The organism is Pseudomonas sp. BTN1 (assembly GCF_001907715.1).
Taxonomy (GTDB): Bacteria; Pseudomonadota; Gammaproteobacteria; order Pseudomonadales; family Pseudomonadaceae; genus Aquipseudomonas; species Aquipseudomonas paracarnis.
In genome coordinates, this window is sequence record NZ_MPBM01000025.1 from 227,544 (window position 1) to 270,660 (window position 43,117).

The window sequence follows — 43,117 nt, forward strand, 5'->3', positions numbered from 1 at the left end:
AGCAAGGCATCCTGCACCACGCGGTTCTCGACGATATGCCCAAGCACCTCGGCATGCACACTGGCCGCCGAGAAGTGGATCTGCCCGGTGCCGCTGCCGTCCCATACCTGCATTTCGCCATAGGGGCTGGCACGCCGCTCTACGATACCGTCCCACACGCCCAGGCGCTCAAGAATGCGCTGGCTGGCCGCCGACAACGCGCTCACCCGCGGTTCAAACGCCGCAGCCGGGTCAAATGGCTTGACGCTCAACGGGCTGCCGTCGAGCAGCAGTACTTGCAAGCCACTGCCCTGCAACGCCAGCGCCAGGGCGCTTCCGACCATTCCGGCCCCGACAATCAGCACATCTGCGCGCATGTCCATATTCAAGCCTGTCTCGCTGGCGGCTTGCGCCGCACATAAAGGGTTTTGTCGACCCGCGCCACCAGAGTGCCGGAGCCGTCATGAATCTCGACTTTGAGGTGGGGCAGATATTTCTCGCCACCTTCAGTCTGGCGCCGGATCTGATCGAGCAAAGCGTCGTCGATGGAGAATTCGGCATACACCGGGCCTTTGCCCGGCGAGATGAAGTCGATACTCGCAGCCTTGTCCCACACGATGTAGTCGCGGCCCAGGTTCTCGATCAACAGCAACATGTAGAACGGATCGACCATCGAATACAGGCTGCCGCCAAATTGCGTACCGACGTAATTGCGGTTGTACCAACCCAGGCCCATGCGCACCTTGGCATGTCGGAAATCGGCACTCAATGCCTGCACCCGCACCCCGGCGCCGAGGTACGGCGGATACAGGGTGAGGAACCAGCGCAACAGCCGCGCCTTGCCCACGCGCTGGGTTAGCCACTTACGCATCGGAACGCGTACCCAGGCCCATGGCCTGACGGGCGAACCAGCGTTTGGCCGGTGGTAACAGGTCGAGGCCAAGCAAGCCCATATTGCGGCCCAGCGCCATCAACGGTTGGGCACTGCCAAACAGGCGCGTGACCTGGTCGGAGAAGCCTACGGTGAGTTGCTGGTCCAGGCGCTGGCGCTCGCGATAGCCTTGCAAGGTCGCCAGGTCACCCGGCACAGCAGGCCCGGCCAACAGGGCTTCGGCCAAGGCATTGGCATCGCGCAGGGACAGGTTGAACCCCTGCCCGGCAATCGGGTGCAGGCTGTGGGCGGCATTGCCGAGGACCACCAGGTGCGAACGCACTTGCTCTTCGGCTTCCACCAGGGTCAACGGGTACAGGTGGCGGGCGCCCACTTGCTTGAGGGTGCCCAGGCGATACCCGAACACACCCTGAAGTTCGCTCAGGAAGCTACGCTCGTCGAGGCTGGCCAAGCGCTGGGCGTCCATGCCGATGCGGGTCCAGACCAGCGCGCAACGGTTGTCCGGCAGCGGCAGCAAGGCCATGGGGCCTTCATCGGTAAAGCGCTCGAACGCCTCGCCATTGTGCGCTTCGCTCGGCGTGATGTTGGCGATCAGCGCGCTCTGGTTGTAGGGCCGGGTTTTCACGCCGATGCCCAGCTGCTCACGCAAGCCGGAACGGCCGCCATCGGCCAGTACCGCAAGGTCGCATTCCAGCACGGTTTCATCGTTGAGGGTCAGGCGATAGCCATCGGGCAGAGGCTCCATGCGCGTGACTTCTGCCGGGCAACGCCAGCTCACCACGTCCTTGTCCAAGCCTTGCCACAGGCATTGGCCGAGCCAGGCGTTTTCCACCACATAACCCAGGGCTGGCACGCCCTCCTCCATCGCGGACAAACGCGCGGTGGAGAAGCGCCCACGGTCCGATACATGGATCTGCTTGATCGGCTCCGCCCGTCGGGAAATGGCCTGCCACAGGCCCAGACGCTGGTAAATCTGGCGCGCGCCAAACGACAGCGCGGAAGAGCGCGCATCGTAGCTCGGCTGGTAGCTGTCGCCCGGTGCAAAGGGTTCGATCAGTACGATCTTCCAACCCCGAGCCTTGGCCCCGGCTTGCAATGCCAGGGCCAGGCTGGCCCCCACCAGGCCGCCGCCGACAATCGCCAGGTTGACCCGGCTCATCGGGCAGCCGCCATCAACGCTTCGATCTCGGCAACGGTCTTGGGCACGCCGCCGGTCAGGATTTCACAGCCTTGCTTGGTCACTACCACGTCGTCCTCGATGCGCACGCCAATGCCACGCCATTTCTTTGCCACAGTCTGGTTGTCCGGGGAAATATAGATACCCGGCTCCACGGTCAAGGCCATGCCCACTTCCAGCACGCGCCATTCACCGCCCACTTTGTACTCGCCCACATCATGCACATCCATGCCCAGCCAGTGGCCGGCACGGTGCATGTAGAAGGCGCGGTAGGCTTCGCTGGCGATCAGTTCGTCAACGTCACCTTGCAACAACCCCAGCTTCACCAGGCCGGCGGTGATGACCTGCACGGTCGCCTCGTGGGCCTGGTTCCAATGTTTGTTCGGCGCGATCTGCTTGAAGGCGGCTTCCTGGGAGGCCAGCACAATCTCGTAGATCGCCTTTTGCTCGGGCGAAAACTTGCCGTTGACCGGCCAGGTACGGGTGATATCGCTGGCGTAGCAATCGATCTCACACCCGGCGTCGATCAGCACCAGGTCGCCGTCCTTGAGCACCGCGTCATTCTGCTGGTAATGCAGGATGCAGCTGTTGCGCCCAGCAGCGACGATGGAGCCATAGGCCGGCATCTTCGCACCGCCTTTGCGAAACTCGTAATCCAGCTCGGCTTCCAGGCTGAACTCATGCAGGCCGGCACGGCTGGCCTGCATCGCCCGCACATGGGCCGCACAGGAAATTCGCGCCGCCTCGCGCATCACCTTCACTTCTGCCGCCGATTTATACAGGCGCATATCGTGGAGCAAATGATCCAGGGCAACGAATTCGTTCGGCGGCTGGGCGCCCAGGTGTGCTTTGGAACGGATCACGTTGATCCACTCCATCACGTGCCGGTCGAACTCGGCATTGCTGCCCATGGCCGAGTACACGCGGTCGCGACCTTCGATCAGGCCGGGCAGGATGTCGTCGATATCGGTAATGGGGAAGGCGTCATCCGCGCCAAAGTCGCGAATCGCGCCCTCGGTGCCCGCACGCAGGCCGTCCCACAATTCGCGCTCGGCATTGCGCTCGCGGCAGAACAGCACGTACTCGCCGTGCTGGCGACCGGGCATCAGCACGATCACCGCTTCGGGCTCGGGGAAACCGCTCAGGTACTGGAAATCGCTGTCCTGGCGGTAAACATGCTCGACATCGCGGTTGCGGATGGCCACGGCGGCGGCCGGCAGGATCGCGATGCTGTTGGGTTCCATCTGCGCCATGAGCGCTTTGCGGCGCCGGGTGTATTCCGCTTTGGGGATATGGATCATGGGCAGATGGGTGTCCTTTCTCAGTGCAACGACGGCTTGGGAGCAGCGGGCTCAGCGGACTTGCGGGTCTCGGTGAACAGCAGCAGCGGCGCGACGCGCAGGTACTCCATGACTTCCATGTAGTCGCCTTCGCCGTCTTCGGATTCTTCCAGGGCATCTTGCACCTGGGAGATGGCCGCCAGGTCCTGCAGCACTTCCTTGGCGTCGGTGCTCAGCTCCAGGCCGCCGGCATTCACGCCGAAACCGTGGAGGAAACCCTGGCACCATTGGCCCAGCGCGGCAGCGCGATCGGCCAGCGGGGCGTCGTCGGTGGGCAGCAGCAGGACCACGGTGACGTCATCACCGGTCAGTTCGCCCTTGACCATTTCTTGCAGGCCGATCAATGCGTTGCGCACATTGTCGGTGGGTTCGGTTTCCAGCAGCTCGGCCACATCGGCCAGCCAGTTGTCGGCATCAAAGCCGACACCGGTGCAACTGCGGCCCAACAGCACGCCGTGCAGTTCAGCAGGCGAGCATGGATGGCCGCTGGCGCTCAGCAGTTTGGAAAAAGCATCGTACGGGGAGTTCTGAATGGGCATGGTGAGCTAGGCGCCAGACGGCGCAATGTCTAGAATGGAGCGCTGTATCCTAGCACCGGCAGACGCACCAAGACTATCGAGGGCGTCAGATCGTTTATCCTGCAGTTGCCATTCATCAGACAAATCCAGTGGAACCCAATGGAAGACACCGACCTGCAAGCGCTGATGGCCAGACTCGAACTGCTAATTGATCGGGTCGAGCAACTTAAGAGTCAAAACGGACTCCTATTAGCTCAGGAAAAGACCTGGCGCGAGGAACGCGCTCACCTCATTGAAAAAAACGAAATCGCCCGGCGTAAGGTCGAATCGATGATTTCGCGCCTGAAGGCCCTGGAGCAAGACTCATGAGTTCAAGCAATAGCGTTACCGTGCAGATCCTCGACAAAGAATATTCGATCATCTGCCCCCAGGAAGAACGCAGCAACCTGGTGAGCGCTGCCCGCTACCTGGACGGCAAGATGCGCGAAATCCGCAGCAGCGGCAAAGTGATCGGCGCCGACCGCATCGCCGTGATGGCCGCGCTGAATATCACCCATGACCTGCTGCATAAGCAGGAGCGCCCTGACGTACAGGCCAGCGGCTCGACGCGCGAGCAGGTGCGTGACCTGCTCGATCGCGTGGATCTGGTGCTTTCCACCGATTCAGACACACCCAAGGGCTGATTGCCGAGCAGGTTTAAGGTATACTCGCCCCACTCCCTGGCGTGTTTGCCAGTCGGCGATGTCCCTGAGCCGATTCGCACTACCCTGGAAGTTGCACGTTGGGCTGGTGTGCATGTCCGCTAGACGGAAAGCCTTAAAGCCTACTGCTTCTTCCACCTTGAACTTTCGGGTTCAAGGGCTAAGTCGACAGCGGCTCTGTCGGGGAGCCTGAATTCCCAAACTCAATGCCAGTCCCCGGACTGGCATTGTTTTATGAGCCGAAAAATCATGACCGAACCTGCGCCGCTTTCCCGTCCGCAACTTCGACGCATGTTGCGCAAGGCCCGCCGCGCGCTCACGCCAAGCGAGCAGCGCCAGGCCGCTCAGGGTCTGTACCGGCAACTGACACAGCACCCGCTGTTTCGCCGGGCCAAACATATCTCTTTATATCTGCCCACGGACGGTGAAATCGATCCGCGCCTGCTGCTGCGTGCGGCCCAGCGTCGCGGCAAAGCCACTTACCTGCCGGTGCTCAGCGCCTGGCCGCGCACCAAGATGGTGTTCCAGCGCGTACGCCCTGGGGATAGGTTGTTGCCCAACCGCTTTCGCATCCTTGAGCCACGGGTCAATGCCCATCACCAGCGCCAAGTCTGGGCGCTGGACCTGGTGTTGTTGCCGTTGGTGGGGTTCGATGATGTGGGTGGGCGCCTGGGCATGGGCGGCGGGTTCTACGATCGCAGCCTGGCCTATCTTGCCCGCCGCCAGAGCTGGCGCAAGCCAACGCTGCTGGGGCTGGCCCATGAATGCCAGAAAGTCGAACGCCTGGCGCAGGCAAGCTGGGATGTGCCGTTGGCGGGGACGGTGACTGATAAGCAGTGGTATGTCGCACAAACGCCGCTGGAAACAGCGGCGCCTTGGTGAATGCTTGAGTTAACGCTTGAACGGTTGTGGCTGCTGCTGAGCCAGTTCAACCGGTGCATCGGTCTTGTTCGACCACAGGCTCTGGGCATAACCGGTGGTCACGACGCCCAGACCAAACAAAATAACCAAAATCCATAGTAAATCCGGCTTACGTTGCATCGATTGCCCCCCTTTCAGGCACCTCGTACACGATGACAACAACGTTCCAAAGTAGTCCGTTGCAGCTGCGTCAAGCTTAAAAGCGCGCATTCTGCGGTAACGTGAACCAACACGCAAACCTTGACGCCAACCGACTGTCGGTTTGTCATGCAATTGCCCGACAACTTACCCAATGCCTTTTTCAGGAGCCCAACCATGGCCTACTGGCTGATGAAATCCGAGCCCGACGAACTCTCCATCAACGGCCTGGAAAAGCTCGGCGAAGCGCGCTGGGACGGAGTACGCAACTATCAGGCGCGCAACTTTTTGCGCGCCATGGCCGTGGGCGACGAGTTTTTTTTCTATCACTCCAGTTGCCCGGAGCCAGGGATTGCCGGCATCGGCAAAATCATCCGGGCCGCCTATCCGGACTCCACTGCGCTGGAACCAGAAAGCCACTATTTCGACGCCAAGGCCACCCCGGAGAAAAACCCGTGGAGCGCGATCGATGTCGCACATGTGCAAACCTTCTCCAAGGTGCTGGGGCTCGGCTATCTAAAACAGCAAACTGCACTGGCTGAAATGCCGCTGGTGCAAAAGGGCAGTCGGCTTTCGGTCATGGCGGTCACACCGGAGCAGTGGGCAGCGGTCCTCCAGTTGCTTTAATTGAAACTGGCTTCTTGCGGTGCCTGTCAGGGCCTCTTCGCGGGCAAGCCCGCTCCCACACTGGAAATGCGAACCCCTCTGGGAGCGGGCTTGCCCGCGATAGTCGCGCAGCGACTTACTGGATGATCAGGTTGTTGAACAGCAGGTCTTCTACCACTGGCTTGCCGGTTTCATCATTCATCACCTGCTGCGTTTGCTTCAACGCTTCCTGACGCAGCTTTTCCTTGCCTTCCACACTGCTCATGGTCTCGTTGGTCTGCTGGGTAAACAGCGCCACCAGTTGGTTGCGAATCAACGGGTCGTTGGCCTTGACCAACTTCGCCGCCTCATCACCCGTCACGCGCAGTGCAATGTCGGCTTTGTAGACCTTGAGCTTGGCGGTGCCATCCAGGCCGTAATTGCCCACGAACGGCGGGCTCAGGCTGATATAGCTGACCTTCGGCGCCTCGCCCTCTTTGGCCTCTTCGGCCTGGGCTGCCATCGGCAAGGTCAGGGCCAGCATCAACAGGATCCACGCTTTCACAGTTCATTCCTCGAATTCGGTTGCCGGGTAGCATAACGCTAGCAAGGCTGAGCACAAGCTTATGGGGGCTTATCAGGCGCGGGCATGCTCGTTGACCCACGGGCGTACCCTCCTACACTTATCGGCCACGACGCCAAAAGGAATAGTCCGATGAAAGCTGTGCTGTGCAAAGCCTTCGGCCCCGCCGAAACCCTGGTGCTGGAAGAGATCGCCAGCCCCGCGATCAAGAAGAACGAAATCCTGTTGGACGTGCACGCGGCCGGGGTGAATTTCCCGGACACGCTGATCATCGAAGGCAAATACCAGTTCAAGCCGCCCTTTCCGTTCTCACCCGGTGGTGAAGCGGCAGGCGTGGTCAGTGAAGTGGGTGAGAAAGTCAGCCATCTGAAAGTCGGTGACCGTGTGATGGCGCTGACCGGCTGGGGCAGCTTTGCCGAGCAGGTCGCGGTGCCCGGCTATAACGTGCTGCCGATCCCGCCGAGCATGGATTTCAACACCGCCGCCGCCTTCAGCATGACCTACGGCACCTCCATGCATGCGCTGAAACAACGCGCCAACCTGCAACCTGGCGAGACCCTGCTGGTGCTTGGCGCGTCCGGCGGCGTGGGCCTGGCCGCCGTGGAGATCGGCAAGGCCATGGGCGCCCGGGTGATTGCCGCCGCCAGCAGCGCCGACAAGCTCGCAGTGGCCAAGGCGGCCGGCGCCGATGAGCTGATCAACTACAGCGAAGCCAGCCTCAAGGATGAGGTCAAGCGCCTGACCGATGGCAATGGCGCTGACGTGATTTACGACCCGGTGGGGGGTGACCTGTTTGACCAGGCCATTCGTTCGATCGCCTGGAATGGGCGCCTGTTGGTGGTGGGTTTCGCCAGCGGGCGTATTCCTGAACTGCCGGTGAACCTGGCGTTGCTCAAGGGCGCAGCGGTGGTCGGGGTGTTCTGGGGTTCGTTTGCCCAGCGCCAACCGCAGGACAATGCAGCGAATTTCCAGCAGTTGTTCACCTGGTATGGCGAGGGCAAGCTCAAGCCGTTGGTGTCGCAGGTGTATCCGCTGGAACAGGCCGCCCAGGCGATCAATGATCTGGGACAGCGCAAGGCAGTGGGTAAAATAGTTGTCCAAACCCGATAACACACCTGAAATGCAAGCCAGCTCCCACAGTAGTTACTTCGCGGTCTTAGGACCTAACCACGACCATCACTTATCTATAGGCGACATGTTCGTAAAAGAACATGCAATTGCTCTCGTTTCCTGTGTTTGCGGATAAGAGGCGATGCTATTTTCGGTAACGAAACTGTAACATTCGCATCCGCAGTCAAAACAAGAAATTTGGAGCTCTTGAATGTTTGCTTTCTTTCGTCCTGCCGCACACCAGGCGCCCCTGCCTGAAGAAAAAATAGACAGTACCTACCGACGGCTGCGCTGGCAGATCTTCGCGGGTATTTTCTTTGGTTACGCCGGCTACTACCTGCTGCGTAAAAACTTCTCCCTGGCCATGCCCTACCTGATCGACGAGGGTTACACCCGTGGTGAACTGGGCCTGGCAATGTCGGCGATCGCGATTGCCTACGGTTTGTCCAAGTTCCTGATGGGCCTGGTGTCCGACCGCTCCAACCCACGTTACTTCCTGCCCTTCGGCCTGCTGGTTTCGGCGGGGGTGATGTTCATTTTCGGTTTCGCGCCTTGGGCAACCTCCAGCGTGACCATGATGTTCATTTTGCTGTTCATCAACGGCTGGGCCCAGGGCATGGGCTGGCCGCCAAGTGGGCGGACCATGGTGCACTGGTGGTCGCAGAAAGAACGCGGCGGCGTGGTGTCCGTGTGGAACGTGGCGCATAACGTCGGCGGTGGCTTGATCGGCCCGCTGTTCCTGCTCGGCATGGCGTGGTTCAACGACTGGCATGCGGCGTTCTACGTGCCGGCCACCGTGGCCCTGGCGGTGGCGGCGTTTGCCTTCATCACCATGCGCGACACCCCGCAATCGGTGGGCCTGCCGCCTATCGAGCAGTACAAGAACGACTATCCGGAAGGTTACGACGCCAGCCACGAAGACGAATTCAGCGCCAAGGAAATCTTCGTCAAGTACGTGCTGCGCAACAAAATGCTCTGGTACATCGCCTTCGCCAACGTGTTCGTCTATCTGTTGCGTTACGGCGTACTGGACTGGGCGCCGACCTACTTGAAAGAAGCCAAGCACTTCACGGTCGATAAGTCGTCCTGGGCGTACTTCTTCTACGAGTGGGCAGGTATCCCGGGTACGCTGCTATGCGGCTGGATGTCGGACAAGATCTTCCGTGGCAACCGCGGCCTGACCGGCATCGTGTTCATGGCCCTGGTGACAGTGGCAACCCTGGTTTACTGGCTCAACCCGCCGGGCAACCCGATGATCGACATGATTGCGCTGTTCTCCATCGGCTTCCTGATCTACGGCCCGGTGATGCTGATCGGCCTGCAGGCACTGGAACTGGCTCCGAAGAAGGCCGCCGGTACCGCAGCGGGCTTCACCGGCTTGTTCGGTTACCTGGGCGGTTCGGTAGCGGCAAGTGCCGCCATGGGCTATACGGTTGACCATTTCGGCTGGGACGGCGGCTTTGTACTGCTGATCAGCGCCTGCGTACTGGCGATCGCGTTCCTGATCCCTACGCTGTGGCACACCAACAGTGTCAGCTCGGCGCGTTAACCGCCCAGGCAATCCTTGGCACAACGCTTGAGCCGCGCCTCCAGGTTTTTATCTGGCATGGCGTGGCTACGCAGGGCGTTCACGGTCTGCTCGACATAATCGCGAGTCGTACCGTAACGCCCGCAAGCGCTTTGCAGTACATGATTAAGCACGATATCGGGCAAGTTGCCGGCATAGCTGGGCAAATGCCGCTCCAACACAAACCCCAACGCCTGCACGGTGCTGCCATCTTCCAATCGGCAACTGAGCCAGTGCGGCCGGTACGAGGGGTAAGGCATCTCACGCTGCCACAGGGCGTAAAGCGAGGCCTCCAACTGGTCCTCCGGCAAGCGGTAGGCAAACCCGCTGCAGGAACCACCGCGATCCAACCCAAACACCAGCCCCGGCAGCTCCGGCGTACCGCGATGCTCGTGTGACCACAAATACAAGCCACGGTGATAACCGTGAACCCGTGCACGCACCCGCTCGGTCGACGAGCACTCAGGGCGCCAGATCAGCGAACCATACGCAAACAGCCACACCGGCCCACCCTTGTGCCGAGCCATGGTGGCTTGCATCGAGCTCATCAATTGTTCGTGAGTGAGTTGCGGCCCCAGATCGAGCCGCGGAGGGTAAGCCAATTGCAGAAGATCGGTTTCAATGGCGGTCATGGCGAAAAGCGGTGCGCCTCCTGTGTGTTACCAGTTGTAAGCGACTTTACCGTAATAGAACGCGCCGCTGTAACCGTACGGCGAAAAAGTGCTGTAGGCGAGGTTGCCGCCGCTGCTGGCGAAGGCGTTAACCTTCTCCGGGTACTTATCGGTGACGTTGTCGCCGCCCAGGGTGAAGGTCCAGTTCTTCAACTTGTAATCCGCCGACAGGTCCAGCACCCAGGCGGCCTTGAAGGTCTGATCGTTGACCTTGTCCGTCTGATAACTGGTGAACTCACCATAGCGCACCAGGTTAGTGTGCAGCGCCCAATTACCGAAGGTGAAGTCATTGCCCAGGCTCAGCTTGTGCTGGGGCGTGGTATCGCCCAGCAAACCGATACGCTCGCGGCGGTCCACCCGCACCAGGTTGGCCCCCAGGCTGTCGAGAATCGCGGGGTTGGCTTTCACGTTGGTGACTTTGGTGTGGTTGTAGTTGTAGCCCACGGTACTGTTCCAGCGAATGCCGTTATCGAGCTGGTAGCGATAGTTGGCTACCAGATCGACGCCATCGGTGCTGGTGTCCGTGGCGTTGGTGAAGTAACGGGCCGTGGTGTAGTTGATATTGCCGACGCCATTGGTTTGCAGGTAGGCCACCGTGGCCGGGTTGAGATTGAGGTTGGACGACAGGCTGATGCGGTCGCGGATGTCGATGCGGTACACATCGAGCGTGACGGTCAGGTCATCGGCCGGCTCGAGCACCAGGCCGAGGCTGTAGTTGCGCGACTTTTCGGCCTTGAGGTCCTCGGCACCCAGCAGGCGCGCGACCTGACTGTTGGCCGGGAAGGTGCCGGCTTCCTGGATGGTGCTACCGATCAACTGCGATGAGGTGTAGGCAAAATTCTGCTGGGCAAGGGACGGCGCACGGAAACCGTTGGAGATGCTGCCGCGCACGGCCACCTGGGGGGTGAAGTCGTAGCGGGCCGACAGCGAGCCGCTGACGTTGGAACCAAAGTCACTGTAATCCTCATGGCGCACGGCAGCCGAGGCGCTGAGCTTTTCGGTGAAGTTGGTTTCCAGGTCCAGATACTGCGCCCAGTTATGCCGCGTGCTGGTACCGGCATCGGCATCGCGGAAACCACCCAGGCCGGAGCTGCCGGTCTGGTAATAGGACGCGGGCTCGCCCGCCTCGATTTCATAGCCCTGATGCAGGTACTCACCGCCGAACGCCACAGAGACCGGATACGGCAGAAAGCCCACATCGAATTCACGGGACAGGTCCAGGCTGACTTGCTTCTGATCGTTGCTCAGTGTGCCGTTATTGAATTTACGCGGCGTCGCGAGGCCCAGTGAGGTGTTGATGGTTTCAGTCCCCAATTCGTACTGGTTCTTGCCGTAGTTGGCCGACAAGTCGTAATGCCAGTCGTAGGCCAGCAGGCCGCGCAAGCCCACTACCAGCGAGGTGTCTTCCAGGTTGCCTTTGATCAGTGGCAGGTAGCCGTTGGGGTTGAGCGCCTTGATGTTGTTGGACGCGTTGCTTGCCCGGTAGAAGGCTGCCGTTTCACCGCGCCGCTTGCTGTAGCCACCGAAGGTGTAGAACTCGGCGGCATCGTTGAAGGCATACTCCGAGTTGAACTGGAATTTGCCTTCATTGGTGGCCGGCTCACCTTGGCGGAACACACGCTGGCCGTAAGTAGTAGAGCCGATGCTGCCGGGGCGGTAGTCGTTGCCCGCGCGGTTGGTGTAATCGTTGTCGGCGCCTTCGGCAGACAGGTTGATAAAGCCATTGTCGCCCAATGCCAGGCCCGCATTACCGCTGACATTACGCTGGATACCGTCACCCTTTTTGTACTCGCCAAACTTGCTGGAAACCGAGCCGCCATGGTCGGCGTGCTTGAGGATCACGTTGATCACCCCGGCGATCGCATCGGAGCCGTAACGGGCAGAAGCGCCGTCGCGCAGCACCTCGATATGGTCCACCGCCGACAGCGGGATGGCATTCAAGTCTGCCGGAGCCGAACCGCGCCCAACCGCACCGCCCAGATTGACGAAGGCACTGGTATGGCGACGCTTGCCGTTGACCAGTACCAATACCTGGTCCGGCGACAAGCCGCGCAACTGCGCCGGACGCACGAGTTCGGCGCCGTCCACCAGGCTTGGTCGGGGGAAGTTGATCGACGGAATCAGGCGCGCTAATACGGCACCCAGCTCATCGGAGCCGGTGCTGCGCAGGGTTTCACCGGAGATTACGTCGATTGGCGACAGCGATGCACTGGCGGTGCGCTCTTGGGCGCGGGTGCCGGTGACGATCACGGTGTCGAGTTTAGGTGCATCAACCGCAGAAGTTTCGTCTGCCAGAACTGGATTGAATCCCACAACGGTCAGCAAATTTGCCGACAAAATCGCCGTGTATAGCGCGTGTTTCCTGTAGCTGCCCATACCGCTCCCCTTTGAATCAAAAATAGAACTGCAATGCGCAAAGTTCGTACGATCGATCCGGCTGGCGGGCGGTGGCGGTCAGTATCTGGTTATGGTCGATGAAGTCGGTAGTCCGTTGCGATATAGCTTAAAGATATTCATCAACCAGAATAAATACCTTAAAAGAATAAGCAAAAGCATAAGCACGCTCGCCCATTCGTCAGGATCCACGCGGCTAATCCCGGTACTTTCAGCCCCGGTTCAGCCTGGGCGGGTGCCAAGCCGTCAAACTGACGCGCCTATAACGACCCACTTAGCCGCTCATCAAATCGACTACCGAGGTCGCCCATGAAAAAATTCCGATTGCCTGGCCTGCTATTGCTTGCCCAGGCCACCACAGCACTGGCTAGCGAAACGCCAACGGTCACTGACGACAAAGGCTTCTGGTACGCCCAGACCAGCATCTACACCCGGCACTTTGCACCCGACCCGCAACACAACAACAAGCAGGACTTGATCGGCCTGGAGCGCAATGAGGCGTCGGGCCTGGTGTATGGCGGGGTGACCTTTCGCAACTCGTTCCGCCAACGCTCGTACTACGCCTATGCGGGCAAGCGCTATGACATGGCCGACTATCCGGTGTATGCGAAGTTGACCGGCGGGCTGATCCAGGGCTATCGCGGCGAGTATCGCGACAAGATCCCATTGAATCGTTTTGGCGTAGCGCCAGTGATCATTCCATCGGTGGGAACGCATTACGGGCCGGTGGCGGCTGAGCTGGTATTGCTCGGGTTCAACGCGGCAATGGTGACGACTGGAGTGCGCTTCTGACACAGCACGGTCGCGGGTGGGAGCTGGCTTGCCTGCTCCCACCTTATTCAGCGCAAGGTGTTAGGGCCTTGGGGCGTAGGCAAACACGTCAGCGCGCATCCGGTGAGCATCCATACCGGCGTCGACCAATGCATCCAAGGTGCCATAAATCATCGCCGGTGAGCCGCTGGCGTAGACATGTACCGTGTTGAGGTCGGCAATGTCTTCGCACACCACCTCATGCAGCAAACCGCAGCGCCCTTCCCAGCCACACAGGTCGCTGACCACTTTGTGCAGGAACAGATTGGGCAATTGCAGCCACTGATCCCAGTGCTCGATCTGGTAGAAATCTTCCGGGCGCCGTACGCCCCAATACAGGTGCACCGGGTGCTTGAAACCCGAAGCGCGGCAGTGCTCGATCAGGCTGTGCATCTGCGCCATACCGGTACCGGCGGCCATCAGCACCAGCGGCCCGTCCGGCAACTCGGCCAGGTGGGTGTCACCGAACGGCAGTTCCACACGAGCCATCTGGTTGCGCTGCAATTGTTCGATCAGGTTGCGCGCACTGTCTTCGCGCACCAGCACATGCAGCTCCAACTCACGCCCGGCATGGGGCGCAGAAGCCAGAGAAAACGCCGACTTTTCGCCGTTCTCCCGTTCGAGCATCAAGTATTGCCCGGCGTGGTAACGCACCGCCTTACCGGCCGGGGCGCGCAGGCGCACACGCCAGACATCGCCGCCGACTTCCACGCACTCGATCAATTGGCATGACAATTTGCGCAACGGCAACTCTCCTGGCGCCAGTACGCCATCCCACAACACAATGCAGTCTTCCAGGGGCTCGGCGATGCAGGTGTAGAACTCACCATGATCGCGCACTTCCCCGGCTTGGCGTACCCGGCCCTCCACCAGCAACGCCGCGCAGACATGGCACACGCCATTGCGACAGGCCTGAGGGCACTCATAGCCCAGGCGACGGGCGCCCTCGAGGATTCGCTCGCCAGGGGCCAGTTCCAGCACAGCACCGGAAGGTTGCAGGGTTACACGCATCAATCTATTCCCAATTCTTTCCAGATCGCATCGACCCGCGCCGTGACGGCTTCATCCTTGACGATCACCCGGCCCCACTCACGCGTGGTTTCGCCCGGCCATTTGTGCGTGGCATCCAGGCCCATCTTTGAGCCAAGGCCCGATACCGGCGACGCGAAGTCGAGGTAGTCGATAGGCGTGTTGTCGATCATCACCGTGTCGCGCTTGGGATCCATGCGCGTGGTGATGGCCCAGATCACGTCGTTCCAGTCCCGGGCATTGATGTCGTCGTCGGTGACGATAACGAACTTGGTGTACATGAACTGTCGCAAAAACGACCACACACCGAGCATTACCCGCTTGGCATGCCCCGGATACGACTTCTTCATGGTGACGATGGCCATGCGATACGAACAGCCCTCGGGCGGCAGGTAGAAGTCGGTGATCTCAGGGAATTGCTTTTGCAGGATCGGCACGAACACTTCGTTGAGCGCCACACCGAGGATGGCCGGCTCATCGGGCGGACGGCCTGTGTAGGTACTGTGGTAGATCGGCTTGACCCGATGGGTGATGCGCTCGACGGTGAACACCGGAAAGCTGTCGACTTCGTTGTAGTAACCGGTGTGGTCGCCGTACGGGCCTTCATCGGCCATTTCACCTGGGTGAATCACGCCTTCAAGGATGATTTCGGCGGTAGCCGGCACTTGCAGGTCGTTACCGCGGCACTTCACCAGCTCCGTGCGATTACCGCGCAACAAGCCGGCGAAGGCGTACTCGGAGAGGCTGTCAGGTACGGGAGTGACGGCACCGAGAATGGTCGCCGGGTCGGCACCCAGGGCCACGGACACCGGGAACGGCTTGCCGGGATGCTTCTCGCACCACTCACGGAAGTCGAGGGCTCCGCCACGGTGGCTGAGCCAGCGCATGATCACTTTGTTACGGCCAATGACTTGCTGACGGTAGATACCGAGGTTCTGGCGATCCTTGTTCGGGCCCTTGGTGACAGTCAGGCCCCAGGTGATCAACGGGCCGACGTCGCCGGGCCAGCAGGTTTGCACCGGGAGCATGGCCAGGTCGACATCATCGCCTTCAATGACCACTTCCTGGCAGACCGCGTCCTTGACCACCTTGGGGGCCATGGCGATGATCTTGCGGAAGATCGGCAGTTTGGACCAGGCGTCCTTCAAGCCCTTGGGCGGCTCGGGCTCCTTGAGAAAGGCCAGCAGCTTGCCGATCTCGCGCAGTTCGCTGACAGACTCGGCGCCCATGCCAAAGGCCACGCGCTCGGGAGTACCGAACAGGTTGCCCAGCACCGGGATATCAAAGCCGGTCGGGTTTTCGAACAACAGCGCCGGGCCCTTGTTGCGCAAGGTGCGGTCGCAAATCTCAGTCATTTCCAGCACCGGAGAAATCGGCATCTGGATACGTTTCAACTCTCCGCGCTGCTCAAGTTGCTGCACGAAATCCCGAAGATCCTTGAATTTCATTAACCATGCCACCCGTAAAATAGGCGTACATCCTACCTGCTCTGAGGGCGGCTGGCAGCTTAATTGGCCGTCAATCCACGTGATTGCAACGAACTGAACAACGGTTCCAGGAAGGCTTCGATGTGTCGCGCGCCGACGTCCGAAAGATGGTTATCGTCGGTATACAACGCGCGGCCATTGAGTTCGACCCGGCACAACCCATCGGCGCCGCACAGTAATGGCGCGGGGTCCAGCACCGCGACACCGCTGTCGGCAGCCGCCAATTCATCAAACAACTGCGTGATAAAGGCCTGGCGCTTCACATGCTCGGCCACGGCGAGCCCTTCACCGTCCACGGGCCGGTTCATCATGGCCAGGCGGCTGAGACGGTAAGGCACGATGATTTCCTGCAGCGGCACTTCCTTAACCAACCAGACCTTGTGGCCGGCAGCGCGCAAGTCCCGAATGCGCTCGCGCAGGCCCTGGGCAAAGCGTTGTTCGGCGACGGCACGCACATACTGGCCGGTGCCAGGATCTTTGAGTGCATGCTCCTTGTCACCGGACATTTGCCCATACACATACAGGCTCCAGCGGGCGGCCAACACCACATCGCTGAACGTCTGCTCGGCCATGGCCTTCTCGACGCGCCGGTTGAAATGCGCGCAGCGGGCAATATTTTCCAGGCCATCGAGGGGAATACAGCCGGCAAAACTGGCTTCGACCAGGCTGATATCGTGACGATCAGCGCCCTCTTTGAGTGCCGGTATCAGCGCGGTAGCGTGACTGTCACCCCATACCAACGCCGAAACCGATTGGTCTTTCGGGCCGAAATGGCAGAACAAGCGTTCATCGGGCGTATCTTTGTCGGCCATGCACGCCAGCAGGTCAGGGCTCCACTTCTTGGCCTGGGCAAAACGCAACGCCTGTTCGGACAAGCGCGAAGGCACGCCGTCAGCTTCGCGTATCGCAAGGCCAGTGAAGCCCAGCCCCAGAATGCCGACCATGGCTGACGCCAGAATCGCCTTACGCGAAGCCAGCAAACGTTTTTCTCGGAACGGCGTTTCCACGAAGCGCCAGGACAGATAGCCCAGCACCAGCGAAAGCAGCATCAGCCCCCCCAGTTCCAGCGCGCTCAAGCCATCCACCGCGGCGTAGTTGGCGTACACGAATACCGGCCAGTGCCAGAGGTACCAGGAATAAGAGATCAGCCCGATACCCACCATGATCCGCGTGCCCAACAGGCGAGCGACCCAAGTCTGTTGCTGGCCGTTGGCCCAGATCAACCCGACCACACCCAGCACAGGCAACAACGCAGTCGCGCCTGGGAACGGCGTTTTCGCGTCGTAGCCCAGCACAGCGATGAGGATCAATGCCAGGGAAGCCAGGCTGATCCCTTGCGCCAAGGCCCGCGACGCGCGCCACTCACGCTTGGGCTGCACCGCCAGCATCGCACCGGCCAGTAGCTCCCAGGCCCGTAGATGCAACAGGAAGAAAGCTTTCTGTGGCTCATGCTGAACCGCCCAGACGCTCATGCCAAACGACGCCAGCAGCACCGCGAACAATGCCAGGCGCCAGTGCTTCAAACGGCTGGAAAGCAAGGTCAATAGCAATGGGAAGAAAATATAGAACTGCTCTTCTACCGCCAATGACCAGGTATGCAACAGGGGTTTGATGTCTGATGAAGCATCGAAATAGCCGTGCTGGCGCGAGAACAACAGGTTCGAGGTAAAAGTCACCTGATAATGCGCAGACCGCCCCAACTCTTCATAGTCCTTGGGCGCCAACAGAAACCAACCCACTGCCAGTGTCGCCGCGATCATCACAAACAGGGCCGGCAATATACGCCGGGCACGGCGAGCCCAGAAGTCCATGAAGCTGAAGCGTCCGGCTTGACGCTCACGCCAGATAATTGACGTAATCAGGAAGCCCGAGATGACGAAAAAGACGTCAACGCCAACAAAACCGCCAGTAATGCCAGGGACACCAAAGTGGAACAACACGACTGCAAGGACAGCGATGGCACGCAGGCCATCGATGTCTCTGCGGTAAGCAAGGGTGGTCATAAGAATGTGGTCAGTCTGCGACGAAAGGGATGAGCGAAGTCACGCGTCAATTTTTGTTACTTAACGGATACTTATGCCACAAAAATCGCAGAATCTCGACGCAAAAAAAATGGCGCCCCATTAAGGGCGCCATTTTTTTGGACCTGAAACGCTGTATTACTTGCGTTTCATCGACAGGAAGAACTCGTCGTTGGTCTTGGTGGTTTTCAGCTTGTCGATCAGAAACTCGATGGCAGCGACTTCGTCCATCGGGTGCAGCAGCTTGCGCAGGATCCACATACGCTGCAGTTCGTCGTCTGCGGTCAGCAGCTCTTCGCGGCGGGTGCCGGAGCGGTTGATGTTGATCGCAGGGAACACACGCTTTTCAGCGATGCGACGGTCCAAAGGCAGTTCCATGTTGCCGGTACCCTTGAACTCTTCGTAGATCACTTCGTCCATCTTCGAGCCGGTTTCAACCAGCGCGGTGGCGATAATGGTCAGCGAGCCGCCTTCTTCGATGTTGCGCGCAGCGCCGAAGAAACGCTTTGGTTTTTCCAGGGCGTGGGCATCGACACCACCGGTCAGCACCTTGCCGGAGCTCGGGATCACGGTGTTGTAGGCGCGGGCCAGACGGGTGATGGAGTCGAGCAGGATCACCACGTCTTTCTTGTGTTCGACTAGGCGCTTGGCCTTCTCGATCACCATTTCGGCAACCTGCACGTGGCGGGTTGGCGGCTCATCGAACGTCGAGGCAACCACTTCGCCGCGCACGGTGCGCTGCATCTCGGTCACTTCTTCCGGACGCTCATCGATCAACAGTACGATCAGGTGAACTTCAGGGTTGTTACGTGCGATGTTCGCTGCAATGTTCTGCAGCATGATCGTTTTACCGGCTTTCGGCGGTGCGACGATCAGGCCACGCTGGCCTTTGCCGATTGGAGCGCAGAGGTCAATCACACGACCGGTCAAGTCTTCGGTGGAGCCGTTACCGGCTTCCATCTTCATGCGCACGGTCGGGAACAGCGGCGTCAGGTTCTCGAAGAGAATCTTGTTTTTCGCGTTCTCGGGGCGATCGAAGTTGATCGTGTCGACCTTGAGCAGGGCGAAGTAACGCTCGCCTTCCTTCGGAGGACGGATCTTGCCAACGATGGTGTCACCGGTGCGCAAGTTGAAGCGACGGATCTGGCTCGGCGAGACGTAGATATCATCTGGGCCGGCGAGATAGGACGCATCTGCAGAGCGGAGGAAGCCGAAGCCGTCCTGGAGAATCTCCAGCACGCCATCACCGGAGATTTCCTCGCCGCTTTTCGCGTGCTTCTTGAGCAGGGAGAAAATCACGTCCTGCTTGCGCGAACGGGCCATATTTTCTATGCCCATTTCTTCGGCCAGTTGGAGCAGGTCGGTAATCGGCTTTTGCTTGAGTTCAGTCAGATTCATATAGGAATGACGTAATCATTTATGGAGGGGGGAAATTAAGCTTTTGGCTTAATGAGGCCGCGCCGCAGAGAAGGCGACAGGATCGCGTACTAATCGAAAAGGAATGCGTCGGCGACGGCTTGCAGGGGGCAGTGGAGAAACCACTGCGGGGCCGAATGTACCACCTGGATTTCGGAGCGTCTAGCCCTGTTTTACGAAAAAGCCCCGCAATTTGCGGGGCTTTTTTGACGACGCTTAGAGGCTCGCGTCGAGGAAAGCTTGCAACTGGGACTTCGACAGAGCACCCACTTTAGTCGCTTCGACATTGCCGTTCTTGAACAGCATCAGGGTCGGGATACCACGCACGCCATGCTTGGCCGGGGTGCCCTGGTTCTCGTCGATGTTCAGCTTGGCAATGGTCAGCTTGCCTGCGTAGGTGGTTGCAATGTCGTCCAGGACCGGAGCGATCATTTTGCAAGGGCCGCACCATTCAGCCCAGTAGTCAACCAGCACCGGGCCGTCAGCCTTGAGGACTTCGGCTTCAAAGGTCGCGTCGGTGACGTGCTTGATAAGATCGCTGCTCATGGATGTCTCCGGATTGTAAGCAAAAAAAACGTTGCCCATCATAGCCGCCCTTCCCCTGTTCAGGAAGCCGCGTCTGATTGAGTCTTGCTATGAGGTTGAATGAGCGTGGGTATGACTCTGTCACGGCGTGGCGGGCGTCATGAACGCAATGCCCGTACGCAACGCTGCATTACGTATATGTTCCTGCATGGTTTTCTGCGCCGCCGTACTGTTGCGGCGGGCCAGGGCGCGCAGGATTCTGCGATGTTCCTGCCAGGTTTCCATGGCCCGTTCCGGCCGGATGAACGGTAGCTTCTGACTTTCCAGAAACACCTCGGCGCTGGCGCTCAGGATGCTCACCATGGCCTGGTTACCGCTGGCCAGCAGAATACGCTGATGAAACTCGAAGTCCAGGCGGGCGGCCGCTTCGAAGTCGCCCGCCTTGAGCACTTTGCGCATGGCTTGGACGTTGTCTTGCAGGCTGTCCAGTGCATCGAGGGTCAGTGTCACTGCTGCCAACCCCGCCGCAAACCCCTCCAAGGCGTAGCGCAGCTGGAAGATATCCGGCGGCGTGGCCTGCGCCGCGAAGGGCCAGGCGAACCCCGGTGCCTCTTGCACGTCCTGCACGAACACGCCCTTGCCCGGCTGCACGTTGACCACGCCCAAAGCGCTGAGGGACGACAGCGCCTCACGCAACGACGCCCGGCTCACCCCCAATTGCAGGGCCAGGTCGCGCTGGGATGGCAGCGCGTCGCCCGGCCCAAAGCCTTGCTCCTTGATCAGTTTGCGGATGGCCTGCAAGGCCGCTTCCGGTACGGCTTGGGCAATGGAATTCATAAAAAGCTCAGGGTTCCCGATAGCGTGTGTGACCCGTTGTAAAACTATTCATAGCTGGCTGCAAGCCACGCCCCAAAGGCGCTCGCGGCTTTTTGCAAACGCTCGAAAAGGGTGCGGGAAACCTGACCACTGTTCAGACCAGTAAGACCACTGCACCTCAACAAACATCAGCCTTGCAGACGATCCGAACGGTGCTGGCATGGGCTGTGCACTGGGCAAACTCAGAAAATTCCTTCGCCTTTTTCGGAGAGTTGCCATGACCAAGCGCTACAGCGCCCTGCTCACTGCCCTGTTTGCCAGCCTGATGCTGAGCCAGGCACCCGCCCAGGCGAGTGGTCTGGATGACATCGTCGCCCGTGGCACCCTGAAGGTTGCCGTCCCCCAGGACTTCCCGCCGTTTGGTTCGGTCGGCCCTGACATGCAACCCCGTGGCCTGGACATCGACACCGCCAAGCTGCTGGCCGACCAACTCAAGGTCAAGCTGGAACTGACGCCGGTCAACAGCACCAACCGCATACCGTTCCTCACCACTGGCAAAGTCGACCTGGTTATTTCCAGCCTGGGCAAGAACCCCGAGCGCGCAAAGGTCATCGACTTCTCCAACGCCTACGCGCCGTTCTACCTTGCCGTGTTTGGGCCGCCTGATGCCGCCATCGCCAGCCTCGACGACCTCAAGGGCAAGACCATCAGCGTGACCCGTGGCGCCATCGAAGACATCGAGCTGACCGCGGTAGCGCCCAAGGAAGCCACGATCAAGCGTTTTGAAGACAACAACTCCACCATCGCCGCCTACCTGGCCGGCCAGGTCGACCTGATCGCCAGTGGCAACGTGGTCATGGTGGCCATCAGCGAACGCAACCCCAAGCGCGTACCGGCACTGAAGGTGAAACTCAAGGATTCGCCGGTGTACGTAGGCGTGAACAAGAACGAGCCGGCGCTGCTGGAAAAGGTCAACCAGATCCTGGTGGCAGCCAAGGCTGACGGCAGCCTTGGGAAAAACGCGATGCAGTGGCTCAAAGAACCGCTGCCTGCCGACCTCTGACGCGGAGCTCAAAGATGGCCTATCAATTCGACTTTGTGCCGGTGCTGGCCAATACCGACCTGCTCCTGCGTGGCGCGCTGTTCACCCTTGAGCTGACGGCCATTGGCGCCATCCTCGGCGTGGCCCTGGGCACTGTCGGCGCCGTGGTACGGGCGTGGAAGATCCAACCGTTTGCGTGGGTCTTTGGTGTGTATGTCGAGTTGATCCGCAACACGCCGTTCCTGGTGCAACTGTTCTTCATCTTCTTCGGCCTGCCATCCCTCGGGTTGAAAATTACCGAGTGGCAAGCCGCCGTGCTGGCGATGGTGATCAACCTGGGGGCCTACTCCACCGAGATCATCCGTGCCGGCATCCAGGCCATCCCACGGGGGCAACTGGAGGCGGCCGCGGCACTGGCAATGACGCGCTTTGAAGCGTTTCGCCATGTGGTGCTGCTGCCGGCCCTGGGCAAGGTGTGGCCCGCCCTGAGCAGCCAGATCATCATCGTGATGCTCGGTTCGGCGGTGTGTTCGCAGATTGCGACTGAAGAATTGAGCTTTGCCGCCAACTTTATCCAGTCGCGTAATTTCCGTGCCTTTGAAACCTATGCCCTGACCACCCTGGTGTACCTGTGCATGGCGCTGATGATTCGCCAATTGCTCAACTGGATCGGCCGACGGTTTGTCATGAGGAACAGCCGATGAGTGATTTTTCGTTCTGGGACATTGTGCGCAACCTGCTGACCGGCCTGCAATGGACGCTGTTGCTGTCATTGGTGGCGTTTGTGGGCGGCGGCCTGATCGGCTTATTGGTGATGACCCTGCGCATCAGCCGCAAAGCGTTCCCACGCAATATGGCCCGCACCTATATCGAACTGTTCCAGGGCACGCCACTGCTGATGCAGCTGTTCCTGGTGTTTTTCGGCGTTGCCCTGCTTGGCGTGGACATATCGCCCTGGCTGGCAGCGGCAATTGCCTTGACCCTGTTTACCAGTGCCTACCTGGCTGAAATATGGCGCGGTTGCGTCGATTCCATTGCCCACGGCCAATGGGAAGCCTCGGCCAGCCTGGCCCTCAACCCGCTTGAACAACTGCGCTATGTGATCTTGCCCCAGGCGCTGCGCATTGCTGTCGCGCCGACGGTGGGCTTTTCGGTGCAGGTGGTCAAAGGCACCGCCGTGACCTCGATCATCGGCTTCACCGAACTGACCAAGACGGGCGGCATGCTCGCCAACGCCACCTTTGAACCCTTCATGGTCTACGGCCTGGTGGCCCTCGGTTACTTTTTGCTCTGTTACCCCTTGTCCCTCAGTGCGCGCTACCTGGAAAGGAGACTGCATGCCTCTGCTTAGAATTTCTGCCCTGCATAAGTATTACGGCGATCACCACGTACTCAAGGGCATCGACTTGACGGTGGACGAAGGCCAGGTGGTCGCGATCATCGGCCGCAGCGGCTCGGGCAAGTCCACCTTGCTGCGCACCCTCAATGGCCTGGAGTCGATCAACGACGGTGTAATCGAAGTCGATGGCGAATACCTCGACGCCGCCCGCGCCGACCTGCGCAGCCTGCGGCAGAAGGTCGGCATGGTGTTCCAGCAATTCAATCTGTTCCCGCACCTGACCGTGGGCGAGAACGTGATGCTGGCGCCGCAAGTGGTGCAGAAAGTGCCCAAGGCCAAGGCCGCCCAACTGGCCAGGCAGATGCTGGACCGGGTCGGGCTGGGCGAAAAATTCGATGCCTTTCCCGATCGCCTGTCCGGCGGCCAGCAACAACGCGTCGCCATTGCCCGCGCCCTGGCCATGTCGCCCAAGGTGCTGCTGTGCGACGAGATCACTTCAGCCCTGGACCCCGAACTGGTCAATGAAGTGCTGAGCGTGGTGCGCCAACTGGCTCAGGACGGCATGACCCTGATCATGGTGACTCACGAAATGCGTTTTGCCCGTGAGGTCGGCGACAAGCTCGTGTTCATGCACCAGGGCAAGGTACATGAAACCGGTGACCCGAAGGTACTGTTCGCCAACCCGAAAACGGCCGAGCTGGCTAACTTCATTGGCTCGGTGGAACAGCCGGGCTAACCAGTTCGAAACGGCCCTGCCCCTCAAGGTGGGCCTGCGTGCGTACCATCAACGCGTCGAAGGGCAGTTCGGTGTCAATATCGACCTGGGCGGTGAGCCTGCGCCCTGTCACCGGCACACCTGAGACTCGCGCAATCAAGGCCTGGCCGGGTAACAACTGGCCGCTGGCCGACTCATCAGGTGCTTGAGCAGACGACCAGCCGACTGCTCGCCCGTCGACCTGGGCATGCTTGAGACGCAAGCGCAAACGCCCCTCACGACCAAACCGAAACCCTTGCCCATCGGCAGGCGCTGCGACAAAACGCAGGGCCATTGCCGCCGGCTCCGCGCAGAGCACGGTCATGCTGAACGTGCGGGTAGCCAGCACCACAGCGGCATTTTCAACCACTGCATCCCGGTATATCGGCCCATAGTCGATGCGCGACTGGCTCAGCGATAGCCGACAGTTTTCAGCTTGCGCATCAAGTGCTGCCAGCAACATGCATAACAGGGCCAAGGGCAGGCTTGCACGCTTAACTACCCTGGCACACAGCCGATACCGCTTCATAGAATTTGTCATTGTCAGGCTTGGCCTCGGGGTCGATGTGCAACAGGCAAGTGGAAGAGTCCGGCAATGAAACTTTCAGGCTTTGCGACTCGGAGACGTCGTTGAGGAAAATCATGCCCTCGCCCACCACACTGGTGATGAAGCGATTGCCCTTGCCCAAGACCGAGGCGCCCTGAGGCAATGGTCGGCCGTGCTGATCGTTGGCGGTTACCAGCATCCGGCGTACTTTCACCACGTCAAAATCCACGTTATTGAACGAGCCTCGGCCTGCCGCAAGGACCTGGGTGCCGTTTTTCAGGTCCACCCGTTTGGGCAAGGAAGGGGTCTGCACCTGGACGCGGCTGTTGGTGTAGGCCGGCAAGCCGGCAATTACCGCCTGGCCGCTGAAGTCGGTCCATACCGGGCCTTGTGGCGTCTCGACTTTCGCCGAGCCGATATCGCCGACCGAGACGATGCCGAACGTGTCCTGCACGCTGTAGGGCGAAAAGGTCAGCCCGCCTTCGTGAGCCACCGCACCACCCTGCCATTGGCCGGTGTAGCTGGTGCCCAGCGGGTCACGACTAACGCCCAGGCCCACTCGCGTATAGCGTGGCAACAAGTCCACTTGCCCACGCAACGATTGCTCCCTGGCCCGCATGTCACGCTCAACTCCCACTTCGTAGTTCACATACTCGTTGACCCGCTCGCTCAGTGCAGTGCCCGCGGTAAATTGCTCCCCACGGCGGCTGGTGTAGCTGCTCACACGGCGATCGCCGCCCAGCGGCACGCTGACCTGCAACCGCAGGGACACATCGTTATCCACGGCACGATCACGCCGGCTGCCTGTATAGGTGGCGTCACGGCCAGCCCGTGAACCACCTACCTGTGAATCAGCGATCAGCGCCACATCGGCATGGCCAAACGACTTGTTCCATGAGGCAAACACATGCTCGCTGGTTTGCCCGCCAAATTGAGCGCTGCGGGTGTAATTCAAAGAAAATACGCCCAGCGTGGGGTCGGCCCAGCTCACGCCCGCGGTGTACTGGTTTTTAAAGTGGGAATTGAGATCATCGGCCCTGAGCGACTGGCCCACTTCAGTGACTTCACGGTAACCACGCGTCTGGGTAGTGGCGCTGAGGTTGACGTCGATATTGGCCCCGACCGGGCTGCTCAGTGACAGGCTGCTGCGTGAGCCGGACACGGCCTTCTGGCTGTCCCGGGACAGGTTATGGCGTGCGTTGACAGAAACCCGCTGGAAAAACACGCTGCTCAGGGTGCCCCCTGCCGCCCAATAGTCATCGGTACTCAACAAGCCAAAACCCGCAGACGAGTGGCTCCCCAGCCCCCAGGTACCACTGCCCATGGCGATCACCGGTGAAGGCCCTTCCTCACCCGCCGTTCTGCGCAACTCGCCCACCGACAAATAGTATCCAGGCGTCGCCGGGGTGGCCCCCGCGAACGATGCCGCCGGCACCACGAAACTGCGCTTGGCACCCCGCACGTCAATTACACTGACCTCAAGGTCGCTGGTGGTGTTAAGCAGGGGCAAGCCCGTCAGCCGGAACGGTCCTTCAGGCACCAACGTACTGTGGACCAACACACCGGACTGGCGTATTTCAACCCGCGATTGGCTTTGGGCCAACCCCTCGACCACTGCGTTATTGCCGCCTGCGGGTGTTCTGGCCTGCCCATCGGGGGAGAACTGCACGCCCGACAGTTGGATCCCGCCAAACAACGGGTTATTGCTGGAGATCTGGCCTGCCTGGAACGTCGACTGCAACCCGGCGATATCCCGCTGGGCATAAGCGTGCAAGTGTTCGGTACGGGTCTGGCCGTTGTCAGACACATAGAACTGGCGGCTGCGGACAATCCAGTCGTCGAGGTTGAAGCCCGCCTCTGTATAAGCCGACACGAACCGGCTGGGCCCACTGCGCAAATGGCTGTCGTAACCCAGCACGTCATAGTTGAACAACGCTGCCGCGCCGCCGTGGGAAAAATTCCCGCTTTCCCACTGGGGTTCGCGCAAGGCCTGGGTCGGCACCACCAGCACCACTTCGTCGTTGCCGGGGCGCAGCCGCACCATCGTCGCCGGGAATGCGCCGAGAAAGTCATGGCAGGCCTGGTCGGGCCTGGCGCCGGGCTGCAGGATTGCGCCGGGTTTAACCAGCCCGGCCTTCTCAAGTAAACCTGGGGTGAAACACAACTCACCCTGCGAACCAAACCGGGCATCCACCCGCCCAAGCGGGTTGCCATTGACCCGCAACCCCACCACCTGGACACCTTCGCGAAAGCGCGCCGCACTGCGAAAGTAATCGGCAACCTTGGGGTCTATGCCGTGGGTTGTGAGGGCCGCCAGGTCAAACCCTTCCCCGAGTTCCAGCGCGGTCGCCATACCAGGCAGACTCCAGAGCGCCGCAAAGCCGATGGATAACGTGGATCGACCGGGCCAGGCAGTACCGGCAATGTCGCGCCTCGAAGGAAGCCTCATGAACCGATCAACCTTCATCGGTGATGACCGGCGCTCGGTAGCTGTCTACCGAAAACCCGTAGACCGTGGCGGGCTGGATCTCTACTTGAGCCACATTGCCCAGAGTACCTTCGCCCTTCGCCACCAATGCCTCACCCGGCAAGATGTAAGTGCGCGGCAATGTCGCCAGTGTGCCTTGTGGCAGCAGCTGCACATCTGGCGCCAGGCGCACCACATAGGCGCTGTCGTTGTGGACGCTGAGCCGGTCCCCGACGCGCTTCCAGGTCAACAATTCCCACGGCGTATGGTGTCGCGGCAGGCCTTGGGGGTGCAGGATCAGCGGCAAATTCTGCCGCAGGGTGATGCCAATGGTCGCACCACCCGCAGCCCGCGCCTGGGGGATGCCCTCAAACGACACGCGCTTGAGCCGCTGGGTCTTGAGCGGCTGTTTCAGGGTGCTGATAAAACGCACCAGCTGGGTGTCGCCTGCCTCCACACGGGTAACTGGCGGTGTGACAATCAGTAGCGGCTCCAGGTCTTCAGGCACATTCTCAACTACGGAATGCAGCAGCGCGGGCCCCGCATCGGTGTTCTTGATACTCAGGGTGGCTTCGCCGTCCTCTTCATAAAGCACCACCACTGTTGTTTCCGGCAACATACCGTCGGCGGTGGCAACAGCACTAAAAAAAAGATGCCACAGCCATACACAACTTATTGAAAAACCACGCACTCAGTATTCCCCTCAACTCATGCCATTGACGATTGGCAATCGCGCAGCCATAGAAAAACAGCCAATAAGAAAGGGTTAGTTTCTTGATCGGCTGCTTTCAGTTATTTAGATGTAACTCAATACAAGCGTGGCGCGCCCATCAATGGAAATGTCGCGGCTTAAATCCAGATCCCGAGCCTTGTTGATTACCGCTTTCACCGCGAGCGTACCGGTCAATTGGCTGATAGCGGCAGGAGTAATCGTCGTGCCATTACGCCAAGAGTACTGGCTCGGCGACTGGGCCACTTTGCCATCGCTGTTGTACCAGGCCCCCAGGCCGCTGCGCATGATCGGAAACAGCGTTGTGCCGGAGGACCTGAGGTCCTTGAGAGTCACCGAATAGCCACCGGTACGCCGGGCGCCTACCATACCCAAACCATAGTTCTGTGCTTCGGTGAAGCCCGCGCCGAGGATGCCCGTCACCTTGCTGCCCGCTTGCAGGTCGGTAAACGTGAGCCCGAACCTGGCAGGCGTGGTGCCGCAATTGATCACCAGCGAAGTGGTCCTCTCTTCGCGCGGGTTAAACGCTGTTTGGGACAATTCGCCCGAGCGAATCGTGCCGTAGTCGATGATGCCACTGCCCGCCAGGCTGAGGTTGCAGGCAGCAGGTGTAATGGTGCCCCTGACGACCAACTGCGCACTGGTGGTTGCCTGGGCATTGAGGGTTGCAGCCAGGCACACCATACCGACGGTTAATCCAATAATTTTTTTCATGCTCGTCCTGTCATTAGGAATTAACAGGCGTTCTTTATTTTGGTTTTAGCGACTCCGTCGCTCAACGCTTTATCTTCCGTAACACAAAACTATAAATAAATAACACCCAGGCAGAATTGCCGAATGACAGTCTGGCGCCTTGGTGCCTGGCAAAAAAATCAGACAACACGGTATTTGCTGTGGGCCGTATTAAATTAGGCAACGGTTTTAATCGATCAGCAAAGTAGTCCTCTGACTGAAATCGCATGATCTACAGCCCCGATCACTGTAAGCAATGTCATACACAACTTACGACGACATACAGTTAAAACGCCTCACGGTATCGGATTACCTATTCGTTTAAAGCTTGCGAAGCTGCCCTACACTTCCCAGAGATTTCCCTACAGACAGCATCGGTCCAATTACCGAAGCACAACGCGTTGGCGTCAGCGGTCGATCGTGGCACGATGGCAAGGTTATCGACCGAGATCCTCAAACCATGCCGCAATCCCAAGCCAAGAATCTGTCCTTGATCGCCGCCATCGACCTGGGCTCCAACAGCTTTCATATGGTCGTGGCCAAGGCCCAGAACGGTGAGATCCGCATCCTTGAGCGGCTCGGCGAAAAAGTGCAACTGGCCGCCGGGATCGACGACGAGCGCAAGCTCAATGAAGAATCCATGCAGCGCGGCCTCGATTGCCTCAAGCGTTTTGCGCAACTGATCAACGGCATGCCCCCTGGCGCAGTGCGTATCGTTGGCACCAATGCCTTGCGCGAGGCCCGCAACCGCAACGAGTTCATCCATCGCGCCGAGGAAATCCTCGGGCATCCGGTGGAGGTCATCTCGGGCCGTGAAGAGGCTCGCCTGATCTACCTCGGCGTGTCACACACACTGGCCGATACGCCCGGCAAACGCCTGGTGGCAGACATTGGCGGCGGTAGCACCGAGTTCATCATCGGCCAGCGTTTCGAACCGCTGCTGCGTGAAAGCCTGCAGATGGGATGCGTGAGTTTCACCCAGCGTTATTTCAAGGATGGCAAGATCACTCCGGCGCGCTATGCCCAGGCCTACACCGCAGCGCGTCTGGAAATCATGAGCATCGAACACGCCTTGCACCGACTGACCTGGGATGAAGCCATCGGCTCGTCCGGCACCATCCGTGCCATCGGCCTGGCCTTGAAAGCCGGTGGCCATGGCACCGGCGAGGTGAACGCCGAGGGCTTGGCGTGGCTCAAGCGCAAGTTGTTCAAGCTGGGGGATGCAGAGAAAATTGACTTCGATGGCATCAAGCCCGACCGCCGTGCGATTTTCCCTGCGGGCCTGGCAATTCTCGAAGCCATCTTCGACGCCCTCGAACTGCAACGCATGGACCACTGTGACGGCGCCCTGCGCGAAGGCGTGCTCTACGACCTGCTGGGCCGGCACCACCACGAAGACGTGCGCGAGCGCACCCTCAGCTCGCTGATGGAGCGTTATCACGTTGACCTGGAACAAGCCGCACGCGTGGAGCGCAAAGCCCTGCACGCGTTCGACCAGGTGGCCGAGGACTGGGACCTGGAAGACGGCGTCTGGCGCGAGTTACTCGGCTGGGCAGCCAAGGTGCATGAAGTCGGCCTGGACATCGCCCACTACCATTATCACAAGCACGGCGCCTACCTGATCGAACACTCGGACCTGGCCGGTTTCTCCCGGGAAGACCAACAGATGCTCGCGCTGCTGGTACGCGGCCATCGCCGTAATATTCCCAAGGACAAGTTTGCCGAATTCGGTAAAGACGGCATCAAGCTGATCCGCCTGTGCGCGCTGCTGCGCTTTGCGATCCTGTTCCACCACATCCGCGGCACCCAGGAAATGCCCCAGGTCAAACTGCACGCCGATGGCGATAGCCTGGAAGTGATGTTCCCCAAAGGCTGGCTGGATGAAAATCAGCTGACCCAGGCGGACTTCGCCCAGGAAGCGGAATGGCTGACACGGGTGGGGTTCAGCCTGAACCTGCGCTAAAGCCCACTGCAAAACAAATGTGGGAGCGGGCTTGCCCGCTCCCACATGGAGTTGCGTATGCCTGGGCTAGTTCACCGTCAGAATCGGGCTACCCAACTTCTCCAATAATGTCGCCTGCGCGCTGCGCGGGTTCTGGTTGCCGGTCGGGGTGTTACGCACGTAGCGACCATCCGACTGCAGGCTCCAGCTGTGGGTGTTGTCGGTGAGGTAGCTTTCCAGCTCCTTCTTGACCCGCATGATCAGCTTCTTGCCTTCCACCGGGAAGCAGGTCTCCACGCGCTTGTCGAGGTTGCGCTCCATCCAGTCGGCACTGGAGAGGAACATCTGTTCTTCGCCGCCGTTAAGGAAGTAGAACACGCGGGTGTGCTCCAGGAAGCGGCCGATGATCGAGCGCACATGGATGTTATGCGACACGCCCACAATGCCGGGGCGCAGGCAGCACATGCCACGTACCACCAGGTCGATGCGCACACCGGACTGGCTGGCCTTGTACAGAGCACGGATGATCTTCGGATCGGTCAGCGAGTTGAACTTGGCGATGATGTGCGCCGGCTTGCCATCGAGGGCAAACTGGGTCTCGCGGGCAATCATGTCGAGCATGCCCTTCTTGAGCGTGAACGGCGCGTGCAACAGCTTCTTCATGCGTAGGGTCTTGCCCATGCCGATCAACTGGCTGAACAACTTGCCGACGTCTTCGCACAGCGCGTCGTCGGACGTCAGCAAGCTGTAGTCGGTGTAGAGCTTGGCGTTGCCGGCGTGATAGTTACCGGTACCCAAGTGGGCGTAGCGCACGATCTCACCGGCTTCACGGCGCAGGATCAGCATCATCTTGGCGTGGGTCTTGAAGCCGACCACGCCGTAGATCACCACCGCACCGGCCGCTTGCAGACGGCTGGCCAGTTGCAGGTTGGACTCTTCGTCGAAACGCGCACGCAACTCGATCACCGCAGTGACTTCTTTGCCATTACGCGCCGCATCCACCAGCGCATCGACGATTTCCGAGTTCGCGCCGCTGCGGTACAGGGTCTGGCGCACGGCCAGGACGTGCGGGTCCTTGGCAGCCTGGCGCAGCAGGTCGACCACCGGGGTGAACGACTCGAAAGGGTGCAGCAGCAGGATGTCCTGCTTGCTCACCACGCTGAAGATGTTCTCGCTGTTTTGCAAAAGTTTCGGGATCTGCGGCGTGAACGGCTTGTATTGCAGCTCCGGGTGGCTGTCCAGGCCGGTAATGCTGAACAGGCGCGTGAGGTTCACAGGGCCGTTGACCTGGTACAGCTCCGATTCTGCCAAGTTGAACTGCTTGAGCAGGTAGTCCGACAGATGTTTCGGGCAGGTGTCCGCCACTTCCAGGCGCACCGCATCGCCATAGCGCCGTGAGAACAGTTCGCCGCGCAGGGCACGTGCCAGGTCTTCAACGTCTTCGGAGTCCAGCGCCAGGTCGGCGTTACGGGTCAGGCGGAACTGGTAGCAGCCCTTGACCTTCATGCCCTGGAACAGGTCGTCGGCGTGCGCGTGAATCATCGATGACAGGAATACATAGTTGTCGCCAGCGCCCCCTACCTCTTCCGGTACCTTGATGATCCGAGGCAACAGACGCGGCGCCGGGATGATCGCCAGGCCCGAATCGCGGCCGAAAGCGTCGATACCTTCGAGTTCGACGATGAAGTTGAGGCTCTTGTTCACCAGCAAGGGGAACGGGTGCGTCGGGTCGAGGCCGATAGGCGTGATGATCGGCGAAATCTCGTCCCGGAAGTAACGGCGCACCCAGGTCTTGATCTTGGCGGTCCAGTGACGACGACGAATGAAGCGGACTTGGTGCTTTTCCAGCTCCGGCAGCAGGATGTCGTTGAGGATCGCATACTGGCGGTCTACATGGCCGTGCACCAGCTCACTGATACGCGCCAGGGCCTGGTGCGGTTGCAGGCCATCGGCACCGGCTTGTTCACGGGCAAAGGTGATCTGCTTCTTGAGGCCGGCAACACGGATCTCGAAGAACTCGTCCAGGTTACTGGAGAAGATCAGCAGGAATTTCAGCCGCTCCAGCAAGGGGTAGGACTCATCCAGCGCCTGCTCAAGCACGCGGATGTTGAATTGCAGTTGTGACAACTCGCGGTGGATGTACAGGCTGCTGTCATCCAGGTTGGTGACCACGGCCACCGGCGCCGGCGCAGGCGCTTCGGCCACCACCGCAGGCGGTGCGGGCTCCAGCTCCGGCGGGGTCTGGGCGACTTGTTCAACCACCGGGTGAGCGTCTTTTACGGCAACTTCTGAGAGTCCTTCGGTATTCATCGAGTGTTCCTGTGAGGGCTATTGTTGCTCTCTAAGCAATTGGGCGGCGCGGGCGGCGAAGTAGGTCAGAATGCCATCAGCGCCGGCACGTTTAAAGGCAGTCAGGGATTCGAGGATCACCCCTTCACTCAACCAACCATTCTGGATGGCCGCCATGTGCATGGCGTATTCACCGCTGACCTGATAGACAAAGGTCGGCACTTTGAATTCCTCTTTGACCCGGTAAAGAATGTCAAGGTAGGGCATCCCCGGCTTGACCATCACCATATCGGCGCCTTCGGCCAGGTCGGCAGCCACCTCGTGCAGGGCTTCCTGGCTGTTGGCCGGGTCCATCTGATACGAGGCCTTGTTGGCCTTGCCCAGGTTCAGCGCCGAGCCTACCGCATCGCGGAATGGGCCGTAGTAGGCGCTGGCGTATTTGGCCGAGTAGGCCATGATCCGCACATTGACGTGACCGGCCAGCTCAAGGGCTTCGCGAATCGCCTGGATGCGCCCGTCCATCATGTCCGACGGTGCAACCACCTGGGCGCCCGCAGCCGCGTGTGATAACGCCTGCTTGACCAGTGCATCGACGGTGATGTCGTTCTGCACATAACCGTCTTCGTCAAGAATGCCATCCTGGCCGTGGGTGGTGAACGGGTCCAGGGCCACGTCAGTGATCACCCCAAGCTCCGGGAAGCGCTCGCGCAAGGCACGGGTGGCGCGCTGGGCAATCCCGTCGGGGTTCCAGGCTTCAGCGGCGTCCAGGGACTTGAGTTCCGCCGGGGTCACCGGAAACAGCGCCAGCGCCGGAATGCCCAACTCGACCCAATTCGCCGCTTCTTCAAGCAACAAATCAATGGTCAGACGCTCCACACCCGGCATCGACGCCACCGCTTCCCGGCGATTTTCGCCGTCGAGCACGAAAACCGGCAGGATCAGATCATTCGTGGTCAGTACATTTTCACGTACCAGGCGACGAGAAAAATCATCACGACGATTGCGACGCAGACGGGTGGCAGGGAACAGGCGATTGGCAGGGGTAAAGCTCACGACAGACTCCTGAGCCCGTGTTTACGGGCGAGCGTTGCAGTTATAAGCGGCCATTATGACGAATGAATGACAGTTGTGCTTATCGACGCGACCTGTAGTCCCATTCGTCATTTGCATAGGAATTGTTCACTTCGTGACACATCTCGATACTTTCATGAATCTTCGTGAAGGCGTAGGCTGCGCGTTCATTTCGCCAGCACCCTAGACCATGCTTCAACAATTTCTGCATGACTTCGGCTACTTTGCCCTCTTTCTCGGCACGTTCTTCGAAGGCGAGACCATCCTTGTACTCGCAGGCTTCCTGGCGTTCCGTGGCTACATGGATATCAACCTGGTGGTGGTCGTTGCCTTTTTTGGCAGCTACGCCGGCGACCAGCTCTGGTACTACATGGGGCGCAAGCACGGCCGCAAGTTGCTGGCGCGCAAGCCGCGCTGGCAATTGATGGGCGACAAGGCGCTGGAACATATCCGCAAGCATCCGGATATCTGGGTATTGAGTTTCCGCTTCGTCTACGGCTTGCGCACGGTGATGCCCGTGGCGATTGGCCTGTCCGGCTATCCACCGTTGCGCTACCTGGTCCTCAACGGTATTGGCGCGGCGATCTGGGCCGCGGCACTGGGGGCGGCGGCCTACCACTTTGGCGCGGTGCTGGAAGGGATGCTCGGCAGCGTCAAGAAATACGAGCTGTGGGTACTGGGCGCCTTGCTGGTGCTGGGCTTTGGCCTGTGGCTGCGCCGTCGCTTCAAGAATGCCCGCATCGCCCGCCAAGCCTGTGCCGAGGCCAAGGCTCGGCTGGCTAACGAGCCAGCCCCGATCGAAACGCCTAAGACACCCACCGAGTAAGCCGGCTTCTGCAACAGTAGAGGCCGATGAGGCTGAGCAGGCTGTAGCTCGCCAGGCCCAGCCAGCCCAGGTTGCTGGCGGGCCACAACCCTGCCAGCGGCGCCAGCCATACCAAGGGAACATTCAGCACCAGGCGCGCCAGCTCGGCCTTCAGTGCCCATGGGCGATTCTCCAGCGCAACCCCCAGGGTAAACAATCCCAGTGCCATCGCGCCCCAACCGAGGACCAGCGCCGAGGTGGGCGAGCCCTCACCCACATTCATCAGATAGCTGCCAAACCCCACATAAGCCGCAAACTGCAAGGCGATGTAGACCTGGTGGCGCACGTCCAGCGGCACCTCGAATTTGCGGAACTGGCTCAGGTCCGGCTTGGCCATCGGGTACTTGGCCTTGACGTCCGCCGGCCGCCAACCGGTGCGCATGAACCAGATGCGCAGCTTGTCCCACCAACGCTCAGTACGCCTGGCGTCGCTCCAGAGCTGCGCATAAAACTGCAGGTTGGCCCACAGCGGATTCCAACTGGCCAGGGGTGTGGTTACGCCGAAAATCACCGGTTCGTTATCGTCTTCCTCTTGGAAGGTGCCGAACAGCCGGTCCCAAATAATGAACACCCCGCCGTAGTTGCGATCCATGTAGAGAGCGTTCTGTGCATGGTGGGCCCGATGATTGGACGGTGTGACGAAAAACCATTCGACCCAGCCGAGCTTGGGAACATGGCGTGTATGGACCCAGAATTGATACAGCAGGTTGAGCGACGCTACGCTGATAAACACCACCAGCGGCACACCAACCACCGCCAGGGGCAAGTAGAAGATCCAACTCAGCAGGAAACCGGTGCTGGTCTGGCGCAAGGCAGTGCTGAGGTTGTAGTCCTCGCTCTGGTGATGCACCGAATGCGCGGCCCACAGGATGTTGCGTTCATGCCCCATGCGGTGCAGCCAGTAGTAGCAGAAATCATAAAACACAAAAGCGAATACCCAGGTCCAGACGCTCTGGGTCGGCAACTCGAACAACGCCAGGTGCTTGAGGGCGAAGGCGTAGGTCAGCAGGCCCACACCCTTGGTGAGCAAGCCGGTGGTGGTGGACAGCACACCGGTGCTGAGGCTGTTGATGGCATCCGCCACTCGGTAGTTGCGCGCGCCGCGCCAACGGTCGGCCAGCAACTCCACCACAATCAGGGCGATAAAAAACGGTACTGCGTAAGGCACGAAGTCCATGGGCTAGTCCGGTCTATTTTTGTTACATCAAGATTAGGTGCAGCGACGTGAGATCCCATTGGCAACAGGTTACAAATTAGTAGACATTTAACGCCATGAATCAGGAGAAATGCCCATGAGCAAAAAGATTGCAGTGATCCTTTCCGGCTGTGGCGTGTACGACGGCGCAGAGATCCATGAAAGCGTGATCACCCTGCTGCGCCTGGACCAGCGCGGCGCTCAAGTGGAATGCTTTGCACCCGACGTTGCGCAGTTGCACGTGATCAACCACCTCACGGGCGAAGAAATGCCCGAGTCGCGCAACGTGCTGGTGGAATCCGCGCGTATCGCCCGCGGCGCCGTGAAGGATATAGGCCAAGCCAACGCCGCAGACTTTGACGCGCTGATCGTGCCGGGCGGGTTTGGTGCGGCCAAGAACCTGTCGAACTTTGCCGTGGAAGGCGCCGGTTGCAGCATCAACCCTCAGGTGCTGGCACTGGCTGAAGCCTTTGCCGAAGCGGGCAAGCCGGTGGGGTTGATCTGCATTTCGCCGGCCCTGGCCGCCAAGATCTACGGCCCTGGCGTGACCTGCACCATCGGCAACGATGCCAGCACCGCCGCAGCCCTGGACAAGATGGGCGCCACCCACCTCGAATGCAGCGTGGAGGACATCGTCGAAGACCAGGCGCGCAAGCTGGTGAGTACGCCGGCCTACATGCTGGGCAAGAACATCAGCGAGGTGGCGTCAGGCATCAACAAGCTGGTGGATCGGGTGTTGGAGTTGACTCACGAGAACGACTGACGCCCTCTTTCTGTAGGAGCGAGCTTGCTCGCTCCTACAGTGGTTTCATCAAGCGGGTAAGGATTCGGTCCAGCGAATTGGCAAACGCCTGCTTGTCCTTTTCGCTGTGGGGCGGTGGGCCGCCGCCCATCTGGCCTTGCTCGCGCAGGTCGGTAAACAGGTTACGCACCGCCAACCGCTCGCTCATGTTCGCTGGGCTGAATTCCTTGCCACGCGGGTCAAGGGCCGTCACGCCCTTCTTCACCAAGCGGTCGGCCAAGGGCACGTCGCTGCAAATCACCAGTTCGCCGGGCACGGCGTGCTCCACCAGGTAATCATCGGCGGCATCCGGCCCGCTGGGCACCACGATCAGCTTCACACAGGCAAAGCTCGGTTTGATCTGGCTTTGCCCTGCCACCAGCACTACCTCAAACTGGCGCTTGAGGGCGAACTTCACTACTTGGTCCTTGGCCGCCCGAGGGCAGGCGTCGGCGTCGATCCACACGCGCATGCTACGCCGCCACCCGGCGCTTTTCGGTCAGGCGGCTACGGCCATACAACACCACAATCGCCAGGATCGCCACGGCCTGCGCCCCCAACGAGTACGCATCGGCGTGGATGCCCAGCCAGTCGAAGTCAAAGAACGCCACCGGCCGCGTGCCGAAGATGCCTGCTTCCTGCAAGGCTTTCACACCGTGCCCGGCAAACACCACCGACAGCGCACACAGCAGCGCGGCGTTGATGCCGAAGAACAGCGCCAGGGGCAACTTCGCCGAACCGCGCAGGATCACCCAGGCCAGGCCCACCAGCAGCACCAACGCCGTGGCACCACCGGCCAGCACCGCGTTGTGCCCGGCAGGGCCGGCTTGCAGCCACAGGGTTTCGTAGAACAGGATGACTTCGAACAGTTCGCGGTACACCGAGAAGAACGCCAGCACGGCAAAACCGAAACGCCCACCGCCGCCCACCAGGCTGCTCTTGATGTAGTCCTGCCAGGCTGCCGCGTGACGCCGGTCGTGCATCCACACGCCGAGCCACAGCACCATCACACTGGCGAACAACGCCGTGCAGCCTTCAAGCAACTCACGCTGGGCACCGCTGACGTCAATGACATAGGCCGCCAAAGCCCAGGTACCCAAGCCTGCCAACAGCGCCAGGCCCCAGCCGACGTTGACGCTGCGCACCGCCGATTGCTGGCCGGTGTTACGCAGAAAGGCGAGGATCGCTGCCAGCACCAGAATCGCTTCCAGGCCTTCGCGCAGCAGGATCAGCAAGCCGGAGATATAGCTCAACGACCAGCTCAGGCCATCGCCGCCCAGCAAACCGGCCGATTCAGTGAGTTTGCCTTTGGCCAAGTCCAAGCGCTGCTGCACCTGCTCGATAGGCAAGCCGTCCTGCAACGATTGCCGATAGGCCATCAGGGCCTTCTCGGTGTCTTTGCGCACATTGGCATCGACGTTATCCAGGGAGCTTTCCACCAGTTCGAAGCCTTCCAGATAGGCCGCGACGGATAGATCGTAAGCCTGCTCATGGTCGCCGTTGCGGAAGGCCGCGAGGCTCTTGTCCAAGGTGGCGGCGGTGTAGTCGAGCAACTGCGCGGGGCCACGCTGAACCTGCGGCGGTTGGGCACGTTGAGCGCGGAATGTCGCGGCAGCGCCAGGGCCGTCAGCGGCGAGCACTTCATTGGGGGTCTGACGGGCCAGGTCGGCAAGGTTGAATGTCTGCTCGCCTTTGGCGGCGGCCGGGTCGGCCGTGAAGCCGGCGATATAGGTTGCCAGGTCCCAGCGCTGGCGGTCGTCCAATTGGTCAGCGAACGACGGCATGTCGGTGCCCTCCACGCCCAGGCCGAGGGTGTTGTAGATCGCGTAGAGGCTCAGGCGATCCAGGCGCGTGGCATCGCGCAGGTTAGCGGGTGGTGGCGTCATGCCCATGCCTGCGGGGCCATCGCCGGCACCTGCTGTGCCGTGGCACACCGAACAATGCTGGGCGTAGAGCGGCGCGCCGCGCGTCGGGTCCGGCGTGATGGCCGGGGCCTGGCTGACTTCATACGCCACGGCCAGCTTGGCACCCAATTGACGGGCCTGGCGGGCAACGCTTGCGCCATCCTGGTGGGCAGTGACCGCGGCCAGCAGTTCATCAACGCCCTTTATCAGCTCGGCGCGCTCGGGTTTGTCTGGCAAATCCGCCACCAGCCCCTGCAACACCCCGAGAAATTCCACTTGTTCACGGTATTCCGAGTCATCCACCACCTTGCCCGCCTCCACCGTGGGTGGGTAGTCGGCGCCAATGTAGTCCAGCAAATGCAGGGCTTGCGGCGCGCCCTCGGCGGTCGCGGCCAACAGATTGAAGCTGCACGACAGCAACGCCGGCAACAGCAGCCAGGCGAGAAAGCGGAAAGGGGCGGTCATGAATGAATCTCAAGTGGAAATACGAAGTAACACTATTGTTGAGCTTTAATGGATTCGACTCAAGGTGTTATTTCATATCGCCCTAAAACCAATGTGGGAGCGGGCTTGCTCGCGAACGCGGTGCTTCAGTCACTATTTTCTTTGACTGATACCGTATTCGCGAGCAAGCCCGCTCCCACATTTTTGAGCCAGTCGCTTGGTCAGGCCGTGGCGCGATGCAGGCTCGCCAGGAAACCGGCAGCGCCGACAAACAAGCCAGCAAAAGTGCGGTTTACGCGTTTCTGTTGTTTGGGCGTACGCAACAGGCGCAAGACTTTCGACGCCAACCCTGTGTAGCCCGCCATCACGATCATATCGACGCTGATCATAGTGGCACCGAGGATCAGGTACTGGATCAACAACGGCGCCTGCGGGTTCACGAACTGCGGCAGCACCGCCAGCATAAACACCAGCGCCTTGGGATTGCTGGCGTTAACCAGGAAGCCGCGGAACATCATCGCCATCGGTTTGCCGATCGGGCGCACGGCGGCGTCATCGGTCATGTCCATGGGCAGGGCACGCCATTGTTTGATGGCCAGATACACGAGGTAGGCCACGCCAAACCATTTGATCGCATAGAACGCAGTAGACGAGGCCGCCAGAATGGCACCCAAACCACCGGCGACCACCGCAATCTGCATCGCCAGGCCCAGTTGCAGACCGATGGCGTTCCAGTAGCCACGCACAAAACCGTATTGCAGGCCGCTGGACATCGAGGCGATGGCACCGGCGCCAGGAGAAAGGGAGATGATCCAACTGGCCAGGAAAAAGGCCAGCCATGTATCGAGAGCCATTGCACACCTCGTAAGGGAGTTAGCGGTTGTGCCTTAAGCTAACTCCAGCGACCAAAGGCTGGCTATAGATTTCTGTAGGAGCGAGCTTGCTCGCGCCTACAGGATATTAGTGCCAGAGCCGGGCCAACGGCGTACCGAACGCTGGAAGAACAGACTATTGGGCACCTGCACCATCGCGCTGTTGGTCCCGGCTTCCTCGACTTCGATCAGCGTGGTGTAGAGCAAGTTGATCGCCACGACCCGGCCCTTCACGCCCGGTTTGTCGACGGTGTCCACCAACTCGACGATATCACCGAGGCGAAACGGCCCGACCGTGAAGATCAGGATCGCGCACAGCAGGTTCGACAGCACCGACCACATGGCGAAGAACGCCACGGCCGCCACCGCGACAAACCCCGACAGGGCCGTCCACAACACCGTGGCAGACACACCCAGGCGGCCCAGCACAAAGATCAGCGCACTGCCCATGATCAGCCAGCGCAAGCCGCCCCGCAGGGGCATCAGCAATTGCGGCGGGAACGGGTAGCGCTCACCCAGGCGCGTAAGGCCTTTTGCGACGAAGCGCTGAGCCAGGTAGCCAGCCAGCAGGATCAGCAGGATTTGCACGCCGATCCAGATGGGTTCGATCCATTGCACCGGTACCGGTAATTGCAACGCCTCCATCAGGACAGCGCCTCCAGCTCCGCTTGCAGGGTTTCGAGCAATTCGAGGGCCTCCATCCAGGTTTCCTCCAACTGCCCCTCGCGCACCTTGAGCTTGGCCTGTTCGGCCAGCAGGTCACGCAGCTCGTCCTTGCGCGCCGCCTCGTACACGGCGCTGTCGCCCAGGCTGGCTTCGATCTTGGCCAGGCGCTCATGCACCTTGCCCAGTTCGGCTTCCAGCTTGTCGGCCTCACGCTTGTGCGGCGCCAACTGCTGGCGCAGCGCGGCGGCGGCCTGGCGCTGGGCTTTCTTGTCGGTCTTGTCCGGGTTGACCGGCGTGTTGCTGGCCGGCGCATTGCGCAGACGGTACTCCGTCAGCCAGCGCGCGTAGTCGTCCAGGTCGCCATCGAACTCTTCGACCTTACCGTCGGCCACCAGCAGGAAGTTGTCGGTGGTGCTCTTGAGCAGGTGACGGTCGTGAGACACCACCAATACCGCACCGCTGAACTCCTGCAGGGCCATGGTCAGCGCCAGGCGCATTTCCAGGTCCAAGTGGTTGGTCGGCTCGTCGAGCAGCAACAGGTTCGGGCGATCCCACGCGATCAGGGCCAGGGCCAGTCGGGCTTTTTCGCCACCGGAAAAATTCAGCACAGGTTCGTCAATGCGCGCGCCACGGAAGTCGAAACCGCCAAGGAAGTCGCGCAGGGTCTGCTCGCGCTCGGTCGGCGCCAGGCGTTGCAGGTGCAACAACGGGCTTGCCTTGGCGTCCAGCGAGTCCAGTTGATGCTGGGCGAAGTAACCCACCACCGTGTTCTCGCCACGAGTGAGGCGACCGGCCAGCGGCTCAAGCTCACCCGAAAGGTTCTTGATCAGTGTCGACTTGCCTGCGCCGTTCGGGCCGAGCAAACCGATGCGTGCGCCCGGCGTGAGCTGCAGCTTGACCTTCTCCAGGATGGTTTTGTCGCCATAGCCAAGGCGAGCGTCCGAGAGGTCCAACAGCGGGCTGGAGATCTTCACCGACTCACGGAAGACAAAGTCGAACGGCGAATCGACGTGGGCCGCCGACAGCTCTTCCATGCGTTCCAGGGCCTTGATCCGGCTCTGGGCCTGGCGGGCCTTGGTAGCCTGGGCCTTGAACCTTGCGATGTAGCTTTCCATGTGCGCACGTTGCGCCTGTTGCTTTTCAAAGGCCTGTTGCTGCTGGGCCAGGCGTTCGGCGCGGGCGCGTTCGAACGCGGTATAGCCGCCACGGTAAAGGGTGATTTTCTTCTGTTCGACATGGGCGATGTTATCGACCACGGCGTCGAGGAAATCCCGGTCGTGGGAGATCAGCAGCAAGGTGCCCTGGTAACTCTTGAGGAAATCTTCCAGCCACAGGATCGCATCGAGGTCCAAGTGGTTGGTCGGTTCGTCGAGCAGCAGCAGGTCAGAGGGGCACATCAGCGCTTGAGCCAGGTTCAGGCGCATGCGCCAGCCACCGGAGAAGTCGGCGACCGGGCGGTCCATCTGTTCGTTGGTAAACCCAAGGCCAGCGAGCATCTTGCGAGCGCGAGCGTCGGCCGTGTAGCCGTCGGCGCTGTCCAGCTCCGAGTGCAGGCGCGCCTGGGCGGCACCGTCCTGGGCTTTTTCGGCCTCAGCCAGGTCGTGTTGCACCTGGCGCAGGCGCAGGTCGCCATCGAGCACGTAGTCGATGGCGATACGGTCCAGGGTGTCGATCTCCTGGCGCATATGGGCAATGCGCCAGTCGGCAGGCAGCAGGCAGTCCCCGGAATCCGGGGTCAGCTCCCCCAGCAACAGGGCGAACAACGTGGATTTGCCGGCGCCGTTGGCACCGATCAGGCCGGCTTTGTGACCGGCGTGCAGGGTCAGCTCGGCGTCTTCAAGAAGACGTTGCGGGCCACGCTGTAATGTTAGGCTTTGAAGTCGGATCATAATGGCGGCGGAGTCTACCAGCTTCGTTGGCCGCTGGCTTGGGTGTGAATATGTGCGCTGACCTGTGGAGCTTTGCCCTTTCGACCTATGCCCGCCCAGGCGTGGAGGCCGCGTGCCTGCGCTTGCAGGAGCAAGGGGCAGACGTGTGCCTGTTGTTGTGTGGTGCTTGGCTGGAGCAACGAGGTGTGGCGTACAAGCCCGAACGCGTTCAGGCACTGCAACAGATGGCTCATCCGTGGCGGGTGCAGGTAGTCGAACCGCTACGACAAGTGCGCGTGCAATGGCGAGCCTTGGCCCAGCAGGATGCGCAATTGGCATCGCTACGCGAGCAGATCAAGACACTGGAGCTGGAGGCCGAAAGAACGTTGCTGGCGCGCTTGGAAGCGCTGGCGCAGACATGGCCGATCAATGAGGTGCCGGGTCAGCAAGGCTGGCTTGAAGGCCTGGCGACCGAAGCCGCCAACCTTGACCACGACGCGCTGCTGCAATTGCGCGTCATGGCCACCAACACTTAGGAAGCGCTGGTTGGGGTGGTGCTTGGCGCTACCGGTGCAGGGGTGCTGCTGGCCGATGCAGTTGGAGCGGTGGCTGCTGCCGGGGTGGCAGTGGGTGCTGCTGGAGCGGCTGGCTTTGCGGGCGCTGGCTTGGCGGCTGGCTTCACGGCTGGTTTAGCAGCCGCAGGTTTAGCGGCTGGCTTGGCAGCCGGTTTGACAGCAGCGGTTTTAGCGGCTGGCTTCGCGGCTGGTTTGGCAGCAGCGGTTTTAGCGACTGGCTTGGCAGCTGGTTTGGCAGCTGGTTTGGCAGCAGCAGGTTTAGCGGCTGGCTTCGCGGCTGGTTTGGCAGCAGCGGTTTTGGCGACTGGCTTGGCAGCTGGGTAGGCGGCAGCAGATTTACGACCAGGACTGCCG

At 60.5% G+C, this 43,117-nt stretch carries 43 protein-coding genes and 1 other RNA gene (1 of these 44 running past the window's edge); 16 read left to right on the forward strand and 28 right to left on the reverse strand.

Going from position 1 to position 43,117, the window contains the following annotated elements; all coding sequences use genetic code 11:
* The 5 genes in view from BMH52_RS12625 to BMH52_RS12645 are tightly spaced (at most 20 nt apart) and all read right to left on the reverse strand, a layout consistent with a single transcriptional unit that may run on beyond the window.
* A protein-coding gene (locus BMH52_RS12625; protein ID WP_019817787.1) for a 2-octaprenyl-3-methyl-6-methoxy-1,4-benzoquinol hydroxylase crosses the window boundary here: on the reverse strand, window positions 1-356 show its 5' portion. 862 nt of this gene lie to the left of the window's left edge; 356 of the gene's 1,218 nt are visible here — the first part of the coding sequence; it begins with the start codon at window positions 354-356; its stop codon lies beyond the left edge, outside the window.
* A gap of 8 nt (window positions 357-364) precedes the next feature.
* Window positions 365-850: a DUF4442 domain-containing protein gene (locus tag BMH52_RS12630; protein ID WP_019817788.1), complete on the reverse strand. Its 486-nt coding sequence runs from the start codon at window positions 848-850 to the stop codon at window positions 365-367.
* Window positions 843-2,030: a 2-octaprenyl-6-methoxyphenyl hydroxylase gene (ubiH, locus tag BMH52_RS12635; RefSeq protein WP_019817789.1), complete on the reverse strand. Its 1,188-nt coding sequence runs from the start codon at window positions 2,028-2,030 to the stop codon at window positions 843-845. Before ubiH ends, BMH52_RS12630 begins: the two co-directional genes overlap by 8 nt.
* Window positions 2,027-3,349 (reverse strand): Xaa-Pro aminopeptidase, encoded by a 1,323-nt coding sequence (pepP, locus tag BMH52_RS12640; protein WP_014720408.1) that lies wholly within the window; start codon window positions 3,347-3,349, stop codon window positions 2,027-2,029. Before pepP ends, ubiH begins: the two co-directional genes overlap by 4 nt.
* Before the next feature lie 20 nt (window positions 3,350-3,369).
* A complete protein-coding gene (locus BMH52_RS12645; protein ID WP_014720409.1) occupies window positions 3,370-3,927 on the reverse strand; it encodes a YecA family protein in 558 nt (185 codons plus the stop codon).
* A gap of 138 nt (window positions 3,928-4,065) precedes the next feature.
* Here BMH52_RS12645 and BMH52_RS12650 point away from each other — a divergent pair, with 138 nt between their 5' ends.
* The 4 genes from BMH52_RS12650 (at window position 4,066) to BMH52_RS12665 (ending at window position 5,489) form a co-directional block, all read left to right on the forward strand.
* The gene (locus BMH52_RS12650; RefSeq protein ID WP_003177365.1) at window positions 4,066-4,275 is read left to right on the forward strand and encodes a TIGR02449 family protein; all 210 of its coding nucleotides are present in this window, start codon (window positions 4,066-4,068) and stop codon (window positions 4,273-4,275) included.
* Window positions 4,272-4,589, forward strand: coding sequence for a cell division protein ZapA (locus BMH52_RS12655; RefSeq protein ID WP_014720410.1), 318 nt, complete (start codon window positions 4,272-4,274; stop codon window positions 4,587-4,589). The genes BMH52_RS12650 and BMH52_RS12655 overlap by 4 nt, the downstream gene beginning before the upstream one ends.
* A gap of 30 nt (window positions 4,590-4,619) precedes the next feature.
* Window positions 4,620-4,798, forward strand: a non-coding RNA gene (gene ssrS, locus BMH52_RS12660) — 6S RNA.
* A 58-nt stretch (window positions 4,799-4,856) separates the two neighbouring features.
* Window positions 4,857-5,489 (forward strand): 5-formyltetrahydrofolate cyclo-ligase, encoded by a 633-nt coding sequence (locus BMH52_RS12665; protein WP_073843879.1) that lies wholly within the window; start codon window positions 4,857-4,859, stop codon window positions 5,487-5,489.
* A 9-nt stretch (window positions 5,490-5,498) separates the two neighbouring features.
* Here BMH52_RS12665 and BMH52_RS29280 read toward each other — a convergent pair whose 3' ends face one another.
* Window positions 5,499-5,648, reverse strand: a complete 150-nt coding sequence (locus tag BMH52_RS29280; protein WP_010207387.1) for a hypothetical protein — start codon at window positions 5,646-5,648, stop codon at window positions 5,499-5,501.
* Window positions 5,649-5,843: 195 nt separating this feature from the next.
* Between BMH52_RS29280 and BMH52_RS12670 the strand changes: the two genes are divergently transcribed.
* Window positions 5,844-6,293: an EVE domain-containing protein gene (locus BMH52_RS12670; protein ID WP_060766867.1), complete on the forward strand. Its 450-nt coding sequence runs from the start codon at window positions 5,844-5,846 to the stop codon at window positions 6,291-6,293.
* A gap of 115 nt (window positions 6,294-6,408) precedes the next feature.
* Here BMH52_RS12670 and BMH52_RS12675 read toward each other — a convergent pair whose 3' ends face one another.
* Entirely contained in the window at window positions 6,409-6,816 is a 408-nt protein-coding gene (locus tag BMH52_RS12675) for a flagellar basal body-associated protein FliL (RefSeq protein ID WP_014720413.1), read from the reverse strand.
* A 150-nt stretch (window positions 6,817-6,966) separates the two neighbouring features.
* Between BMH52_RS12675 and BMH52_RS12680 the strand changes: the two genes are divergently transcribed.
* Both BMH52_RS12680 and glpT read left to right on the forward strand, forming a co-directional pair.
* The gene (locus BMH52_RS12680; protein ID WP_019817790.1) at window positions 6,967-7,944 is read left to right on the forward strand and encodes an NADPH:quinone oxidoreductase family protein; all 978 of its coding nucleotides are present in this window, start codon (window positions 6,967-6,969) and stop codon (window positions 7,942-7,944) included.
* A 211-nt stretch (window positions 7,945-8,155) separates the two neighbouring features.
* Window positions 8,156-9,493, forward strand: coding sequence for a glycerol-3-phosphate transporter (gene glpT, locus BMH52_RS12685; RefSeq protein ID WP_014720415.1), 1,338 nt, complete (start codon window positions 8,156-8,158; stop codon window positions 9,491-9,493).
* Here the strand turns inward: glpT and BMH52_RS12690 are convergent.
* Together BMH52_RS12690 and BMH52_RS12695 are read right to left on the reverse strand one after the other, a co-directional pair.
* The gene (locus BMH52_RS12690; protein ID WP_014720416.1) at window positions 9,490-10,143 is read right to left on the reverse strand and encodes a gamma-glutamylcyclotransferase; all 654 of its coding nucleotides are present in this window, start codon (window positions 10,141-10,143) and stop codon (window positions 9,490-9,492) included. The two genes, glpT and BMH52_RS12690, sit on opposite strands and share 4 nt — an antisense overlap.
* A gap of 27 nt (window positions 10,144-10,170) precedes the next feature.
* Window positions 10,171-12,558, reverse strand: coding sequence for a TonB-dependent siderophore receptor (locus BMH52_RS12695; RefSeq protein WP_073843881.1), 2,388 nt, complete (start codon window positions 12,556-12,558; stop codon window positions 10,171-10,173).
* A 327-nt stretch (window positions 12,559-12,885) separates the two neighbouring features.
* On the opposite strand from BMH52_RS12695, the gene BMH52_RS12700 reads away from it, so the two are divergent.
* Complete coding sequence (locus BMH52_RS12700; RefSeq protein ID WP_014720418.1) at window positions 12,886-13,368, forward strand: hypothetical protein; 483 nt, start codon at window positions 12,886-12,888, stop codon at window positions 13,366-13,368.
* 60 nt (window positions 13,369-13,428) lie between these two features.
* Here BMH52_RS12700 and BMH52_RS12705 read toward each other — a convergent pair whose 3' ends face one another.
* The 6 genes from BMH52_RS12705 to BMH52_RS12730 all read right to left on the reverse strand — a co-directional run bounded on the left by BMH52_RS12705 (window position 13,429) and on the right by BMH52_RS12730 (window position 20,701).
* The gene (locus BMH52_RS12705) at window positions 13,429-14,397 is read right to left on the reverse strand and encodes a CDP-6-deoxy-delta-3,4-glucoseen reductase (protein WP_003195327.1); all 969 of its coding nucleotides are present in this window, start codon (window positions 14,395-14,397) and stop codon (window positions 13,429-13,431) included.
* Window positions 14,397-15,863, reverse strand: coding sequence for a 4-hydroxy-3-polyprenylbenzoate decarboxylase (gene ubiD / locus BMH52_RS12710; RefSeq protein WP_003195329.1), 1,467 nt, complete (start codon window positions 15,861-15,863; stop codon window positions 14,397-14,399). Before ubiD ends, BMH52_RS12705 begins: the two co-directional genes overlap by 1 nt.
* A 59-nt stretch (window positions 15,864-15,922) precedes the next feature.
* Entirely contained in the window at window positions 15,923-17,905 is a 1,983-nt protein-coding gene (locus BMH52_RS12715; protein WP_072435339.1) for an acyltransferase family protein, read from the reverse strand.
* A 156-nt stretch (window positions 17,906-18,061) separates the two neighbouring features.
* On the reverse strand, window positions 18,062-19,321 hold the full coding sequence (gene rho / locus BMH52_RS12720) for a transcription termination factor Rho (protein WP_003176825.1): 1,260 nt from the start codon (window positions 19,319-19,321) through the stop codon (window positions 18,062-18,064).
* A gap of 234 nt (window positions 19,322-19,555) precedes the next feature.
* On the reverse strand, window positions 19,556-19,885 hold the full coding sequence (trxA, locus tag BMH52_RS12725; RefSeq protein ID WP_072435338.1) for a thioredoxin TrxA: 330 nt from the start codon (window positions 19,883-19,885) through the stop codon (window positions 19,556-19,558).
* A gap of 120 nt (window positions 19,886-20,005) precedes the next feature.
* A complete protein-coding gene (locus BMH52_RS12730; protein ID WP_014720422.1) occupies window positions 20,006-20,701 on the reverse strand; it encodes a FadR/GntR family transcriptional regulator in 696 nt (231 codons plus the stop codon).
* A 256-nt stretch (window positions 20,702-20,957) separates the two neighbouring features.
* On the opposite strand from BMH52_RS12730, the gene BMH52_RS12735 reads away from it, so the two are divergent.
* The 4 genes from BMH52_RS12735 to BMH52_RS12750 are packed head-to-tail and all read left to right on the forward strand — an operon-like array spanning window position 20,958 to window position 23,797.
* A complete protein-coding gene (locus BMH52_RS12735; RefSeq protein ID WP_014720423.1) occupies window positions 20,958-21,743 on the forward strand; it encodes a transporter substrate-binding domain-containing protein in 786 nt (261 codons plus the stop codon).
* Between the two features lie 14 nt (window positions 21,744-21,757).
* Window positions 21,758-22,426, forward strand: coding sequence for an amino acid ABC transporter permease (locus tag BMH52_RS12740; RefSeq protein ID WP_014720424.1), 669 nt, complete (start codon window positions 21,758-21,760; stop codon window positions 22,424-22,426).
* A complete protein-coding gene (locus BMH52_RS12745) occupies window positions 22,423-23,073 on the forward strand; it encodes an amino acid ABC transporter permease (protein WP_032894590.1) in 651 nt (216 codons plus the stop codon). The genes BMH52_RS12740 and BMH52_RS12745 overlap by 4 nt, the downstream gene beginning before the upstream one ends.
* The gene (locus BMH52_RS12750) at window positions 23,060-23,797 is read left to right on the forward strand and encodes an amino acid ABC transporter ATP-binding protein (protein WP_032902243.1); all 738 of its coding nucleotides are present in this window, start codon (window positions 23,060-23,062) and stop codon (window positions 23,795-23,797) included. Before BMH52_RS12745 ends, BMH52_RS12750 begins: the two co-directional genes overlap by 14 nt.
* Here BMH52_RS12750 and BMH52_RS12755 read toward each other — a convergent pair.
* The 4 genes from BMH52_RS12755 to BMH52_RS12770 form a co-directional block, all read right to left on the reverse strand.
* Entirely contained in the window at window positions 23,769-24,278 is a 510-nt protein-coding gene (locus BMH52_RS12755) for a hypothetical protein (RefSeq protein WP_050587221.1), read from the reverse strand. The two genes, BMH52_RS12750 and BMH52_RS12755, sit on opposite strands and share 29 nt — an antisense overlap.
* A 31-nt stretch (window positions 24,279-24,309) precedes the next feature.
* Window positions 24,310-26,811 (reverse strand): fimbria/pilus outer membrane usher protein, encoded by a 2,502-nt coding sequence (locus BMH52_RS12760; RefSeq protein WP_177345085.1) that lies wholly within the window; start codon window positions 26,809-26,811, stop codon window positions 24,310-24,312.
* A 7-nt stretch (window positions 26,812-26,818) separates the two neighbouring features.
* Window positions 26,819-27,505 (reverse strand): fimbria/pilus chaperone family protein, encoded by a 687-nt coding sequence (locus BMH52_RS12765; protein WP_093114399.1) that lies wholly within the window; start codon window positions 27,503-27,505, stop codon window positions 26,819-26,821.
* 120 nt (window positions 27,506-27,625) lie between these two features.
* Window positions 27,626-28,273, reverse strand: coding sequence for a DUF1120 domain-containing protein (locus BMH52_RS12770; RefSeq protein WP_014720430.1), 648 nt, complete (start codon window positions 28,271-28,273; stop codon window positions 27,626-27,628).
* 478 nt (window positions 28,274-28,751) lie between these two features.
* Here BMH52_RS12770 and ppx point away from each other — a divergent pair, with 478 nt between their 5' ends.
* Entirely contained in the window at window positions 28,752-30,254 is a 1,503-nt protein-coding gene (ppx, locus tag BMH52_RS12775) for an exopolyphosphatase (RefSeq protein ID WP_003195352.1), read from the forward strand.
* A 66-nt stretch (window positions 30,255-30,320) separates the two neighbouring features.
* On the opposite strand, the gene ppk1 is transcribed toward ppx, so the two are convergent.
* Together ppk1 and hemB are read right to left on the reverse strand one after the other, a co-directional pair.
* On the reverse strand, window positions 30,321-32,543 hold the full coding sequence (gene ppk1, locus BMH52_RS12780; protein ID WP_014720431.1) for a polyphosphate kinase 1: 2,223 nt from the start codon (window positions 32,541-32,543) through the stop codon (window positions 30,321-30,323).
* Between the two features lie 18 nt (window positions 32,544-32,561).
* On the reverse strand, window positions 32,562-33,575 hold the full coding sequence (hemB, locus tag BMH52_RS12785; protein ID WP_019819828.1) for a porphobilinogen synthase: 1,014 nt from the start codon (window positions 33,573-33,575) through the stop codon (window positions 32,562-32,564).
* 208 nt (window positions 33,576-33,783) lie between these two features.
* Here hemB and BMH52_RS12790 point away from each other — a divergent pair, with 208 nt between their 5' ends.
* On the forward strand, window positions 33,784-34,419 hold the full coding sequence (locus BMH52_RS12790; protein WP_014720433.1) for a DedA family protein: 636 nt from the start codon (window positions 33,784-33,786) through the stop codon (window positions 34,417-34,419).
* Here the strand turns inward: BMH52_RS12790 and BMH52_RS12795 are convergent.
* Window positions 34,400-35,635, reverse strand: coding sequence for a sterol desaturase family protein (locus tag BMH52_RS12795; protein WP_014720434.1), 1,236 nt, complete (start codon window positions 35,633-35,635; stop codon window positions 34,400-34,402). The two genes, BMH52_RS12790 and BMH52_RS12795, sit on opposite strands and share 20 nt — an antisense overlap.
* 115 nt (window positions 35,636-35,750) lie before the next feature.
* Here BMH52_RS12795 and elbB point away from each other — a divergent pair, with 115 nt between their 5' ends.
* Window positions 35,751-36,416, forward strand: a complete 666-nt coding sequence (gene elbB / locus BMH52_RS12800) for an isoprenoid biosynthesis glyoxalase ElbB (protein ID WP_060766876.1) — start codon at window positions 35,751-35,753, stop codon at window positions 36,414-36,416.
* A gap of 34 nt (window positions 36,417-36,450) precedes the next feature.
* On the opposite strand, the gene BMH52_RS12805 is transcribed toward elbB, so the two are convergent.
* From BMH52_RS12805 to abc-f, 5 genes are all read right to left on the reverse strand, one after another.
* On the reverse strand, window positions 36,451-36,906 hold the full coding sequence (locus BMH52_RS12805; protein WP_032902238.1) for a YaiI/YqxD family protein: 456 nt from the start codon (window positions 36,904-36,906) through the stop codon (window positions 36,451-36,453).
* 1 nt (window position 36,907) lies between these two features.
* The gene (locus tag BMH52_RS12810) at window positions 36,908-38,803 is read right to left on the reverse strand and encodes an FTR1 family protein (protein WP_014720437.1); all 1,896 of its coding nucleotides are present in this window, start codon (window positions 38,801-38,803) and stop codon (window positions 36,908-36,910) included.
* A 200-nt stretch (window positions 38,804-39,003) separates the two neighbouring features.
* On the reverse strand, window positions 39,004-39,636 hold the full coding sequence (locus tag BMH52_RS12815; RefSeq protein WP_005792425.1) for a LysE family transporter: 633 nt from the start codon (window positions 39,634-39,636) through the stop codon (window positions 39,004-39,006).
* Between the two features lie 96 nt (window positions 39,637-39,732).
* Entirely contained in the window at window positions 39,733-40,299 is a 567-nt protein-coding gene (locus tag BMH52_RS12820) for a mechanosensitive ion channel family protein (protein ID WP_003195372.1), read from the reverse strand.
* Window positions 40,299-42,209, reverse strand: a complete 1,911-nt coding sequence (abc-f, locus tag BMH52_RS12825) for a ribosomal protection-like ABC-F family protein (RefSeq protein ID WP_014720438.1) — start codon at window positions 42,207-42,209, stop codon at window positions 40,299-40,301. The genes BMH52_RS12820 and abc-f overlap by 1 nt, the downstream gene beginning before the upstream one ends.
* 50 nt (window positions 42,210-42,259) lie before the next feature.
* Between abc-f and BMH52_RS12830 the strand changes: the two genes are divergently transcribed.
* The gene (locus tag BMH52_RS12830; RefSeq protein WP_177345086.1) at window positions 42,260-42,724 is read left to right on the forward strand and encodes a TIGR02444 family protein; all 465 of its coding nucleotides are present in this window, start codon (window positions 42,260-42,262) and stop codon (window positions 42,722-42,724) included.
* Here the strand turns inward: BMH52_RS12830 and BMH52_RS29970 are convergent.
* On the reverse strand, window positions 42,721-43,117 hold a 397-nt coding region (locus BMH52_RS29970), incomplete at its 5' end, for a hypothetical protein (protein ID WP_371915696.1). The genes BMH52_RS12830 and BMH52_RS29970 overlap by 4 nt on opposite strands.

Excerpts from the sequence above, each read along its gene's own strand:
- BMH52_RS12790 (WP_014720433.1), top strand. The coding sequence starts at position 33,784 with ATGCTTCAACAATTTCTGCATGACTTCGGCTACTTTGCCCTCTTTCTC.
- rho (WP_003176825.1), bottom strand. The coding sequence starts at position 19,321 with ATGAATCTGACTGAACTCAAGCAAAAGCCGATTACCGACCTGCTCCAA.
- ppx (WP_003195352.1), top strand. The coding sequence starts at position 28,752 with ATGCCGCAATCCCAAGCCAAGAATCTGTCCTTGATCGCCGCCATCGAC.
- BMH52_RS12820 (WP_003195372.1), bottom strand. The coding sequence starts at position 40,299 with ATGGAGGCGTTGCAATTACCGGTACCGGTGCAATGGATCGAACCCATC.
- BMH52_RS12745 (WP_032894590.1), top strand. The coding sequence starts at position 22,423 with ATGAGTGATTTTTCGTTCTGGGACATTGTGCGCAACCTGCTGACCGGC.
- BMH52_RS12655 (WP_014720410.1), top strand. The coding sequence starts at position 4,272 with ATGAGTTCAAGCAATAGCGTTACCGTGCAGATCCTCGACAAAGAATAT.
- ubiD (WP_003195329.1), bottom strand. The coding sequence starts at position 15,863 with ATGAAATTCAAGGATCTTCGGGATTTCGTGCAGCAACTTGAGCAGCGC.
- ubiH (WP_019817789.1), bottom strand. The coding sequence starts at position 2,030 with ATGAGCCGGGTCAACCTGGCGATTGTCGGCGGCGGCCTGGTGGGGGCC.
- BMH52_RS12740 (WP_014720424.1), top strand. The coding sequence starts at position 21,758 with ATGGCCTATCAATTCGACTTTGTGCCGGTGCTGGCCAATACCGACCTG.
- BMH52_RS12705 (WP_003195327.1), bottom strand. The coding sequence starts at position 14,397 with ATGCGTGTAACCCTGCAACCTTCCGGTGCTGTGCTGGAACTGGCCCCT.
- BMH52_RS12770 (WP_014720430.1), bottom strand. The coding sequence starts at position 28,273 with ATGAAAAAAATTATTGGATTAACCGTCGGTATGGTGTGCCTGGCTGCA.
- abc-f (WP_014720438.1), bottom strand. The coding sequence starts at position 42,209 with ATGATCCGACTTCAAAGCCTAACATTACAGCGTGGCCCGCAACGTCTT.
- BMH52_RS12810 (WP_014720437.1), bottom strand. The coding sequence starts at position 38,803 with ATGACCGCCCCTTTCCGCTTTCTCGCCTGGCTGCTGTTGCCGGCGTTG.
- BMH52_RS12665 (WP_073843879.1), top strand. The coding sequence starts at position 4,857 with ATGACCGAACCTGCGCCGCTTTCCCGTCCGCAACTTCGACGCATGTTG.
- BMH52_RS12700 (WP_014720418.1), top strand. The coding sequence starts at position 12,886 with ATGAAAAAATTCCGATTGCCTGGCCTGCTATTGCTTGCCCAGGCCACC.
- BMH52_RS12805 (WP_032902238.1), bottom strand. The coding sequence starts at position 36,906 with ATGCGCGTGTGGATCGACGCCGACGCCTGCCCTCGGGCGGCCAAGGAC.
- BMH52_RS12760 (WP_177345085.1), bottom strand. The coding sequence starts at position 26,811 with ATGAGGCTTCCTTCGAGGCGCGACATTGCCGGTACTGCCTGGCCCGGT.
- BMH52_RS12695 (WP_073843881.1), bottom strand. The coding sequence starts at position 12,558 with ATGGGCAGCTACAGGAAACACGCGCTATACACGGCGATTTTGTCGGCA.
- BMH52_RS12650 (WP_003177365.1), top strand. The coding sequence starts at position 4,066 with ATGGAAGACACCGACCTGCAAGCGCTGATGGCCAGACTCGAACTGCTA.
- pepP (WP_014720408.1), bottom strand. The coding sequence starts at position 3,349 with ATGATCCATATCCCCAAAGCGGAATACACCCGGCGCCGCAAAGCGCTC.
- BMH52_RS12830 (WP_177345086.1), top strand. The coding sequence starts at position 42,260 with ATGTGCGCTGACCTGTGGAGCTTTGCCCTTTCGACCTATGCCCGCCCA.
- BMH52_RS12715 (WP_072435339.1), bottom strand. The coding sequence starts at position 17,905 with ATGACCACCCTTGCTTACCGCAGAGACATCGATGGCCTGCGTGCCATC.
- glpT (WP_014720415.1), top strand. The coding sequence starts at position 8,156 with ATGTTTGCTTTCTTTCGTCCTGCCGCACACCAGGCGCCCCTGCCTGAA.
- BMH52_RS12750 (WP_032902243.1), top strand. The coding sequence starts at position 23,060 with ATGCCTCTGCTTAGAATTTCTGCCCTGCATAAGTATTACGGCGATCAC.
- BMH52_RS12815 (WP_005792425.1), bottom strand. The coding sequence starts at position 39,636 with ATGGCTCTCGATACATGGCTGGCCTTTTTCCTGGCCAGTTGGATCATC.
- ppk1 (WP_014720431.1), bottom strand. The coding sequence starts at position 32,543 with ATGAATACCGAAGGACTCTCAGAAGTTGCCGTAAAAGACGCTCACCCG.
- BMH52_RS29280 (WP_010207387.1), bottom strand. The coding sequence starts at position 5,648 with ATGCAACGTAAGCCGGATTTACTATGGATTTTGGTTATTTTGTTTGGT.
- BMH52_RS12755 (WP_050587221.1), bottom strand. The coding sequence starts at position 24,278 with ATGTTGCTGGCAGCACTTGATGCGCAAGCTGAAAACTGTCGGCTATCG.
- BMH52_RS12630 (WP_019817788.1), bottom strand. The coding sequence starts at position 850 with ATGCGTAAGTGGCTAACCCAGCGCGTGGGCAAGGCGCGGCTGTTGCGC.
- BMH52_RS12645 (WP_014720409.1), bottom strand. The coding sequence starts at position 3,927 with ATGCCCATTCAGAACTCCCCGTACGATGCTTTTTCCAAACTGCTGAGC.
- elbB (WP_060766876.1), top strand. The coding sequence starts at position 35,751 with ATGAGCAAAAAGATTGCAGTGATCCTTTCCGGCTGTGGCGTGTACGAC.
- trxA (WP_072435338.1), bottom strand. The coding sequence starts at position 19,885 with ATGAGCAGCGATCTTATCAAGCACGTCACCGACGCGACCTTTGAAGCC.
- BMH52_RS12690 (WP_014720416.1), bottom strand. The coding sequence starts at position 10,143 with ATGACCGCCATTGAAACCGATCTTCTGCAATTGGCTTACCCTCCGCGG.
- BMH52_RS12670 (WP_060766867.1), top strand. The coding sequence starts at position 5,844 with ATGGCCTACTGGCTGATGAAATCCGAGCCCGACGAACTCTCCATCAAC.
- BMH52_RS12680 (WP_019817790.1), top strand. The coding sequence starts at position 6,967 with ATGAAAGCTGTGCTGTGCAAAGCCTTCGGCCCCGCCGAAACCCTGGTG.
- BMH52_RS12795 (WP_014720434.1), bottom strand. The coding sequence starts at position 35,635 with ATGGACTTCGTGCCTTACGCAGTACCGTTTTTTATCGCCCTGATTGTG.
- BMH52_RS12735 (WP_014720423.1), top strand. The coding sequence starts at position 20,958 with ATGACCAAGCGCTACAGCGCCCTGCTCACTGCCCTGTTTGCCAGCCTG.
- BMH52_RS12730 (WP_014720422.1), bottom strand. The coding sequence starts at position 20,701 with ATGAATTCCATTGCCCAAGCCGTACCGGAAGCGGCCTTGCAGGCCATC.